The sequence below is a fragment of the Zafaria sp. Z1313 genome, from assembly GCF_050563205.1.
In the GTDB taxonomy this organism is placed as follows: Bacteria; Actinomycetota; Actinomycetes; order Actinomycetales; family Micrococcaceae; genus JAZDCJ01.
Genome location: NZ_JBNWUK010000014.1, coordinates 1 through 57,138 on the forward strand (window position 1 = coordinate 1; position 57,138 = coordinate 57,138).

At 71.7% G+C, this 57,138-nt stretch carries 45 protein-coding genes; 11 read left to right on the plus strand and 34 right to left on the minus strand.

Translation table 11 applies throughout. From position 1 onward, the window contains the following. From ACQ3I4_RS12355 to ACQ3I4_RS12420, 14 genes are all read right to left on the minus strand, one after another. A partial coding sequence (locus ACQ3I4_RS12355) for an NPCBM/NEW2 domain-containing protein (RefSeq protein WP_430633619.1) occupies positions 1–3,623 on the minus strand: 3,623 nt, incomplete at its 3' end. 357 nt (positions 3,624–3,980) lie between these two features. Continuing rightward, the gene (locus tag ACQ3I4_RS12360; protein ID WP_430633620.1) at positions 3,981–5,186 is read right to left on the minus strand and encodes a glycosyltransferase family 4 protein; all 1,206 of its coding nucleotides are present in this window, start codon (positions 5,184–5,186) and stop codon (positions 3,981–3,983) included. Then, positions 5,183–5,383, minus strand: a complete 201-nt coding sequence (locus ACQ3I4_RS12365) for a hypothetical protein (RefSeq protein WP_329860475.1) — start codon at positions 5,381–5,383, stop codon at positions 5,183–5,185. Before ACQ3I4_RS12365 ends, ACQ3I4_RS12360 begins: the two co-directional genes overlap by 4 nt. After that, positions 5,365–5,766: a hypothetical protein gene (locus ACQ3I4_RS12370; RefSeq protein ID WP_329860476.1), complete on the minus strand. Its 402-nt coding sequence runs from the start codon at positions 5,764–5,766 to the stop codon at positions 5,365–5,367. Before ACQ3I4_RS12370 ends, ACQ3I4_RS12365 begins: the two co-directional genes overlap by 19 nt. A gap of 5 nt (positions 5,767–5,771) precedes the next feature. Beyond that, complete coding sequence (locus tag ACQ3I4_RS12375) at positions 5,772–7,913, minus strand: hypothetical protein (protein WP_430633621.1); 2,142 nt, start codon at positions 7,911–7,913, stop codon at positions 5,772–5,774. Then, complete coding sequence (locus ACQ3I4_RS12380) at positions 7,910–9,202, minus strand: hypothetical protein (protein WP_329860478.1); 1,293 nt, start codon at positions 9,200–9,202, stop codon at positions 7,910–7,912. Before ACQ3I4_RS12380 ends, ACQ3I4_RS12375 begins: the two co-directional genes overlap by 4 nt. Then, positions 9,195–10,190, minus strand: coding sequence for a glycosyltransferase family 2 protein (locus tag ACQ3I4_RS12385; RefSeq protein ID WP_430633622.1), 996 nt, complete (start codon positions 10,188–10,190; stop codon positions 9,195–9,197). The genes ACQ3I4_RS12380 and ACQ3I4_RS12385 overlap by 8 nt, the downstream gene beginning before the upstream one ends. Further along, a complete protein-coding gene (locus tag ACQ3I4_RS12390; protein WP_329860481.1) occupies positions 10,187–11,077 on the minus strand; it encodes a glycosyltransferase family 2 protein in 891 nt (296 codons plus the stop codon). The genes ACQ3I4_RS12385 and ACQ3I4_RS12390 overlap by 4 nt, the downstream gene beginning before the upstream one ends. 711 nt (positions 11,078–11,788) lie before the next feature. After that, on the minus strand, positions 11,789–14,461 hold the full coding sequence (locus ACQ3I4_RS12395) for a LuxR C-terminal-related transcriptional regulator (protein ID WP_430633623.1): 2,673 nt from the start codon (positions 14,459–14,461) through the stop codon (positions 11,789–11,791). Further along, a complete protein-coding gene (locus ACQ3I4_RS12400) occupies positions 14,458–17,175 on the minus strand; it encodes a helix-turn-helix transcriptional regulator (protein WP_329860484.1) in 2,718 nt (905 codons plus the stop codon). The genes ACQ3I4_RS12395 and ACQ3I4_RS12400 overlap by 4 nt, the downstream gene beginning before the upstream one ends. A gap of 484 nt (positions 17,176–17,659) precedes the next feature. Next, positions 17,660–18,004: a type II toxin-antitoxin system HicB family antitoxin gene (locus ACQ3I4_RS12405; RefSeq protein ID WP_329860485.1), complete on the minus strand. Its 345-nt coding sequence runs from the start codon at positions 18,002–18,004 to the stop codon at positions 17,660–17,662. Beyond that, positions 17,997–18,254, minus strand: a complete 258-nt coding sequence (locus ACQ3I4_RS12410; RefSeq protein ID WP_430633624.1) for a toxin HicA — start codon at positions 18,252–18,254, stop codon at positions 17,997–17,999. Before ACQ3I4_RS12410 ends, ACQ3I4_RS12405 begins: the two co-directional genes overlap by 8 nt. Before the next feature lie 518 nt (positions 18,255–18,772). After that, positions 18,773–20,122: a fatty acid desaturase family protein gene (locus tag ACQ3I4_RS12415; protein WP_430633625.1), complete on the minus strand. Its 1,350-nt coding sequence runs from the start codon at positions 20,120–20,122 to the stop codon at positions 18,773–18,775. Positions 20,123–20,256: 134 nt separating this feature from the next. Next, on the minus strand, positions 20,257–21,417 hold the full coding sequence (locus ACQ3I4_RS12420; RefSeq protein ID WP_430633626.1) for a ferredoxin reductase: 1,161 nt from the start codon (positions 21,415–21,417) through the stop codon (positions 20,257–20,259). 103 nt (positions 21,418–21,520) lie between these two features. On the opposite strand from ACQ3I4_RS12420, the gene ACQ3I4_RS12425 reads away from it, so the two are divergent. Next, on the plus strand, positions 21,521–22,747 hold the full coding sequence (locus ACQ3I4_RS12425; RefSeq protein ID WP_430633627.1) for a PucR family transcriptional regulator: 1,227 nt from the start codon (positions 21,521–21,523) through the stop codon (positions 22,745–22,747). 481 nt (positions 22,748–23,228) lie between these two features. Next, positions 23,229–24,371: a glutamate--cysteine ligase gene (locus ACQ3I4_RS12430; RefSeq protein ID WP_329860490.1), complete on the plus strand. Its 1,143-nt coding sequence runs from the start codon at positions 23,229–23,231 to the stop codon at positions 24,369–24,371. A 9-nt stretch (positions 24,372–24,380) separates the two neighbouring features. Here the strand turns inward: ACQ3I4_RS12430 and ACQ3I4_RS12435 are convergent, their stop codons facing one another. The 3 genes from ACQ3I4_RS12435 to ACQ3I4_RS12445 all read right to left on the minus strand — a co-directional run bounded on the left by ACQ3I4_RS12435 (position 24,381) and on the right by ACQ3I4_RS12445 (position 27,992). Continuing rightward, positions 24,381–25,505 carry a D-alanyl-D-alanine carboxypeptidase family protein gene (locus ACQ3I4_RS12435; RefSeq protein ID WP_430633628.1) on the minus strand — a complete coding sequence of 375 codons (1,125 nt, stop codon included), beginning with the start codon at positions 25,503–25,505 and terminating at the stop codon, positions 24,381–24,383. A 311-nt stretch (positions 25,506–25,816) separates the two neighbouring features. After that, positions 25,817–27,181, minus strand: a complete 1,365-nt coding sequence (locus ACQ3I4_RS12440) for a hypothetical protein (RefSeq protein WP_430633629.1) — start codon at positions 27,179–27,181, stop codon at positions 25,817–25,819. 613 nt (positions 27,182–27,794) lie between these two features. Further along, the gene (locus ACQ3I4_RS12445) at positions 27,795–27,992 is read right to left on the minus strand and encodes a hypothetical protein (protein ID WP_430633630.1); all 198 of its coding nucleotides are present in this window, start codon (positions 27,990–27,992) and stop codon (positions 27,795–27,797) included. A gap of 188 nt (positions 27,993–28,180) precedes the next feature. On the opposite strand from ACQ3I4_RS12445, the gene ACQ3I4_RS12450 reads away from it, so the two are divergent. Continuing rightward, positions 28,181–29,161 (plus strand): hypothetical protein, encoded by a 981-nt coding sequence (locus tag ACQ3I4_RS12450; protein ID WP_430633631.1) that lies wholly within the window; start codon positions 28,181–28,183, stop codon positions 29,159–29,161. Positions 29,162–29,176: 15 nt separating this feature from the next. Here the strand turns inward: ACQ3I4_RS12450 and ACQ3I4_RS12455 are convergent, their stop codons facing one another. Continuing rightward, entirely contained in the window at positions 29,177–30,778 is a 1,602-nt protein-coding gene (locus ACQ3I4_RS12455) for a chitinase (RefSeq protein WP_430633632.1), read from the minus strand. A gap of 217 nt (positions 30,779–30,995) precedes the next feature. Between ACQ3I4_RS12455 and ACQ3I4_RS12460 the strand changes: the two genes are divergently transcribed. The 3 genes from ACQ3I4_RS12460 to ACQ3I4_RS12470 are packed head-to-tail and all read left to right on the plus strand — an operon-like array spanning position 30,996 to position 35,347. Beyond that, a complete protein-coding gene (locus tag ACQ3I4_RS12460; RefSeq protein WP_430633633.1) occupies positions 30,996–33,338 on the plus strand; it encodes a glycosyltransferase family 2 protein in 2,343 nt (780 codons plus the stop codon). After that, positions 33,328–33,789, plus strand: coding sequence for a hypothetical protein (locus ACQ3I4_RS12465; RefSeq protein ID WP_430633634.1), 462 nt, complete (start codon positions 33,328–33,330; stop codon positions 33,787–33,789). Before ACQ3I4_RS12460 ends, ACQ3I4_RS12465 begins: the two co-directional genes overlap by 11 nt. Then, the gene (locus ACQ3I4_RS12470) at positions 33,782–35,347 is read left to right on the plus strand and encodes a putative bifunctional diguanylate cyclase/phosphodiesterase (protein WP_430633635.1); all 1,566 of its coding nucleotides are present in this window, start codon (positions 33,782–33,784) and stop codon (positions 35,345–35,347) included. The genes ACQ3I4_RS12465 and ACQ3I4_RS12470 overlap by 8 nt, the downstream gene beginning before the upstream one ends. On the opposite strand, the gene rimI is transcribed toward ACQ3I4_RS12470, so the two are convergent. The 4 genes from rimI to ACQ3I4_RS12490 are packed head-to-tail and all read right to left on the minus strand — an operon-like array spanning position 35,325 to position 37,682. After that, positions 35,325–35,759, minus strand: a complete 435-nt coding sequence (rimI, locus tag ACQ3I4_RS12475) for a ribosomal protein S18-alanine N-acetyltransferase (RefSeq protein ID WP_430633654.1) — start codon at positions 35,757–35,759, stop codon at positions 35,325–35,327. The two genes, ACQ3I4_RS12470 and rimI, sit on opposite strands and share 23 nt — an antisense overlap. Positions 35,760–35,794: 35 nt before the next feature. Next, positions 35,795–36,493, minus strand: a complete 699-nt coding sequence (gene tsaB, locus ACQ3I4_RS12480; protein ID WP_430633636.1) for a tRNA (adenosine(37)-N6)-threonylcarbamoyltransferase complex dimerization subunit type 1 TsaB — start codon at positions 36,491–36,493, stop codon at positions 35,795–35,797. A 53-nt stretch (positions 36,494–36,546) separates the two neighbouring features. Next, positions 36,547–37,302, minus strand: coding sequence for a hypothetical protein (locus ACQ3I4_RS12485; protein WP_430633637.1), 756 nt, complete (start codon positions 37,300–37,302; stop codon positions 36,547–36,549). After that, positions 37,299–37,682 (minus strand): hypothetical protein, encoded by a 384-nt coding sequence (locus tag ACQ3I4_RS12490; protein WP_329860497.1) that lies wholly within the window; start codon positions 37,680–37,682, stop codon positions 37,299–37,301. Before ACQ3I4_RS12490 ends, ACQ3I4_RS12485 begins: the two co-directional genes overlap by 4 nt. 93 nt (positions 37,683–37,775) lie before the next feature. Between ACQ3I4_RS12490 and ACQ3I4_RS12495 the strand changes: the two genes are divergently transcribed. Next, complete coding sequence (locus tag ACQ3I4_RS12495; RefSeq protein ID WP_430633638.1) at positions 37,776–39,404, plus strand: sensor histidine kinase; 1,629 nt, start codon at positions 37,776–37,778, stop codon at positions 39,402–39,404. A gap of 63 nt (positions 39,405–39,467) precedes the next feature. Here ACQ3I4_RS12495 and ACQ3I4_RS12500 read toward each other — a convergent pair whose 3' ends face one another. Next, positions 39,468–40,013, minus strand: coding sequence for a winged helix-turn-helix domain-containing protein (locus ACQ3I4_RS12500; protein WP_430633639.1), 546 nt, complete (start codon positions 40,011–40,013; stop codon positions 39,468–39,470). Positions 40,014–40,288: 275 nt separating this feature from the next. On the opposite strand from ACQ3I4_RS12500, the gene ACQ3I4_RS12505 reads away from it, so the two are divergent. Beyond that, positions 40,289–41,212 carry an RNA polymerase sigma factor gene (locus ACQ3I4_RS12505; protein WP_430633640.1) on the plus strand — a complete coding sequence of 308 codons (924 nt, stop codon included), beginning with the start codon at positions 40,289–40,291 and terminating at the stop codon, positions 41,210–41,212. A gap of 417 nt (positions 41,213–41,629) precedes the next feature. On the opposite strand, the gene ACQ3I4_RS12510 is transcribed toward ACQ3I4_RS12505, so the two are convergent. Beyond that, the gene (locus tag ACQ3I4_RS12510; protein WP_329860503.1) at positions 41,630–41,794 is read right to left on the minus strand and encodes a hypothetical protein; all 165 of its coding nucleotides are present in this window, start codon (positions 41,792–41,794) and stop codon (positions 41,630–41,632) included. A gap of 192 nt (positions 41,795–41,986) precedes the next feature. Between ACQ3I4_RS12510 and ACQ3I4_RS12515 the strand changes: the two genes are divergently transcribed. After that, positions 41,987–42,412: an Hpt domain-containing protein gene (locus ACQ3I4_RS12515; protein ID WP_430633641.1), complete on the plus strand. Its 426-nt coding sequence runs from the start codon at positions 41,987–41,989 to the stop codon at positions 42,410–42,412. Here the strand turns inward: ACQ3I4_RS12515 and ACQ3I4_RS12520 are convergent. The 6 genes from ACQ3I4_RS12520 to glmS form a co-directional block, all read right to left on the minus strand. Then, the gene (locus ACQ3I4_RS12520; protein ID WP_329860505.1) at positions 42,388–43,215 is read right to left on the minus strand and encodes a response regulator transcription factor; all 828 of its coding nucleotides are present in this window, start codon (positions 43,213–43,215) and stop codon (positions 42,388–42,390) included. The two genes, ACQ3I4_RS12515 and ACQ3I4_RS12520, sit on opposite strands and share 25 nt — an antisense overlap. A gap of 73 nt (positions 43,216–43,288) precedes the next feature. Continuing rightward, positions 43,289–43,903, minus strand: a complete 615-nt coding sequence (gene tsaE / locus ACQ3I4_RS12525) for a tRNA (adenosine(37)-N6)-threonylcarbamoyltransferase complex ATPase subunit type 1 TsaE (protein WP_329860507.1) — start codon at positions 43,901–43,903, stop codon at positions 43,289–43,291. Then, positions 43,896–45,083, minus strand: coding sequence for an alanine racemase (gene alr / locus ACQ3I4_RS12530; RefSeq protein WP_430633655.1), 1,188 nt, complete (start codon positions 45,081–45,083; stop codon positions 43,896–43,898). Before alr ends, tsaE begins: the two co-directional genes overlap by 8 nt. Positions 45,084–45,218: 135 nt before the next feature. Then, on the minus strand, positions 45,219–46,628 hold the full coding sequence (locus ACQ3I4_RS12535) for a bifunctional ADP-dependent NAD(P)H-hydrate dehydratase/NAD(P)H-hydrate epimerase (protein ID WP_329860509.1): 1,410 nt from the start codon (positions 46,626–46,628) through the stop codon (positions 45,219–45,221). Positions 46,629–46,630: 2 nt separating this feature from the next. After that, entirely contained in the window at positions 46,631–46,981 is a 351-nt protein-coding gene (locus ACQ3I4_RS12540; RefSeq protein ID WP_329860510.1) for a holo-ACP synthase, read from the minus strand. A gap of 15 nt (positions 46,982–46,996) precedes the next feature. Beyond that, positions 46,997–48,871: a glutamine--fructose-6-phosphate transaminase (isomerizing) gene (gene glmS, locus ACQ3I4_RS12545; protein WP_329860511.1), complete on the minus strand. Its 1,875-nt coding sequence runs from the start codon at positions 48,869–48,871 to the stop codon at positions 46,997–46,999. Positions 48,872–48,946: 75 nt separating this feature from the next. Between glmS and coaA the strand changes: the two genes are divergently transcribed. Further along, positions 48,947–49,915, plus strand: coding sequence for a type I pantothenate kinase (gene coaA / locus ACQ3I4_RS12550; RefSeq protein ID WP_430633656.1), 969 nt, complete (start codon positions 48,947–48,949; stop codon positions 49,913–49,915). Between the two features lie 122 nt (positions 49,916–50,037). Continuing rightward, positions 50,038–50,421, plus strand: a complete 384-nt coding sequence (gene mscL, locus ACQ3I4_RS12555; protein ID WP_329860514.1) for a large conductance mechanosensitive channel protein MscL — start codon at positions 50,038–50,040, stop codon at positions 50,419–50,421. A gap of 100 nt (positions 50,422–50,521) precedes the next feature. On the opposite strand, the gene ACQ3I4_RS12560 is transcribed toward mscL, so the two are convergent. The 4 genes from ACQ3I4_RS12560 to ACQ3I4_RS12575 all read right to left on the minus strand — a co-directional run bounded on the left by ACQ3I4_RS12560 (position 50,522) and on the right by ACQ3I4_RS12575 (position 56,833). Beyond that, positions 50,522–51,202: a sensor histidine kinase gene (locus ACQ3I4_RS12560; protein WP_430633657.1), complete on the minus strand. Its 681-nt coding sequence runs from the start codon at positions 51,200–51,202 to the stop codon at positions 50,522–50,524. Further along, on the minus strand, positions 51,187–52,164 hold the full coding sequence (locus tag ACQ3I4_RS12565) for a hypothetical protein (RefSeq protein WP_329860515.1): 978 nt from the start codon (positions 52,162–52,164) through the stop codon (positions 51,187–51,189). Before ACQ3I4_RS12565 ends, ACQ3I4_RS12560 begins: the two co-directional genes overlap by 16 nt. Before the next feature lie 98 nt (positions 52,165–52,262). Beyond that, entirely contained in the window at positions 52,263–53,609 is a 1,347-nt protein-coding gene (gene glmM, locus ACQ3I4_RS12570; RefSeq protein WP_430633642.1) for a phosphoglucosamine mutase, read from the minus strand. Positions 53,610–54,274: 665 nt separating this feature from the next. Next, a complete protein-coding gene (locus ACQ3I4_RS12575; RefSeq protein WP_430633643.1) occupies positions 54,275–56,833 on the minus strand; it encodes a LuxR C-terminal-related transcriptional regulator in 2,559 nt (852 codons plus the stop codon). Positions 56,834–57,138 lie beyond the last annotated feature (305 nt).

Genomic DNA, 57,138 nt, shown 5'->3' on the forward strand with positions numbered 1-57,138 from the left:
TCCGTGGGATCCGTCGGGTCGGTCGGATCCGTGGGATCCGTCGGGTCCGTGGGATCCGTCGGATCGGTCGGATCGGTCGGATCGACGGCGCCGCACTCGACGCGTGCGCTGCCCCATGAGGCGTGGTCCCACCAGTCGTTGTCGCCCGCATTGGTGACCTCGAGCGTCAACCGGTCGACCCCGGTGATGTCCACCGACAGCCCCACTCCGTCATCCGAACCGGTCAACACCCCGGTCTCCTCCAGCAGCTCCCCGTCGCCGAGGACCCGGAAGACCACCGAGCCATTGGAACCGACCTCGTCGTCCACACCCACCACCGCGGAGAACACCGCGCATTGGCCGCCCAGGAGCACCGACACCGAGCTCGCCGCATGCACTCCCAGGCCACGCTCGAAGACCGTCCCGCCAATACTGATCGGCAAGCCGTCACCTGAACCGTCCTCGCCGTTGGACTGGTCCAGCTCCACCGGACCAAAGCCGTTGGACACGTCGATCAGCTCCAGCTCGGAGACCCACGCCGACTCCGTCGGCTCGCCCGGCTCGGTCGGATCCGTCGGATCCGTCGGATCCCCCGCATCCAGCGCGATCGAGTCGAACTGCGCCGCCGCCGGCGGATACCCGCCGTGCGAGGAGAGCGCGAAGCCCACGAACTGGCCGGGCACCGGGGCCCAGTCGAAGGTGTCGAACGGCGTCCAGGAAGCTCCGTCGTCGGACAGGGACGCCGTCACGGTGCCGCCGCTTCGCTCCAGGCGCAGCCATCCGGCGTCGTACTCCTGCGTGCTGCCGACGACGGACGTCGGCGCGCCGGCCTCGGCGCGGCGCTGGAGCATCGCCAGCCCGCCGCCGGCCGCGACGAACGCGGCGTTCGCGGCGTCCGCCCCGAGCCCGTTGCGCAGCATGATCCCGGCCTTCGCCCAGTCGTCGTGGACGTCGAGCGAGGCCACGCGCCCTGTGAGGGAGAAGTCGCCCTCGGCCGGGGCGTAGACGTAGCGGAACTGGTCGCCCGTTCCCCAGATGTCCGTGCCGCCGACACCGAGCGAAAGCACCGCGCCGTCGAACGCCGCGGCACCCGGGTCATAGGGCGTGCCGACGGCCCGCGTCTGCCAGGGATCCGGCATCCCGATCGGCGAGCCCACGCTGTACTCGAGGGCGGCGGTCGCCTGCGCCCCCAGCGAATCGGTGACGACGGCGGTCACCGTCCGCTCCCCGGGGCTCGTGAAGTCGTGGACCAGCTCCAGGCCGGTCCCCAGCGGTTCCCCGTCCTCGAGCCACGTCACCGTCAGGGCGTCGTTCTCCGGATCCGCGACGGTCGCGGTCAGCCGGGCCGTCAGCGGCGCGGGGCCGCTGAGCGCGCCCTGGGCCTGCACCGAGATGGTCGGGGGCAGGTTCTCGTAGACGGCCGTGAAGCTGCGCGGATCGGTCCCCGCGGTGAAGTTCCGCGACCTGGACTCGACCCCGTCGCTCCAGCCCGTGAACGTCCGGCGGGCCTGGATCGGCGCCACGGACAGCGTCTGCTCGGAGGCGCGCACGGGCCGGATCACGGCCGGGCCGTGGACCTGCAGGCCCTCGTCCTCGTAACTGACCGCGAGTCCCTCGGGCTGGGTGTGGACCTCGTACTCCAGCCGGTCCGGGTGCGCAGCGCGACACGCCACGTCCTCGAGCCCGCTCGGCCCGCGGACGGTCAGGCAGATCTCGTACCAGGTCTCGTCCCCATGCTCGTCGACCTCCACGGAGCCCGTGCTGATGCCCGGCTGCTCCGGGTCCTCGGCCCACGTCGGGGTCACGTAGTGCATGTGGGTGTTGTGCCAGAGCCGGACCTCCCAGCGGTGCTCGGAGACCGGGATCGCTTCGCCGGCCGCTTGCCCGCCGCCGCTGAACACCAGGTCGTCTCCGACCTGGTAGACCTCGGGCGCGAGCGAGGCGACCTCGGCCATCGGCGGATCCGTGCCGGCGCTGACGATCACCTCGGCGGTGTGGCTGAGCTGCTCGGGGCTGTCGTCCGTCACCGTGAGCCGCGCGGTGTGGACGCCGGATTCGGTGTAGACGTGCGTCGGCGAGGCCTCGGTGCTGGCGGGGCTGCCGTCGCCGAAGTCCCAGCTGTAGCTGAGCGAGTCGCCGTCCGGGTCGTAGGATTGCGCGCCATTGAACTCGACCGTCAGCGGCACGGTCCCGCTCGTCCGGTCAGCGGTGGCGATCGCCGTGGGCGGGAAGTTGCCCGCTCCGACGTACCGGATGCGCCGCACCTCGCCGCCGCTCGAGGAGTACTTGACCCAGTAGATGTTGGAGTCGGGCCCGGTGAGCAGCTGCACGGGTCCGGATCCGGTCGAGGCGGCGAGCCCGAACGTGCCGACCTCGGAGACCGCCCCGCCCTCGTCGAAGTGCACGGCGCGGATCCAGCGGCGGTCGTAGTCGGTGATGAACAAGGCGCCGTAGTACTCGGCCGGGTAGTAGGACCCCTCGTAGAAGGTGCCCGCGTTGGCGGAGGCGCCACCGGCGGAATGGTCGTAGCTGTAGCGCGGGGCGGTCACGGCGTCGACGCCCTGGGCGTAGACGGCCGCGCAGCCGGCCGCGGTGGCCTGGCTCGTGGCGTACGTGCCCTGCTGCAGGCTGACCGTGTTGGCGCCCTCGGTGCCGGAAGCGGCGCCGCCCTCGTAGCAGGGCCAGCCGAAGTTGGCGCCCTTGCCCGTGTTGATCTCCTCCCAGGTCCCCCAGCCGACGTCACCGACCCACGGCGCGCCGCTGCCCGGGTGGATGGCCATCCGGAACGGGTTGCGCAGGCCGTAGGACCAGACCTTCGATCGGTTGGATCCGGGGTCGGCGGGATCGTAGAAGGGGTTGTCCGGCAGGCCGTCGCCGGTCGCGGGGTCGATCCGCAGGACCTTGCCGGAGAGCGAGTCGAGGTCCTGGGTCAGCAGGGCGCGGGGGTCGATCGAGTTGTAGTTCGCGCCGTCGCCGTTGGTGAGGAACATGCTGCCGTCGGGCGCGAACGCCACGGAGCCGATCGTGTGCGAGTTCTCGTCGGAGGCCAGGCAGTCGCGGATCGGTTCCCCGGCGAGGGTCCCGCCGGTCATGCAGGAGACGAACGCGTCGTCGCGGCCGTCGTTCTCGTTGCCGATGTTCTCGCGGATGCTGTTGGTGCCGGCGAGCACGACGCCGGAGCCCGGCACGGCGCGCAGGTATCCGTGGGCGGGGTCGGCGGTGAAGCGCTCGAGGCGGGAGACGCGGCCGGCTACGGGCCAGCCCTGGTCCGGGTTCACGCCCGGCGGGTCGTAGGTGTACAGAAGGTACACGTACGGTTCGGCGGGGAACTCGGGGTGGACCGCGAGCCCCAGGAGCCCGCGGTCGTCGTTGTCGTGGACGATGTCGGAGAGGTTGATGAACGGCTCGGCGAGCAGCCCGCCGTCCTCGACGACGCGCACGATCCCCGACTTCAGCGCGACGAACATCCCGCCCTCGGGCGTGAACGCGACGGCCGTCGGGTACGGCAGCCCGCCGACGACCTGCTCGTCGATGAAGCCCGGCGGCAGCCCCGTGAGGCTCGCGTGGCTCGGCGGCGCCGCGGGCAGTGCGACAAGGATCGAGCCGACGAGCGCGAGCACGGCCGCGGCGACGACGGAACGCACGCCCCGGCGTCGGAATCCCGGCCGGCCGGTCGTCTGCTTCCGGCGACCGGGTGCGTCGGCCGCCCGCTTCCCGCGACCGGATGCGCCCGGCCCCGCTTCCGCGCCCGCCGCACGGCGCGCCAACCCAGCGCGCCCCACCTCAGCGGCGCGCCCCCGCACGCCCCGTGGCGGCGGCCCGCTCCCGTTGCCGCGTTGCTCGTTCCACGTCTCCTGGCCCATGTCCCTTTGCCTCCTTGCGAGTACACCGGGGGCTCCCCCCACCAGCGTGTGATCCGTTGTGTCCTCGGCGCCGCGGCGCCGTCTGTTGTGGCGCCGCGGCGCCCGTTGGCCGCGGCTTCCAGGCGCCGCGGTCCGCGCCTAGGGCGCGGTGATGCCCGCCGCCCTCCTCCGTCCGCTCGCCTTGCCGCGGGCGGCGATGCCGTAGGCGGCGGCGAGGGATTCGACGATGGCCCCGGGGGCCGTGGTCCGCTGGACCCAGGCCGCCGCGGCGCGGGCACGGGCGCGTCCGGCGGCCGGGTCGGCGAGGGCCGCGGAGAGGGTGCGCGCGGCGTCGTCGGGCTCGTTGGGGAGCACGCAGACGCCGGCGGCTCCGTCGGCTCCGAGCGTCGGGGCGACCTCGGGCGAGACGGCGCAGGGGACGCCCGCGCGCATCGCCTCGAGGACGGCGACGGACATCCCCTCCCAGCGCGAGGGCTGGAGGTAGAGGTCGGCCCCGGCGAGCGCGCGGTCCTTCTCCTCCCCCGTGACGACTCCGGCGAAGTCGAGGTTCGGCGGGGCGGCGTCGATGAGGCGCCGGGCGCCGTCGGGGTCGTTCTTGTCGAAGGTCCCGTGGACGGTGAAGTCGATCCCGGGCAGCCGGGCGGCGAGCTCGGCGATCCGGTCCAGTCCCTTCTGGTGGACGTCGTACCGGGCGAGCGTCAGGACGCGGGGACGCGGTACAACGCCGGGGCCCCCGCCCGTGCCCGGGGCCGCCGGGATGCCGTCCCCGGCCGGGGCGACGACGCCGGACGGGTGGGGCGCGGCGCCCGGGTCGCCGGTGCCGCCGATGCCGCCGGTCCAGCGCGGCACGTCGGCCGGGTCGCCGGCGAGCAGGTTCGCGACGATGCGGGTCCCGGCGCGCGGCGCGGCGGCGAGCACGTCGTCGCGTTCCTGGCCGCTGAGGCACACCACGGCGCGGGCCCGGCGCAGCATGGGCGCGTCCACGAGCCGGATCCACCACGCCTTGCGCACGGCCTGGCGGCGGCGCGCCGCGGCGGCCAGGCCGGAATGCGGTGAAACGACGTAGGGCACGGCGTGCGCCCGGCACCACAGGGCCAGCAGGGCGTGCGCGGGCCGGTAGACGGAGTGGAAGTGCACGGCGTCGGGAGCGAAGCGGGCCAGTTCCCGCTTGGCGCGGAACAGCGGCGGCGGCTCGCCGGCATCGGACTCCGCCCACGCGGGTCCGAGGACCAGGACGGTGGTACCGCGCCTCTCCTGTTCGGCGGCCAGGGTCGCGACGACGGCGCCGATCCCATCCGCGGCGGACGCGGAGCCGCCGAGGTTCACGTGCGCGATCCGGCTCATGCGCTCACCACCACGAAGCGGGCGGCGATCAGCACGATCGCCAGCAGCACGGCCAGGCTCGCCGCGATCCGCAGCGGCCACAGGGCGCGCTGGATCGGGCTGTTGGGGAGCCCGGCGATCGAGGCGCCCACGAGGAGCGGGAGCGAGGCCAGGCACAGCAGCAGTGCCGCGGGACTGGTCAGGAACGCGTAGTCCATTGCTTCACCTCCATCACGGCCCACATCAGGGCAACGGCCGCGGTCAGGATGCCGGCGATCGCCTGCGGGGAGTAGTCCCCGGTGAGCACCAGGAGCTGGCTGACCACGATGACGGCGGAGATTCCGCCGCCGGCGGCGACGGCGATCCGCAGGGCGCCCTCGTGGTTCCAGAAGCCGGAGGCGACCATGGCCACCCCGGCGCCGAAGAGCATGAACGGGGCGATGACGCCCGACGCCCACGCGCCCGTGGCCCCGGAGGCCAGGAGCGCCACGGCGCCGAGGCCCCACGCCAGCACGAGCGCCAGGAGCGCGCGCCGCACGGCGAACGGCGAGCGCCGGGGTGGCGGTGCGACGGCCGGTGGCTGTTCCCTGGTGTCCTGCATGGCTCTCACTCTCCTGATTCCGGCTGGAAGCGGTAGGCGGCCCCGGCCCCGTTGGAGCAGACCAGGGTGTAGCGCGGGTCGGCGGCGAGCCCTGCGGCCAGCGTCTCGCCCCAGTCGGCGGGCGCGCCGAGGGCGCGCTGCGCGTAAATGATCTGCGGTTCGCTGACGATCACGTAGCCGCCTCCGTCGGCCTCCATGAGCTGCCAGCCGATGCCGTCGGGGTCGGTCACGTCGAACGACTTCTCGTTGACGGTGAGGTGGTAGTGCCGGGCGACGTCGCGGAACTGCCAGGCCAGGTGCGGGCTGACGGCGAGGATCGCGGTGCCGGCCGGGGCGGAGCGGTAGAGGCACTCGCCGAGCGCCACCTCCTCGGGCGTGACCCGTTCGAACGACTCGTTGCCGTACTTGGCCACGAGGAACAGGGGCGAGGCGAGGGCCGCGGCAAGCACCACGGCGACGCCGGCCTTCCACCCCAGGCGCAGCGCGGGCGCGAACGCCTGGGCGAGAAGGATCGCGACGAACGGCGTGGCGTAGAGGAAGACGCGCAGCATGACCTCGCCTCCATAGTCCTGCAGGAGCACGAGCGCGGCGGGCGCGGCGGCGAGGAGCGGGACGGTGAGGTCGAGCCCCCGGGCGGCGCGCACCGCCCGCGCGAATCCGGCGAACGCGCCGACGCCGAGCAGGCCGACGTAGAGCATGCGCAGGTCCAGGACCCGGGCGTGCTCTTCGGAGACCTGCGGCTTGGGCGCGACGGTGTTCTGGAACACGGCGCCGGGGTCGCCGACCTGCCCGAAGACGTCGTCGAGATGGGAGATCCAGTAGTCGATCGCGCCCCACGAGGTCCACAGCAGGGCGGTGAGGCCGACGAGGACAGGCAGGAGGACCGAGCGCAGGCGGCGCGCCATCCAGAGGGCGCCGAGCTGCATGGCGAGCACGAACGGCGTGAGCTGGTGGCTCGCGGCGAGCGCGGCGGCGAGCAGGGTGATGAGCAGCACGGCGGCGGTCTGGGTGCCGACGGGGACCTTGGCGCTGCCGGGCACGACGCCGGGGCCGCGCCCGGGTGCCGTCGCCGCCGCGAGCGCGGCGCCGGGTCCGGACCCGGCCGGCACGGCTTCACGGGTGCCCGCGGCGGCGGGCGGGGCGTCCGGCGTCGTACTCCGGGCCCCGGAGCCGCGGCGTAGGCGGGCGGGCCAGCGCAGGACCTTGGGCGGGCCCGTGAGGAAGCCGAGGACGAGCGCGAGCAGGGTCAGCGAGATGAGGATCGCGGAGGCCTGCGGGGCGAAGTAGTCCTGCCCCACCCAGTTGGCGAAGCCGAAGAGCGCGACGGCGAGCCAGGCCGTGCGCCACGAGGCGCAGAGCCGGCGGGCGATCACGAGCAGGGGCGCCAGGTAGAGGACCTGGAAGAACACGGGAGCCCACCGCAGCACGGGCTCCGGCACGCCGTCGGCGCTGCCGGAGAGGACCGCGGCCGCGGCGGTGAAGAACCCGGGCCAGCTGAAGCGCGCGCCGAGCTGCGGCTCCACGTCGAGGTTGACCATGACGGACTCGGTGTAGCCGGCGTGCAGCCACGCGGTCGGGAAGCGCGCCCACCCCTCCAGCAGCGGCGTGGTGCCGTGCAGGACGGCGGCCAGGACGGCGGTGTTCAGCCCCAGCAGGAGCGGGAGTTCGCGCGCTTGGCGCAGGAGGACGACGACGGCGGCCGTGGACGCCGCGACGGCCACGTAGAACGTGGCGGGGACGGCATGGATGATGCCGAGCGGCAGCGGCCCCTCGGCGGGGTTCGCGGCCGCGACCGCCACGTGGCAGACGGCGACAATCAGGGCCGTGAGGCTCGCCCACGCGGCGGCGGGTGGGACGGGGGTGCGCGCGGGGCGGGGCGGGGTCGTCTGCCCGGGCGACGTCGGGCCGGACGACTGAGGACCGGACGAACCCGGGCCGGACGAACCCGGGCCGGACGCGGTCGCGGGGCCGGGCGACGACGCCGGGCCGGACGGCGCGGTGGCCGGGGAGGCCGCGCGGCGCCCCCGCTTCCCGCCCGCTCCGCGGGAGGCCGGCATGTCCTTCCCCGTCCGCTTCTTGGCGCCCTTGACGGGCGCGGCGACCCTGCGGTCGGCCGTGCCGTCGAAGGCCAGTGCTCCGTTGCTCATCGAGTGCTCCCCCCGGTCTCGCGTGTGAAGTAGGCGGCGGCGGCCGTGGCGGCCTGGGCGACGAGCCAGGCGGCGGCCATGCCGGTGACCCCGTGCGCGGGCACGAGGACGGCGGCCGCGCACAGCAGCGCCGCCAGGTGGACGGCCTCGACGCCGGACGCGGCGCCCGCGCGCCGGCGGGCCCGCAGCAGGGCCAGCGTGAGGACGGTGTAGCAGCGGGCCAGGCTCGCGAGCACCATGAGGCGCAGGGCCGTGGCCCCGTCCGCCGCGTACTCGGCGCCGAAGAACCCCAGGATGAACTCGGCGAGCAGCAGCGTGCCGGCCACGCCGAGGGCGACGAGCGCGAACGCGCGGCGGCCGATCATCCCGGCGAGGCGGCGTGCCGAGCGCGGGTCGCGCGCGGCCTCGGAGGCGAGCGGGACGCCGGCGTTGTGGGCCAGGGTGTCGAGCATGACCACGAGGAGCCAGACGACGGCGAAGATCCCCGCCGCGTGCGCGCCGGCCCAGGACAGGATGAGGAACGGCAGCAGCGTCGTGGACAGCTGCAGGCAGACGAATCCGAGGTAGTCGACGCCGATGAAGCGCCGGTCCAGGCCGCTCGGCGCCCCGGCCGAGGAGGCGGCAGGCAAGGGCGCGCCCCCCTCCCGCGTCCGGCCCAGGAGCAGCCAGGCGGCGACGGGCAGGACGAGCAGGATGGGCAGGAACGTCGCGAGGACGATCGAGGCGCCGCCGAGCGCGGCGGCGGTCAGCACGAGGGCCGCGATCTTCAGCAGCCCGTACGCGGTGTTCAGGACGGGCACGGCCATAAAGCCGCGCAGGCCCACGAGAAGCCCGTCCTTGAGCGCGAACAGCGTCCATCCGAGCGCGCAGGCCAGGATCAACGGCCCGCCGACGACGAGCTCGTCGCCGAGGTCCGTCACGGTCCACAACAGCAGGGCGCCGCTGCCGACGACGGCGGTCGCGCCGGCTGCGAGCCCGGTGAGCTCGAGGGACAGGCGGCGGCGGCGCGTGCTCCCTGCGAGCAGGACGCCGGCGGTCTGGTAGAGGTTCAGCTGGCCGAGGTTGGCCACGGTCGTGATGGTCGCGACCGTGGCCATGCCGAGTCCGACGTGGGCCACGGGCAGCAGGCGCGCGGCGAGGACCCAGAACACCAGGCCGAGCGCTGCGCCGGCGATGCTGTTCAGGGTGAGGGCGAGTCCGCCCCGCAGGACCGGGGAGCTCCATTCGCTCGTCCGGACGGCGACGTGGCGGCCCCCCCGGCCACGTTGCGCCGTCACGGTCTCAGGCATGGACCGGCTCCTTCCCGTCCTGGACGACGTCGGTCCCCTTCCGGGCGGTCCCGCTCGCGTAGCCGAAGACGGTCGCGGCGAGGCCGAGCACGATCGCCCCGGCGCGCAGTGCCCGGGCGGGCCGGCGCTCGGCGAGGGATTCGACGACGGCGCGGAGCATCCCGGTGGGCAGGGTCTTGAGCGCGTGGGTGCGTTCGCTCGAGAGGCCCGGGCCCCCGCCGTCGCCGATCCTCCTGGCGAGGACGGCCTTGCTGACGCCCTCCCAGTAGCAGCGGCGGAGGAAGTAGCCGAGGTGCTGGCGGTCCTTCGGGACGCGGTGGTGGACGACGGCGGTGCGGGCCAGGACGACGCGTCGGTCCGGCTCGCGCGCGGAGATCCGCAGGGACAGGTCGGTCTCCTCGCAGCCCACGGGCTTGTCCCCGATGCGCCCGAGCGTGCTGGAGAAGCCGCCCGCGGCGCGCACGCTGGGGGCCCGGAAGGCCATGGCGGCGCCGATGGGGTTGCGGATCGGCTGCCGGTCGCCGGGCAGGCCCCGGTAGCTGCAGCCCACGACCCAGTAGAACTCCTCCGGGAACCAGGCCGGTTCCACTCCGCCGTCCCAGGCGGGCAGCACGTAGCCGCCCACTCCGACGACGTCCGGGTCGACGAGCGGTTCCGTCATCTCGCGGAGCCACTCGGGGTCCGCCGAGGCGTCGTCGTCGAGGAACAGGACGGTGTCCCCCAAGGCCACCGACATGCCCGTGTTGCGCGCGCCGGAGAGTCCCTGCTCGGCGAGATTCGCGACGACGGTGGCGTGGGAGAACGTCCGCTGGGCCCGTTCCAGGAGGGCTTCGTTGTGGTCGATGACCACCACGACCTCCTCCGGGGCGACGCTCTGCCGCCCGAGCGAGGCCACGGCCTTGCAGAGGTCGTCCCAGCGTCGCTCCGTGAAGGCGCAGACGACGACGCTGACCCGCTGGGGTGCAGGCGCGGCGTCGGGGCGGCTCACGAGGCCCGCCGTGCGGCGGCGCCGGACTCGGCGGCGCGCTGGAGGGCCCCGGCAGCGCTGTCGGCGATGCGCCGGCCGACGGAGACGAGGTCCGGGTGGACCTCGTGCACGCCGGGGATGCTCAGGACGGGCACGGGCGCGGTCTCCGGGATCCGGGAGATGGTCTGCGGCGCGACGCCCTCCGTGATGAGGGTGCGCAGGCAGCGCGCGCCGTCCTTGAAGGTGTTCAGGTTGCTTTCGCCGTTGAGCCGGTCGGCCTCGAAGCTCGGGACCTCCGAGATCTGCAGGCCCGCCTTCGCGGCGCGAATGGCCATGAGCGTCTCGATCTCGAACCCGTCGCCCCAGACCCGGCCCAGCCCGGGGTCGAAGGGGTCGGGAAAGCGCATGAGGTCCAGGACCGAGCGGCGCAGCGCGACGTATCCGTAGCAGAGGTCGGTGAAGCGGGTCCCGCACATGACGTTGGCCAAGCCGTTGAGGACCTGGTTGCCCGCGTAGCGCAGGGGCGTGATGTCGGTGCTGCCGCCCTCGCGCATAAAGCGGCTGCCGCGCACATAGTGGGCGCCGCCGTCGAGGGCATCGACGAAGCGCGGGATCTCACGGGGTTCCATGGAGCCGTCGGCGTCGATCGCGACGATCCGGTCCCCCGAGGCGGAGTAGAAGCCGGCGACCATGGCGTTGCCCTTGCCGCGGCGGGTCTGGAAGACGAACTTGATGTCGTTGCGCACCTCGGCGGCGGCCTCGATGGTGCCGTCGGTCGAGTGGCCGTCGACGATGATGATCTCATCGACCATCTCCGGCAGTCCGGAGAGCACGTGGCCGATGTTGGCGGCCTCGTTGTAGGTCGGGATCACGACGGAGAGGTTCGGCGTGGGTCCGGAAGCATGCATGATTTTCCCCAATGTTTCCTCGGAAGGCGGTCTCGCCAGCTCAGCCGGCAAGCGATGACGCGACCGAGCCTAGGAAGGGGTCCGCGGGGCGGCACGGGTGGACGGATACCCCATTAGCGCGGTGCTCCACGTGCCCGGGGCGCCGGGTTCCGCGGGCCCTACGTGGTCGGTCTGGGGGGACTACTCGAAAGCCGTCCGGGACCACGTGGTTCCGGACGGTTCGCTTCCCGCGCACAGCGGACCCCGCCACCCTGCCTGGAACAGGTGCGACGGGGTCCACCGGACGGCCACCCGCGCTTGGGGGGAGTTGGCCGGACAGGACGGCGTCAGGTCCGGCCACACGGGAAGCCCCTTCACGGAAGGCGGACCGAACCGTGGCTTGCCGGTCGCGGTCCGCAAGGCCAGGGGCGTCCGTGCGCGTTGAGTTCCCCTGGCCCGATCATGGCGCCGACCCGGGCCGCGGTGCTCCGCGGTCCCGTGTTCCGGCGTTGACTTGAGACTACGGAGAACGGGGGCCGCGTGAACGCGTGGGGACTACGTAATCCGGGCCGATGTGCACGTGTCCTTCGGGGCCGGCCTACCCGATTCGGCAGGGTTCCGCAGCGTCCCTCCGCGGCCCCGCGCCCCGTGGTCGGCGGTGGCCCTGGCCGGGCCGGAACCCCATGAGCTCCGCCGTCTCAGGGGCGCCGGGCTGTCTGGCGCACCGGCGGGTCAGGGGCGCCAGCGGGCGAGCTCTGAGCGTTCGCTGATGCCCAGTTTGGCGAAGATCCGGTAGACGTGGCCTTCGACGGTGCGGGGCGACAGCACGAGTTCGCGGGCGATCGCCACGTTGCTCATCCCGCGGGCGACGAGGGCGGCAATGCCCTGCTCGCGATCGCTCAGGGCACCGAACCCGGCGGCACGCTCCACGAGTCGGGAATGCGGGCGACCGGCGCGGGACTGCAGCTCCAGGAGGGAGCGCAGCGCGGCCCCGCGGCGGCGCTCCTGGCGCTCCGCGTCGTAGGCGAGTACCGCCTGGGCGTAGCCGAGCGCCGCGAGGTGCGCTTCGCCGTCGTGCTGATGGGCATCGGCCACGGCCGTCATCTCCTCCCCGCGACCGCTGCGGGCGGCGCGGACGAAGCGCAGCATCGCAGCAGGGCGGGGGCCCTGCCCGGCGGAGGCAAGCGCGGCGAGCCGGTCCAGGACGTCGTCGACGGACGCGGCCGGGACCTCGTCGTGGGCGACCGCAGCGAGCAGGATGTTCGCCTCGGCGAGCGGCAGCCGGGCCGCCCGGGCGTCGAGCGCGGCGCGCTCCCAGCCGGCGGGATCCGCAAGGCCGCGCGCCACGGCGAGCTGCCCCGCCGTGGGCGCCTCGTCGACGCGCGGCAGGGCCGATCCGCCCCGGCTGCGGACCGCTCCGACCGCGGCCGCGAGCTCCCGCGCCATGGTCAGAAGCCCGGCCGGATCGCGCTGCTCGAGCTCGGGCACGGCCTCGCTGAGGTGCCCGCGCGCGGCGTCGGCGTCCCCCGAGAGCAACGCGATCAGCCCGCCGAGCGCCGCGATGCTCCCGCCGCGGTGGTGGATCTCCCACGGAGTCGTGCCGTGCCAGGCCTCGAGCACGTCCCGCGCCTGCGCGTACTCCCCGCCGAGCGCCAGGTTCCAGGCCAGGCGGGAGACGAGCTCGGCGTCGCGGCGACGGACCCGCGCTCCCCCGGCCTCGAGCAGCCCGCGCACGAATTCCGCGGCCTCGGTGGTCCTCCCGGCCCCGGACAGGGCATCGGCGAACGCGATCCGCAGCGTCAGGCCGGCCTTGCGTCCCGCGGCCGGGTCCAGGAGGCCGCGCAGCTGGTCGATCTCCTCGGCCGCCAGCCCGCGCTCGCGCACGGCCCGCCACCAGCGTGCCGAGGCCATCGAGTAGGCGTCGCGCTCCCAGCCTCCAGCGGCCTCCGCGCCCCAGACGGCGGTGGCGAACCCCGCCATCGTCTCGCGCAGGAGCTCGTCGGCGTCGAGCCGTCCCGTGGCCCGGTGCACGGCGCGCAGCCACAACGGCACGGCCTGGCGGGCGGTCCGGGCCGGCGGCCGGATGGACTCGAGGCCGCGCAGGGCCCCGAGCGCGTCGGAGATCCGGCCCGTGGCGAGGTAGGTGCGGGCGCGCAGCAGGGAGGTCGTGCGGCCCGGTTCGCCTCCGTCGACGGCGTGGCACATGGCCAGGGCGTCGTCGTGCTGGTTGAGCGTCAGGGCCTCGCGTGCGCCGGCGAGCAGGGCGTCGACCGGCACTTCCTGGCCGGCATCGAGCGCCCAGGCCGCGCGGCGGTGCGTCCAGTCCTCCTCCGCCCCGCCGGCCTCCTCCCAGCGGGAGCGCCACACCGCGCCGGGGACGGCGGCGCGCAGGCACGCGGCGTAGAGCTCGGCGGGCACGCGCGCGATTCCGTCCTCGACGACGAGCAGGTGCCCTTCCGGGACGGGCCGCCCCGTCGCGGCCCGGACGGCTTCGACCGGAGCCGGGCCTGCGTGGGCGAGGAGCTCGATCGCCTCGCGCTCGCCCTCGGGCAGCGCCCGGTGGATCGCGAGGACGTCCTGGATCAGGGGCGCGTCGGCCTCGGGCAGGGCGCGGGACAGGTACCACGCCCGGGCGGATCCCTGCTCCCCCGCGCTTGCACCCGATCCGGCGCCGGAGCGGTGCAGGATCCCCTGCGAGGCGGCCGCGTCGATGAACGCCCCGACGAGGGCCGGGTTCCCGGCGGTCGCGGCGTGCACGACGCGGGCCGTCGTGGCAGTGACCGCCCCGCCCAGGAGCGACGCGCAGAGACCCGCGACGCCGTCGACGTCGAGCGCTGAGACCGAGAGCGTGGACAGGACCCGCCCCGTGACGAGCGCGTGGAGCGGCGAGCGGGGCTCGGGCGGGGTGTGCCCGACGGCGAGGAGGAACGCGCTGCGGTTGTAGACGAGCTGCGTCAGGACGAACCCGCTCGCCGGGTCCAGGTGCTGGTGGTCCTCGAGCACGATCACGGCCCGTCCCGCGGCCCATCCCGGCCCCCGTGCCGCCGCCGCGCCCCCGGGTGCGGCCCCGGCGTCGTCCTCCGTCCCGCCCAGCGTGTCCCTCGTACCGCCGGACGTCCCCTGGGCGAGAGCGGACTGGAGGCAACGAAGCACTGAGACGGGCTCCGGCTCGCCGGGGACGTCGAGGAACGGGGCCAAGACGGCGTAGTCCATGGCCGCCAGGTGGGGCGAGCAGTGCAGGCGCAGCGCGCTGCCGGAGTGCCCGGTCCAGGTCAGGACCTCCTCGACGAGGGTGGTCTTGCCGGCCCCCGGCGGCCCGACGAGCACCACGCCGTGGTGCTCGTGGCTCGTGAGGAGGCCGGCAAGTTCGGTGGCGATCGGCTGGCGCCAGGAGGGCGAGGTCACGGGCCGCTCCCGAGGACGGATTCGACGGCGGCGAGGGCCAGGAGCTCCTGCCGTCCCGTGAGCCCGAGCTTCGAGTAGGCCTGGTAGAGGTGGCCCTCGACCGTGCGGACCGACACGGAGACCAGGCGGGCGATCTCGGCGTTGCTGTGCCCGGCGAGGACAAGCAGGGCGGTCTCCCGTTCGCGGGCCGTGAGCGCTTCGGCCCACGCGGGGCCGGCGCCGGCGGGGGCCTCCGCCCGGTCGGCGCCCCGGTGCCCGCGGCAGCGGACGGCGGCGCGGGCGACGCGCCGCGCGGAGCCCTCGGAGAGCAGGGGCAGGAGCAGATTGCCGGGTTCCTCGGCGAAGGCCGCGTAGCCGCGGGCCGCGAAACCCTCGAGCGCGGAAGCGATCCGGGCCGGGTCGCGCTCCAGGACGCCGTCGGCGAGCTCCTGGCACGGGCCGGCGAACGCCATGCCGTGACCGCGTGCGGCCTCGCGCAAAGCACGCGCCCGGCCGGCATCGCCCGCGCGGACCGCGTGGGCCAGCGCGAGCAGGGCGACGGCCCGGTTCCCGTGGGCCGCGGCATCGTCGGCCAGCTCGGCGAAGCGGGCCGCGTCGCGGGCCAGCCCCGCCCGGGTCGGCTGCCCGGTGCCGGCCAGGGTCGTGGCGGTCGACGTCGCCGCGAGGTCCAGGAGGCGGGCGAGGTACGACGTCGGACCCCGCCCGGGTTCCGCGGTGGCGGTGCGCGCCGTGGCCGGCTGGGGAACCGGTGGCGCCGGCGGGATCGCGCGTTGCCGGGTGGCGGTGCGTGGCGGAGCCGTCGGGGCCGGCGGGGCAAGCGCCGGCGCTCCCGGGTGCCGGGCGAGGCCGGCGAGCGCCGCGCGGGCCAGCCCGAAGTCGTCGGGCCTCCCGGTGCGGGCGAGCTGCTGGGCGAGGGGTTCGAGCTGCTCGGCGGCTCCGCGCAGGTGGCCGCCGAGGGCGTCGAGCATCCCGCAGATCAGCTCGGCGCGTTCGGCGGAACCGGCGGCGGGCGAACCAGAGCGGGCGAGCGCGGCGGCGGCCTCGCGGCAGCCCGGCCAGTCGCCGTCGGCGAGCCGGACCTCGAGGAGCAGGTGCGCGATGTCCCCGAGCTGTCCGGGGTCGAGCAGGTCCGCCAGGTGCCCGGAGGAGGCGTGGTAGTCGAGCTCGGCTGCCACACGGTCGGCGAGGTCCCGGGCCGCTCCGTTGCGACCCTGCCATGCGAAGGCCGCCGCGCGGATGGCGGTGGCCTCGAGTCGGAGCCCGTCGCCGCCCCACGTAGTGCCGGAGACCGCGGCCCGCGGTGTCGAGGCGGCGTGACCGGACGCGGACGCCCCGACGCCAGCGGGCGCGGGCGCCGGACCCGGGGCGGTTTCCGTGAGGGCCTCGTCCAGCTCTCCGCGGCGGAGCGCGGTCCGGGCCCTCGAGAGGCGGAGCCGTTCGACCACGGCGGGCAGCGCGTACCCTCCCGCCGCAGCGCGGGCGAGCGCGGCGTCGAGAAGGCGCGCCGCACCGGCGTCGTCCCCTACGGCCACCAGGGCGCGCTCCCGGGTCACGACGATGCCGCACCATTCCCGCGTGCCGACGGTGGACGCGGGAGCCGGCTGCGCCAGGCCGGCGTCCTCGAGTGCCTCGAGGGCGGCGGCGGGGCCGCCCGCGTCGATGAGGTCGTTGGCCGCGGCGAGCACGGCCGCTGGACCGACCTGCGGCAGCAGGGCGCCCAGCTCCGCGCGGCGCTCGGGCGCCAGTTCCGCGCGGGCCGCGTCGCCGTCGAGGTGCCGGTCCAGGACCAGATGGCCCGGTGCGGTCGGATCGGGATGGACGAGGCCCTGCGTGCGGAGCCCGTCCACCGACTCGGCGAGACCGAGGCCCGCCAGCCTTCGGGTGGGCAGCCGGCCGTGCAGGGCGAGTAGTTCGAGGACCGTGCGCCGGTCCCCCGTGGCGTCGGCGGGCCAGGGCTCGGGTTCCTCGCCCGTGGCGGTCTCGCCGGCGACGTGGACCCACGTCCCGTCGATGGCGGCCAGGCGGCCGCTCGTGACGAGCTCCTCGACGACGACGGCGAGGCGGCCCGGGCGTCCTGCGCCGGCGCGGTGCAGGGCGCGGACCGCGGCGGAGGTCAGCGGGGCGTCGAGGTGCGCGGCGGCCGCGGAGCGCAGACCGGCGAGGTCCAGAGGCTCGACCCGGATGGCCTCGAGGACGCCGCCGCGGGCGAGCGCCTCGAAGTCAGCGGGGACGTCCGCGAGATGGTCGGCGTTGACGATGAGGCGGATGGCGGCCTGCTGGGCGAGCTGGGCGAGGACGGCCATCGTGTCGACGTCGACGTGCGCGGCGCCGGAGACCACCACCGTCGTGGGTCCGTCCAGGCCGTTGAGGGCCCGGGCGAGCGAGCGGACCAGGTGGTGCCGCGGGGTCAACGGGACCTCCGGCAGGCCGGCCAGGATGAAGGACAGGGTCCCGTACGGGAACGCGGAGGCGAACGGGCTGCCGTGCAGGTGGACCACGTTCCCGGCCCCGCCGCGGCGCTCCATCACCGCGTCGACGACCGCCTGGGCCTCCACGGGATCCGCGTAGAGCACGGCTCCGGCCGGCCGGGGGCCCTTGAGCGCCCGCAGCAGGGCTTCCTCCGCCGGCTCGCGCCGCGGCGGCGCATCGGAAAGCTGGTGGCCGTCGATGCTGCGGACGGCGTCGCCCAACAGGACGGAAGGAAGTACACCCATGATGAAACCCCAAGCCAGGTAGGGTGGCCCCCGCCACCCGGGACGTCCCCAACGGCGTCCCTGCCTTCGAGTGTAGAAAGGCGCTTCCAAGGCTCACAAGGAGGGTTAACCACACTGATGTGGTTCCGAACCGCAGGAAGCCTACCGGCTCCACGCGGGGCAACGGGGCGACCTGGCGAAAGGCCCGAGGCCACGAGCACTGGCCTCGCCCCAACGCGTGGGCAGATGATGCTGACCAATCACCGTCCGGGCCGCACCATCCGCCCACGCGTTGAAGGCGTTGATGCCATGGCCACGGGCCTCCCCTGAACGCGTGGGCAGATGGCGCTGTCCAACCACGGTCTGATCCGCATCATCCGCCCACGCGTTCAGGGCAGCCCGACGATGTCGTCCACGCACCAGCCATCCGGCGGATCACCCTTCCAACAGCGTGGCGTACTCGGGCTCTCGGGATCGACGGAAAGTCCGTCTGGCATCCGGATCGTCAGCGGCCGGCCAATCGCTCACTCAGGAAACGATTGAGCGAGACTCCCTGCTCGTTGGCGGCGATGGCAAGGTTCCTATGCGTCTCGGGCGAAACCCGTACCTTGAGGTTCCCGCTGTACTTCCGTTCCGCAAACGGCTGGGGAACGGCCTCGCCGGAGGCTGACATGTCGTGCACGACTTCCCGAACCAGGTTCTCCAGCCCTTGAAGTGCTTCGATCTGATCGGCTTCCATCCACGAAAGCGAGGGGAACTCGGCAACCGTTGCCAAGAATTCTTCGTCTTCAGGTGACCACACCACCGAGTACCGGTAGTGCGCCACGATAGAGGGCATCTGGTTAGACATCACCCTGCTCCTTCATCCTGTCGATGGCTGCAAGTACCTGTTTGACTTGGTACGGCTTCGCCATCCCTCCCTTGTTTTGGATGTTGACCCGTGGATCGCCCTGCCACGGTGTCTCGTACGTTCGGTGGCTTCCGCCGTTCGAGTTCCGAGGGTCACCAAAGTAGTGCTGGCAGAGCTTTGCCAGATCCTCGAATCGAACATTCGTCGGAGCGTTCCGCACCTTGCTTTCAATGCCGTCTATCCTCGGCATCTAGCCATGGTTCCACTAATGGAACCATTCTCGCAAGGTGGTCCCCCGTTCAGCACGGTCACGGGAGGATCCTAGCCCCCACAGGCTCTCGGCTGCCCGGATCGACGCTGGGCCACGAGGCCTGGGGACTCGGAGCGCATCATCGACAGGCCCCGGTGGTTCAGGCGTGTCGGCCTCGCAGGAAAGGGCGGTGGACACGGCGGTGGAGAAGACCCGCATGGTCGTCGCTTCCCGGATGGGCACGGCGCGCTGCATTTCTTCCCACTTCCCGGGTCACACGCCGTCTGGAAAGCGGCGTGTCGCGCCGACACGCCGCGCCTCGACGCGGAGAAGTGGGAACCTTTCCACGAGCGCATTGACCGTTGGGGTGGCGCAGGCAGTGAGGCCACAGTTGCGCCCGTCTACGCCAACGTGAGCGCGCCGAACAACCAGGCCGTGGAAGCACTGGCCAGCTCCACCTGCGCCAACGTGAGCGCGCCGAACAACCAGGCCGTGGACGCGCGCCGACGGCAGCGCGGCTACGGCAGCGCCAGCCGGAAGACCTTCCCCCACGCGGAGCCGACCTGCTTCAGGAGCGGCCCGGTGTTGTACGGCAGGCCGTAGCGGCGGCAGATGTCCCGCACCTGCGGGGCGACCTCGGCGTAGCGGTTCGACGGGAGGTCCGGGAAGAGGTGGTGCTCGACCTGGTGGGACAGGTTCCCGGTCATGAAGTGCATGAACTTCGATCCGGAGATGTTCGAGGACCCGATCATCTGCCGCACGTACCAGTCGCCGCGCGTCTCGCCCTCCACCATTTCCTCGGTGAACGTCTCGGCCCCCTCGGGGAAGTGGCCGCAGAAGATCACGGAGTGCGCCCACACGTTGCGCACGGCGTTGGCCGTGAGCGTGCCGTAGAGCGCCTGCTTCCCGGAGCCGGTGACCATGGCCAGCGCGGGGGTCGCGGCGTAGTCCTTGGTGAACTGGCGCAGTGCCTTCCGGCCCATGGCGCGCAGGTCCTTGAAGAGCTCGGACTCGGGCTTCTTGCCCTCCTTGACCTCGGCGATCTCGAGGTCGTAGATCGCGATCCCCCACTCGAACACGGGGGCCAGGACCGCGTTGAAGACGGGATTGAGCAGGTTCACCGGCTTCCACGGCTGCTCCTCGTCCATGCGCAGGAGGTTGTAGCCCACGTCCTTGTCGAGCCCGACGACGTTGGTCCAGCGGTGGTGCAGGTCGTTGTGGGTGTGCTGCCACGAGCGGGCCGGGGTGACGAAGTCCCATTCCCACGTGGTGGAGTGGATGTCGGGGTCGCGCATCCAGTCCCACTGGCCGTGCAGGACGTTGTGCCCGATCTCCATGTTCTCGATGATCTTGGACCCGGAGAGCAGGGCGGTCCCGGCGATCCACGCGAACTTGTTGCGCCCGCCGAGGATCAGGGCTCCGCGGCCGGCGACCTCGAGGGCCCGCTGGAGCTTGATGACACGGCGGATGTAGGCGGCGTCGGACGCCCCGCGCCGGGCGAGCACGGAGTCGCGCACGGCGTCGAGTTCGCGGCCGAGCTCGGCGACGTCGGCATCGCTCAGGTGCGCAGCGGCGGGCGGGCGGACGGTGGGGCTGCCGGCGGCGGCCAACGCCCCACGGCGGGGCTTCTCCCGGACGACGCCGATGCCCCCTTCCGCATCGGCCCCGCCCCGGGCGCCGTTCCCGGCGGCATCGTGGGCGGCGTCCGCGCCGGGCACCGCGGCGGACGGCGAGGCTTCTCCGGTCGGGAGGGCCCCGTCGTCGTGCTCGTCTCCGCGCGGGGCCCAGCTCGTGGTATCGGGGCCCGGGACGGGGCGGCGGCGCAGGCCGGTGCGGACGTGGGCCGTGGCCCGGGTGGTGTCGGTCATGGCGTGCTCCTGGTGGTTCGGGGCAGTGTGGTTCGTCGTGGCGTGGTCCGCCATCGTGCGGCTTGACGTGGTGTGCTTCAGGGTCGCGTGGTTCGGGACTGCGTAGTTCGGGGTGGCGTGGTCGTCGGCGTTCCTCAGGCCTCGAGGCTGACGTTGCCGGCGGCCGCGGACACGCAGGTCTGGATGAGCTCGCCGGGCTCGCCGTGGACCTCGCCGGTGCGCAGGTCCCGTACGGAGCCGGAGCGTAACGGGGTCAGGCACGAGTGGCAGATCCCCATGCGGCAGCCGGAGGGCAGCAACAGTCCCGCGTCCTCGGCGGCGTCGAGCAGCGGGGTGGAGCCGTCGCACGCGACCTCGCGGTCGGAGGCCTCGAACGTGACCGTGCCGCCCTCGCCGTCTCCCGCGGCGAGCGTCGTCGTGAAGCGCTCGATCACGAGGGCGCCCGTCGCGACCGCGGCCTGCGCGGCCACGCCGCCCGTCCCGCCCGGGACGCCCCCGGTGCCCGGCGCGGCGGGCTGGGAGGGGGCTCCGGCGTCGTACCCGGAAGCGGTGCGGCCGCCGTTGGCGAGCCAGAGCGCCTCGGCCGAGTCGAGGAAGTCCCCGGGGCCGCAGGCGTAGGCGGCGCGCTCGCGCCAATCGGGGCACACGGCCTCGAGCGCGGCGGCCGTGGAGAGGTCCAGGCGGCCGTCGCGGCCCGTGAAGCGGTGGTGGACCTTCAGGCCCGGGAACTGGTCGGCGAGCTCGAGCAGCTCCTCGCGGAACAGGGCGTCGGCCTCGGTGCGCGCGGAGTGGAGCAGGACCACGTCGGCGTCCGGACGAGCCGGGACGAGCGTGCGGATCATCGACATCACGGGGGTGAGCCCGGAGCCGGCCGTCAGCATGAGCAGGGGGCGCGGGTGCTCGGGGAGCGTGAAATCGCCCTGCGGCGGGGCCAGGAAGAGGACGTCGCCGGGGCGCGTGGTGCGGACCAGGGTGCCGGAGACGGCGCCGACGTCCGTGACGGTGATCGCGGGATCGAGGCCCGCGGCGGTGGAGAGCGAGTAGGAGCGCCAGTGGCGGACGCCGTTCAGCTCCACGCCGATGCGCGCCCACTGGCCCGCGAGGTGGGCCTTCCATCCGCGGCCGGGCCGGAAGAAGATGGTGGCGGAGCCCGCGGTCTCCTCGACCACGCGGGTCACGATGCCCCGCAGCTGGCGGGCGGAGGAGAGCGGATTGACGAGCCGGAGGAAGTCCTCCGGCGAGTGCGGGGTGGTGAAGATCGACGCGGCTTGCGCCAGGGGGCGAAGCCTGAACATGTTCTAAGCATATGGCCCGGGACGCCAGATTTCTCCTGCCCGAGCCTACAATTGGGCAGCAAAAACTATCGCCGGGCAACAGGAAAGGCTGGGAGCGAGCCTCATGGACGCGAGAGACGGCGCCGTGGCGCGCCACCCCAACGATCCGCCGTGGCTGTCCCTGCCGAGCGGCATCAGCGACGTCCTGCGCCCCTACGTTCCCGAGGTCGTCGCGGCGATCATCGACACCGTGCCGCGCATGGTCCCCACCTACTCGCTGCCCATGGAGGGGCGGTTCGGGCGCGGGCTGCGGCGCGGCGTCGCGGGCGCCCTGGACCGCTTCCTGCAGCTTCCGGGCACGCGGCTGCCGGCGCTCTCGGCGGAAACCGGGCTGCTCGTCGCCGGGCTCGGCGCGGGCGAGTTCCGGCAGGGCCGCTCGATGGACGCCCTGCTCGGCGCCTACCGGACGGGCGCGCGGATCACGTTCCGCGAGCTGTCCAAGGCGACGCTCGAGTCCGGGCTCGGGGCGGAGGCCGTCGTGGACCTGGGCGAGTCGATCCTCGCCTACATCGACGAGCTGTCCGCGGTGAGCGTGGAGGCGTACGCGTTCGAGCAGTCGGAGCGGGCCGGGGAGCTGGACCGGCGGCGGACGGCCCTGCTGGAGCTGCTGCTGCGCGGCCAGACGGACGAGGCGTCGCTGCGCGCGGCGAGCCTGCAGGCGGACTGGGTGCTGCCGCCGCGGCTCGCGGCCGTGGTGCTGCCGCTCGACACGGCGCCGGGGCTGCGGGTGCGGCTCGGTCACGCAGCGCTGGTGGTGGAGCGCGATTCCGACGCCGTGGCCCTCGTGCCGATGCCGCCGACCGCGGCGGCGCGGGCCGACGTCGTGCGCGTGCTGCGCGGGCGGCGGGCCGTCGTGGGGCCCGCCGGGAGCTGGGAGCAGGTCGGGTCCTCGCTGCGGCTGGCCCAGCTCGCCGCCGCGGCGGTGTCCGTCGACGAGGGGGCCGATGGGCCGACGGACGGGCACGATGCCGCCGAGCCCGTGTGGGCCGAGGACCATCTGGCGCTCATCGTGATGCGGGCCGAGCCGACCGCCATGACGGCGCTGGCCCGGAAGCGGCTGGCCCCGCTCGACGAGCTCCCGGCCGGTCCGCGGGCCCGCCTTGAGGAGACGCTGCTGGCCTGGCTGCGGCATTGGGGCCAGCGGGCGCCCGTGGCCGAGGAGCTCGGCATCCACCCGCAGACCGTCGGCTACCGGCTCGGGCAGCTGCGCTCGCTGCTCGGCGCCGAGCTCGAGGATCCGTTGGCGCGCTTCGAGCTTGAGCTGGCGCTGCGGGCCCGCACGCTGGGCTGACCACGGCACCCAGTTCACGTCTACTCGGCGCGATCATGCCCCCACCCTCGCGCCCAGTTCACGCATAGTGGGCGACACCATGGGCCGCTGTCCATTTCACGAGGTAGACCCCGTGCTCTGGCCACCAACACACCGACTCACCGAGACAACGTGAACTCGGAACCGCCTCGAGCCGACCGCAGCGTCCAGTGCACACCCAGCTGCATTGGCAGCGGCCCACCCTCGCGCCCAGTTCACGCAGAGTGGGCGAGAGCGTGGGCTACCTTCCGGATGGGGGGCCTCCATCTGAGACGGCGTGGAATTCCCCACGGCCTTGGATTCAACCAGCAGCCTGGCCGAGGCAACGTGGCGCGCCCGGCGACCGAGAGGTCGCCGGCGGTCGCCGCGCCCAAGACGGCCCGGCGCGCAATACGGAAGCAGCCGGCGGCGTACACCCATAGAATGGACCATCCGTTTGAACCAGCGATCAGGAGCCCCCCGGATGCAGATCGACTTCGCACAGTCCCGCCAGTCCACGCTCGGCGTCGAGTGGGAGATCGCGCTCGTGGACAGCGAGACGTTCGACATGCGCTCCGTCGCCAACGAGGTCCTCTCGGGGGTGCACGCGCTGCACGGCGGGCTGGACGAGGACGAGGAGCATCCCGCGATCAAGCAGGAGCTGCTGCTGAACACGGTGGAGATCGTCACCGGGGTGTGCCAGACGGTCGCGCAGGCGCGGGCCGAGCTCCACCAGAACATCGAGGCGATCCGCACGGTCACGGACCCGATCGGCGTGGACCTGTACTGCGCGGGATCGCACCCCTTCGCCGCGCCGAAGCTGCAGCCCGTGACGGACAAGGAACGCTACGCGAAGCTCATCGACCGCACGCAGTGGTGGGGTCAGCAGATGGCGATCTACGGGGTCCACGTGCACGTCGGCGTCGACCGCCGGGAGAAGGCCCTGCCGATCGTCGACGGACTGGTCAACTACCAGCCGCACTTCCAGGCGCTCTCCGCGTCGAGCCCGTTCTGGGGCGGCGAGGACACCGGCTATGCGAGCCAGCGGGCGCTCATGTTCCAGCAGCTGCCCACGGCCGGACTCCCCTACTACTTCCGCTCGTGGGGGGAGTACGAGCACTACGTCGCCGACATGCTCCACACCGGCGTCATCGACGACATCTCCGAGATCCGCTGGGACATCCGGCCGGTGCCTCGCTTCGGCACCGTGGAGATGCGCATCTGCGACGGCCTGAGCTCCCTGCAGGACATCTCCGCGATGGCCGCCCTGACCCAGTGCCTCGTCGACGAGATGTCCACCGCCCTGGACAACGGGTGGTCGATCCCCGTGATGCCGCAGTGGTACCGCGTCGAGAACAAGTGGCGTGCCGCCCGCTACGGCCTCGACGCCATCATCATCCTCGACAAGGAGGGCAACGAGAACCTCGTCACCGACGAGCTCTACAAGGTCCTCAACCGCCTCGAGCCCGTCGCCAGGAAGCTCGGTTGCGCCGACGAGCTGGCCGACGTCGAACGCATCATCCGCGGCGGCGCCGGCTACCAGTGGCAGCGCAACGTCGCCGAGCAGAACGGCGGTGACTTGCGGGCCGTGGTCAAGGACAACGTCGCGCGGATGCGCATCGCGTAACGCCCGCCGCTACTTCAGGTACTTTCCGCTCATCCAGCCCGTCCTGGTCCCGTACTTCACGGGATGCCACCCGTTGCGCGCGGCCCCCGTGACGGTGACGCGGGTCCCCTTGGAGAGCGTCGTGACGATCCGGTGGCCGGTTCCCGGGCCGCTGCGCATGTTCAGATTGGCCGTCGTGGCCAGGAGCCGTCCGGCAGCGGGCTTCGCGGTGGCCTGGGCAGCCGGCTTCGCGGCGGCTCTCGCCCCGGGCTGGCCCTTGGCGATCCCGTAGTAGTGCTCGAGCGTGGGGACCTTCCGCGCGGCCATGTCCTGGGCGACCCGGGGGCCGACGTAGCGCAGGTGCCACGGCTCGTAGCTGTAGCCCGTGGTGGCCTCCTGCCCGCTGGGGTAGCGGATGATGAAGCCGTACTTGTGGCCGTAGGCGCTGACCCACCGCCCCACGGGCGTCTTGGCGAAGCATGCCTGGAGGGCGCACGCCTTGCTGGCGTTCCCGACGTCGATCGCCAGCCCGGTCTGGTGCTCGGAGGTGCCGGGGCGGGCGGAGATCCTCGCGGCGTAGGCCGCGCCGTAGCGCTTGCTGTAGCTCGCGAAGAGCGAGGCCTGCGTGGCATAGGAGCGGTAGGCGCTCGTGATCCGGATATCGACCCCGGCCCTGCGCGCGTCCGCGGCCATGCGCTTGAACGCCGCCGCCGCGTCCGGATGCGCACGGAACCCGCCGGGCAGGGCCGCCAGGCTGGGCGCGAATCGGGCCGGGGCCAGCGGGTGGTCCTTGTTGACGAGCATCGCGACGCGCCGCGGATTGCGCTCGAGCGGGGGCACCTTCGCGGCGGGCACCACGTGCCGGTACGACGCCGGGGCCGCCGTCGGCGCGGAGCCCCACCCGGCGCCGGGGCCGGCTCCGGCAGGGGTTGCGACGGCTCCCGCGGCCTGGGCGGGCGCGATGCCCGGAAGCAGCAGGAAGAGCGCGGCGGCGACGGCGAGCACTGCCCGGGCCGCGGCGGACCGTACCTCCCGGGCCGCGGCGGACCGTACCTCCCGGGCCGCGGCAGACCGTACCTCCCGGGCGGCGGCAGCCGGGAGCGGGAGGCGGCGTCCGGCGTCGTACCGGCAGTGGCGTGGCGTGGTGGAGCTCATGATCTGGACCAGCCTTCCCCCTGGCGGCGCCGGCGCATCAGTGTGTTGATGCCAAGGACCGCGCCCCGGAGACATCCTAAGCACGATGATCGGCCACCGGCTAGAGCAATTCGCCGGCCTGTGGATGAGGGAACGGCTGGACCGCCCCTCTTCAGGGAGGCGGTCCAGCCGCTGTGGCCGCAGACCGGTCTGCCCGAGCGGGGGAATCGGGACGGCCTGCGGGGCCTTAGGGGTGCCGGTCGACGCTCCGGATGAGCGCCGGCGGTGAGCCGGGGCCGCAGCGGGGGATCATCCGCCGCGGCCCCGGGGTCTCAGTGCAGCCTCCTCGGCTTGGAGGAGACGATCGCCGCGGCTCCGCAGGCCATCAGCAGCACCGCGGCCCACACCGTCAGCCACGTCCCGGCGCTACCGGTCCTGGCCAGCGTCGGACCGTACGACGGCGGGTCGGCGGGCGGCGTGGCCGTCGGCACCGGCGTCGTGCTCGTCGAGGCCGACGGCTCCGGGCTCGCGCTCGGCGTGGCGGTCGGATCCGGCGTCGGGTCCGGCGTGACCGTCGGCGTCGCGCTCGGATCGGGCGTTTCGCTCGGCGTCGGGTCAGGCGTCACGCTCGGTGTCGGGTCAGGCGTCTCACTCGGCGTCACCGTTGGCGTCGGATCCGGTGTCTCACTCGGCGTGGGCTCGGGCGTCTCACTCGGCGCCACCGTTGGCGTTGGCGTCGGATCCGGCGTCTCGGATGGCGTGGGCGTCGGATCAGGAGTCTCACTCGGCGTCACCGTCGGCGTCGGCGTTGGCGTTGGCGTTGGCGTCACCGTCGGCGTCGGCGTTGGCGTTGGCGTCACCGTCGGCGTCGGCGTCGGGCTCGGCTTGACCGGCGTCGGCTCGAAGCACGCCTGGTCCTTCTCGGACTTCCCGCCGGAGGTCATGAGCGCCGTGTTCAGGAAGCCCGTCCCGGACTCGTTCTTCTGCAGCTTGCAGTCCATCGCTTCCGTGCCGACGGCCCCCGGCGCGACGGACGCGACCACCGTGATCGTGTACCGCTCCGAGTCGGCGTCGCGCTTCAGGGCGCGGTCGCTCGCGAGGACGGCTGTGGTGGACGGCAGGTTCCAACTGCCCGATCCCGTCGGACCCGTCCAGCCCGCGGAGAGGATCTGCACGCCGGCGCCGAAGCGGAGCGTGTCGGTGAGGCTGTAGACGGTCGCGCCCTTCTCGTCGCCCTCGACCTCGATCCGATAGCGGACGAGCCACGTGCCGTTGGACTGGTACGCCGCGGAAAGGAGCTTCTTCTCCATCTCCGGCATCGGCTGCCGGTCCTTCTGGTCGTCGTCCTTCTTGTCGTCCTTCTTCTTGTGGTCGTCCTTCTTAGAGGACGACGCCGATGCCGCCTTCTCCGACGGCGTCGCCTTCGCGCTGGACTTCTGCGAGGGAGCCGACGACTTGGCCGCCTGGCTGGGTGGCGCGGCGGAGGTCGGAGCCGCGGCCTTCTTCTGGGCCGCCTGCTGCGCGGGCGGGTTGACGGCCTGCTGGACGACCGGAGGCTCGACGGCGGCCGGCTCGACCGGCGCCGGTGGCGCCTCGGACGAATTGGCCTCGGCGGCCTGGACGACGGCGGGTCCGGCCTCGGCGTCTTCCGATCCGGAGGCGCCGGGCAGGCCGAGCCCGATGATTGACAGGCTCATGACCAGCGCGGAAGCCGCGATGACCGAGACGGCCTGCCGTAGGATGCGACGAGTACCCCGGCGCGGGGCGCGCGGCGGCGTCGTCGTACCGTGTTCTTCTCCCCAACGGTGCGGTGCCACATTTCCCCCATGTGCCCCAAGAGCCCGCGACGCCCTCAGGCAGGTTGCCGGGCCCCGCTCCCCAGCGGATCAATGCCCCGGCAGATGGGTAGTCGCCCCCAAGGTTCCTACTGCATCCCCCGCTTGTGACAGCCCCAAGAACTCGAACCGAGTAAATTGCTTGTCGAATCTCAACTGTAGAACCAGCAGTCGACCGTGTCCAGCGTCACAACCTTCAGATCCCTCCCCTCCTGCTGCCCAAGAGCAACAGGAACTCGCGAGGACGGCCGACCACGTGAGTGGCCCTCGATCCAGTCGTCCGGCTGGCGTTCCGGGCCCATCTTCCGTCCCGCCGCAACGGGGCACGGTCAGCCGGCAACCGTGGCATTGGCCAGCCAGGAGCTGCCACACCTTGGGCACGGCGTCGACGTCGGCGGCCGCCCCCATCCTGACGCCCCCGGGATTCGCTGTCGAACCGCGAATCCCGGGATGCGGACCAGTGAACAGCCGAGTGTTACAGCGGCCAGTTGTTGTTGCTCGTCGTAACCAGAGGTGCCTTGTTGATCGACTTCAGGGGCCAGTTGTTGTTGGCCTGCGACTGCTCCACGCCGGCTTCCTGGAACGAACCGTCGATAGCGGCTCCGAACCCGCCGGCGACAAGCGCGAGCGCCAGGAAGCCAGCGGCGATCGCGCTGTGCATCTTCTTCATCATGTGGATTCCTTAGGGGGTTGCTGGTTGCCGGGACATGGCGCATGGCAGGGGACGGAACCCGGCGCTGTCCCCCTGATCTCCACTCTAGCGCCCCGATGAGCACTGTGGAGCTCGTGTAAAACACCATGTGACAAGGAGCTTCTGCCCCAGTCCCGGGCAACCACCCCAGGTGGTCCATACTTGTTGCCATGGTCCCCCACTCCACCGTGCACCTCGAGGCGCTCCTCAAACGCATCCAGGAATCGGGGGACATCTTGGCGTCGGGCCATGCGGCCCTGCGTTGCGCTGATGCACACGCCGCCTCGGGGTCGGCTGCCAGGGAGTGGCACTTCCTTCGGGTCGCCTGCGAGGCGCTGGTGCTCTGCGGGGCCTTCACCGCGGCCCTTTCGACGTCCGCCCGCATGGTGGCATCGGCGTACACGGAGGCGGACGACGTGGCCCTGGGACGATCGCTGACGCTCCAAGCCGTCGCCCTACGCTGCAAACGCCACTTCGAGCCCGCCACGGAAGCCGGACGCCGCGCCGTGCAACTGCTGGACAACGCGGGCGCCCACCCCGAATACCAAGCAGAGGCCGTCCAGGCCCTGATCTCCGCCTTGGCCGACGCGGGAGCCATGTCCGAGGCCTGGCAGTACCACGCACGTCTTGCCGCCCTCTTGGACGGACTCCTCGATGAGAACAAGGCCGGAAAGGGATTCTGGACCTTGGGCAATCTAGCGTTCTTGGCTGGCCATGGCGAGACGGGCGCGGCTTACCACGCCCGCGCGGGTGCCCTGCTGTCCCCCGCCAACGACGTCCACCAATGGGCCCGGTTCAACAAGTCGTCCGCTGACCTGCAATTGCAGGCCGGAATCGCGAACCAGCAGACGCAGGACTGCATCGAACGGGCCGTACTGGCGTACCGGAGCTTCGAGCCCGGCCCGTCCGCCCGGCTGGGGCTGACGGTGACGTACGCCCGCTGGCTGCACGCCGTCGGGCGTTCCGGCGAGGCGCTTGCCACCTTGGAGGACGGAGCCGTGGCGAACAGCACCTTGGAGCCGGCAGAACTTGTCCCTGCCTATTCCCTGTGGGCGGACGTGCTCGAGAGCCTCCACCGCCCCCAGGAGGCGGAGCACTTCCGGAACCGTGCCTTACAGTACGAGCTGATATCCCGGGAAGAAGAACACTAGAAGGGGTCGGCTCGCTCAGGGCGTCGGGCTGGCCTGCGAGGGATCCTCCGCGTCGGCTTCCGCCTCAGCGAGGTCGAGGATCGCCTGCACCTCTACGTTGCTGAGGAGCTTCCACGGCGAGTCGCCGGATCCCTGAAGCGCGGCTTCCGGGCTCTCAGCGGTATTCCACCACTTGGCTTCCACGACGCGCCCCTCGAAGAGAACCCGGTCCTCCTTCACATAGGTCGCCTTGGCAGACCACTTCGGGTAGAAGCCATCAGGCACCGTTGTGACAGGCTGGGGCTTGTCCCCCGGAAGGACGGGGCCGACGAGCTTCCAAGGAGTCGATCCCGCATCCACGACGGGCGCGTCGGGCCGGGCGTTCTGGTTCCACCATTTGGCTTCGTAGACGTTACCGCGCCAGACCGAGCGGTCGCCTTCGACGTAGACGGCGACGTCGTTCCAAACGGGGTAGGGGCTGGTTTCCGGGTCGTCGGAGATCGCGGTCTCTACAGGTGCCGGCCCCGGCAGGGAGGGACCCGCCTGCGCATCGGCTACGGGTCCTGCCATGCCGAGGCCATCGGACAGGACCTTCGCGAAGTCGCCGTTCCCCTGCTCGGCCCCGCTGCAGTTTTCCGAGACGCGGGTCACGTCCGGGTAGTTGGGGCCGCAGGGCGCGTCGCGGTTGGCCGACCACATCGAGACGCGGCCGACGCCCTGCTCGACGGCGAAGCGATTCAGCTCGGCCGCGTCGTCGAGATCGAATACCTCTCCGAGAAGATCGTTCTGTCCGATCATGGGTGTCAGCCCAATCCTTCGCCACAGGCTCTGGGCCCCCATGGAGGTGCCACGCTGCTCGTATGCCGCGCCGAGCTGGGCATGTACGCTGTGGGCGGCCCGGATCGACGCGGCTGCCATCGACTCGTTCTGTTCCCTGGTCTCTCCGAAGTTCATGGTCATGAGATTGACGCCGGCCAAGTCGACCCCGGCGTCGAGCATCCGGCCGACCTCGGCAAGGCCTTCTGCGGTCAACCCGAACGTGGCCGCCGGAAGCGTGAGCCAGACATCGATCCGGCGACCATCGGCTGCCGCATCGTGCTGCAGCATGGCTATGGCCTCGGCCCGTCGTTCGCCTCCCGCCACATCGGAGAGGTCCTCTCCCTCGACATCCAGATCCAAGGTGGTGGAGGAATAGCGTTCCAGCATCGCCGAGTAGGTGTCACGGAGCCGGTCGACTTCGGTACAGGCCGCCGCGGGCTCATGATTGAGCAGGCCTCCCGTCGATACGACGATCTGTCGGCCGGCGTCCCGCACTCTGGCGACCTTCCGGTCGAGGTCGAAGGTCTCTGCCGCGGAGTCCATGCTGTAGAAGCCGCCCCACGATGGGAGGCAGGGATCGTCGCCGTCCGCCACCATGAAGGCCAGGACGACATGCCCTCCCCCGGCACCATCGCCACCGATGTCATAGAAGGGCGTCGACGTGGCATCGATGTAGGCGCCAAACCATTGCGTGCCACGATCCGCGGTGGCCGAGTCCTGGATGCGGCCCCACGCGGCCATCCCACCGAAGACCAATGCCCCGGCAATCCCCAGTACCAGCAGGACCCTGAGCGGCGACAGCCTGCGCCCTTCGAACATTGACGACACGTTCCCTCCCCCAATGGATGTGCGATTTCAACCGAGCACGGGGAACTCCCAGCGACGTTGATCTCGGTAGGGGCCATAGGACATTCAGCCTCGTTGCGACGTGCGACACGGCCCCGCGTCATCATAATCACATGCGCTACACTCGGACTAATTCCGCGCTGTTGGGGCGCGTTTTCGATGCCTTCTGGCATTTTTCGGGGGATACGCAATGGAAACCATGGCCGTGGGAGTCGAAGAGACCGACCCGCCTAACCACCTCGGCGGGCGCCGACGGCAATGGGGCGCCGAGCGTAGGTCCGAGCCGCTGTCCTTGATGCATCCGACCCCCTCGTCGCGCAAGATCGCCTGGGGGCGTGTGGCGATCACCGTCACCGTCCTGGCCTGGATCGGTTATGTCATCACGACCATCCTGCGGCAGCTGGCCGACAACCCGTACGCGGGCTTCCGCTTCCAGTTCGAAGCCACGCTCTACCTGGTCGTCGTCACGTTCCTGACCTTCTCGGCGCTGATGTACCTCGTGGCACGGCAAGGCGCCTTGCATCGCTTCGCCGAACACCGTCGAGTCCCCCGGGGAGAACTAGACCGCCACTTCAGGGACTACGAACACGGAGTCACTGTCCTGGTGCCCAGCTACGCCGAGGAGCCGGGGGTCGTCCGCGCGACGCTGTGGTCGGCGGCCCTCCAGGAGTTTCCCGACCTGCGGATCGTCCTGCTCATCGACGACGATCCGTTCCCGGTGGATCCGGCAGTGAGGGAGCGCCTCGAGGCGACCCGTCGCCTGGCCGCCGAGATCGCCCAGACACTCGAGGTTCCGCATGGCCGCGCCCTCGCACGCCTGGAGGCGTTTCGAGCCGGCCATGCAGCCGGTGTTCCCGAAGCGGTTCTGCTCGGCGCAGCGGTCCAGAGTTACCGCGACGCAGCCGACTGGCTGGAGTCGCTGGCGGAGTCCGAGCCGGTCAATGATCATGTCGACGAGTTCTTCGTCGACTCCGTCCTCATGGGCCTCTCCCGCGAGCTGCGGCTGACGCTCCTCGCCCTCGAGGCAGCCGTCGCCCAGGACGCGTCGCCCGGGCATGACCGTCTGGAGGAACTCCATCTACGCCTCGTGAGGACGTTCGACGCCAAGCTGTCCCATTTCGAGCGCAAACGCTACGCCAGCCTGTCCCAAGAGGCCAACAAGGCCATGAACCTCAATGCCTACATCTCCCTGATGGGCCGATCCTGGCTCCCCGAGCAACGCGGAGATGACTTGATTCTTCGCGAGCTCCCGGCCGAATCCGCGGGCGATGGAAGCGACAGCGGGGCCGACGGGCGCATGGACGTACCGGACAGCACCTACCTGCTGACGCTTGACGCCGATTCGCTCTTGCTGCGGGACTACTGCCTGCGTCTGGTCTACTTCCTGGAATCTGAGGAGAACGCGCGCATTGCCGTGACCCAGACTCCGTATTCGTCCTTCCGCGGAGCGCCAACCCGCATCGAAAGGATCGCCGGGGCGACCACGGACATCCAGCACATCCTCCACCAGGGCAAGACCCGCTATAACGCCACCTTCTGGGTCGGCGCCAACGCCGTCATCCGCAAACGTGCACTTCAGGACATCGCCCAAGTGAACACGGTGGGCGGGCACGAGATCCACACCTACATCCAGGACCGCACGGTCATCGAGGACACGGAGTCCAGCATCGACTTGGGGACCTACGGATGGGGCCTGTCCAACTACCCTGAACGACTGAGCTACAGTGCCACGCCGCCGGATTTCGGCTCGCTCGTGGTCCAACGCCGCCGGTGGGCCAACGGCGGCCTGCTGATCCTCCCGAAGTTCTGGACCCAAGTGCGGGAACGCCGCTACCGACGCGAACCCCTCGGCCTCCGCGAGGTGCTCCTGCGGGTCAACTACATGGGCTCGATCGCCTGGGCAAGCCTTGGACTCGTCTTTCTCCTGGCCTACCCCTACGACAGCCGCCTGCTCAGTCCACTGATCTTTGCCGCCGCCGTCCCCTATTTCCTCTGCATGGGCAGCGACCTCCGGGACTGCGGGCATCGTTTTTCGGACATCTTCCGCATCTACGGTTTCAACCTCGTCTTGCTGCCGGTCAATCTCGCGGGGGTCGCGAAATCCATACAACAGGCCTTTACGGGCGAGAAGATTCCTTTCGCCCGAACACCGAAGGTCCGGGACAGGACCTCGGCCCCGGGGGTCTATGTCGCCGTCCCCTATCTGATCGTCGCCTTCTCGCTCTTGACCCTGTGGCGCGATGTCGCCAATCAGAACTGGGGTAACGCCGCCTTCGCGGGAATCAACGCCGCCCTGACCTTCTACGCCATCCGCGCCTATATCGGGTTCCGCAATTCGGTCACGGACATGGCGCTCGGCCTCCTGTCGTGGTTGTTCGTTCCTCGGAGGAAACGCCCGCTGCCTCTCCCCGAGCATCCGCCCGCCAACCCGGCGACCACCGACTGGGCCACCATCCTCTATCACGGCGACCGTCGCCTGAACCGGGATCTCAGACGAAAGAACGACCGGAGGAAGCGAATCGGTGTCAAGTAGCGAAACGGTCCTCGAGCCTGGGCCGGGCCTCGAACCCAAGTCAATGATGGCGGATGCGGAGCGTGAGCGCCCTCCCGCGCAGCTTGCCGATTGGTCGGGTCCCGGCGCGATGCTGTGGAGGCTAGGCGACGACTTGCTGGAGGCGACCTTCAATTGCGGGTTCCACTTGACACTGGACCTGGTCCGCGAGGTGTCGGCTGCGGCGAGCGCCCTGTGTCCCGAGGGCACGCTGCGCGTGCTGATCGACATCTCGGGATTGACGGCCGTGGACCGCAACGCCGTCGCCGCACTCGCCGCGTTCGCCCGTCCGGCCAGAATCGCGCTGTTCGGCGGCGGTCCAGCAGACGAGGTCCTGGCCCGATTCGTCATCGGCGCGTTGCCGCCGGACTCCTCCCTGCGTTTCTTCCCACACCGCACGGAAGCGCTGTATTTTCTGGCCGCTGATGCCTGAGCCTGCGCTCGCGGCTCCACGCGACGAACGAATCCGGCAAATCGTCGCTGCGATCTTGAGGATCGCGGACAGGAATTTCGACACCGGGCTGATCCCCTCTCCACGCCGCGACGAGACGGACGCCATCATCGTGGGCATCAATGCGATGGCCACCGAACTTGCCCACGTCTACGCTGACCTCGACGCGCGGGTGGCCGAGCGGACGGCGCTGCTGGAGCGTGCCGGCGCCGAACTCGAGGTCATGGCCTACACGGACCCGCTGACGAGGCTGTCCAATCGGAGCGCCTTGATGCGGGGCATCTCCCACGCCCTGGACGCCCACCGCCGTGGTGAGGCGGCGCCCGTGTTGATGCTGCTCGACTTGGACGCGTTCAAACGGATCAATGACACCCTGGGTCACGCTGCCGGGGACGAGGTCCTGGTCGCCGTCGGCGAGCGGCTGCGGGGTGGAGTCCGTCCGGGAGACCAGATCTCGCGGCTGGGGGGCGACGAGTTCGCGATCCTCTTGGCGGGCGGCTGCCCGTCGCCCATGGACCTTGGAAGGCGGCTCGTCCGGGCCATCAACGAGGAGAGCCTCGTGGGCGGTGTCGCGCTGACCCTTGGAGCGAGCTTGGGGATCGCCGAAGCGGGAACGGATCACGATCCCGACCAGCTGCTGCTGGAGGCGGACACCGCCATGTACGAGGCCAAGCGTTCGCAACGGGGCAAGGTCAAGTCGTTCGAACCCTATATGCTCCATGAGCGTCGCGCTCTGGCGGCCATGATCGCTGAGCTGCGTCATGCCCTCGGGGCTGCGCAGATCTTCCCGGCGTTCCAGCCCATCGTGGATCTGACGACGGGACGGTGGATTGGCGCGGAGGCGCTGTGCCGCTGGGAGAGGCCGGGCCACGGGCTCGTTGAACCCCGCGTGTTTCTGCAGCAGGCCGAGGACGCAGGCCTGTTGCCCGAGCTGACGGCGACGTTGTTGAACTCGGCGCTGGAGCAGCTGGCCCGCTGGAGGTCTGCGGATCTCGTGCCGGAGGACTTCGCGGTCCACCTGAACGTCTCCTCCCCGGAGCTTCATGCCCTGGGCTTCCCGGACATGATCCGCGACGCGTTGCGAGCACACGGCGTCCCACCGCGGTCCCTGGCACTGGAGATCACGGAACACCGCCTCATGTCCGGCGACACGCTGGACCGGTATTCACTCCTGGCCCTGCAACAGATGGGCGTCTCCGTCCACATCGATGATTTCGGAACGGGCTACTCCTCCATCAGTTATCTCAGCCGACTGCCGATTGCCGGCGCCAAGGTCGACATGGAGCTGGTCAAGGACATCGTGGCCGATCCCCGGCAGCGCGCGCTTCTGGCTGCTGTCCGTTCACTGCTGGACGCGTGCGCGCTGGAGTGCATCGTCGAGGGCGTGGAGTCGGCGGAGCAGGTGCGGGTCCTCGCCGACTTGGGATTCGACCGGGCCCAAGGCTTCCACTTTGGGCGGCCGGCGACCGGAACGGAGTTCGTGGTCCAGCTGTCGGCTCAGGCGCCTCCGGATTCACCTATGTCGGGTCCGCCAGCGTGAGGCGCATGATGAGGGCGTCGGTGCCGCCCGGGTAGTAGCCGCGGCGGGTGTGGATGTGCTCGAACCCGAACCGCGTGTAGAGCTCCTGGGCGCGCGGGTTGTCGGCGCGCACCTCGAGCAGCACGTCGCCGGCGCCACGGGCCCGGGCCTCGGCGACGAGCCCCGCGAGCAGGGCGGAGCCGATGCCCCTCCCCTCGTGCTCGGGGACCACGGCGATGGTCTGCACGTCGGCGAGCGGCAGGACGCACATCAGCCCGCAGTAGCCGACGATCTCCCCGCCGGCCTCGGCGACCCAGTAGCGCCGGGTGTCGGTCTGGCCCAGCTCGTCGTGGAACATCGACAGCGGCCAGGCGTCCTCCGGAAAGAGCCGCTCCTCGAGGGCGTGCACGACGGGGATGTCGGCGGCGGTCATGCCGCGCAGTACCCAGCCGGGTGCCGTCTCGGCGCTCACGCGGTGCCCTTGCGCATGGCGGCGGGGACCTTGGCGTCCGACTCGCGCAGGTAGAGCGGCGTCGTGGGCAGCAGCTCCTGCTCCTGGGCCAGGCACCCCAGGGCGAAGGCGCCGAGGGAGGCCGCGCGCGGGACGCGGGTGGCGAAGCGTTCGACGCCGGTCGCCCCGGCCCCGGCGAGCGCCTCCGGATACAGCGCGGTTCCGGCGCCGTAGACCGGGCCGGCGGGGAGGTCCCCGGGGGCTCCGACGTGTGGTCCGTCGAGCAGCTCGCCGTCGCCGGCGTAGCGGGCCCAGTAGAGCTCCTTGCGCCGGGCGTCGATGGCGACGGTGAAGCCCTCGCGGACGGCGCCGGCCTCGGCCGGGTCGGCGAGCACGTCCCAGGCGATGGCATCGAGGCTCATGACCCCGTCGACGGGCACGCCCCAGGCGAAGCCGAGGGTGCGGGCGGTCGCGATGCCGACGCGCAGGCCGGTGAACGGGCCGGGTCCGACGCCTACGATGATCCGCTCGAGCTCCCGCCCGTCGGCGCCGGCCTGCTCGAGCAGGCCGGCGATGGCGGGGGCGAGCACCTCGGAGTGCGTGTTGGTCTCGGTGGTGGCGAAGGACTCGAGGACCTCGGCCCTCCCGTCCTCGTCGTGGGCCTTGAGCAGCGCCGCGGAGGCGATGGCGGACGTGTCGATGGCGAGGACGAGCATGGTCTCGATTCTAGCCGCGGTCCGCCGGCTTCCGTCCCCGCTGTGGTGTGTTCCTAGGTCTCCGACCCCGACCTCACGAGCCCTGCCAGCAGGCGCCAGATCCGGCCCGAGTCGATCGGCGCGAGGCGGACCTCGGCCCCGCGGGAGCCATCGTCTGCCACGCCGAACGCGCAGTGCCCTGCCCGGCCCGCGTTGATGAAGCCCAGCATGGCTCCGTCCGACGTGGCGACGTCCCAGACGAACCACGGCCCCTCCCACAGCGCGCCCAGGCCTTCGGGGCCCGGCCCGTCGTGGCGCCCGGCGGCGCGCGCCTCGAACTCGTCGAGCGGCAGGGCCGCGGGTCCGGCCAGCAGCGGCGCCACGGGCCGCACGCCCGCCCATGCGCACACGGTCGAGGGTGCCTCGGAGGACCGCACGAGGTCCAGCCGCTGCATGGCGTCGTCGGCGATCCCCGGCACGGCTCCCGGGCGTAGTTCCTCGGCGCTGGGCCCGGCGAGGACCGTCGCACCTCCGTCCCCGAACCACAGGCTCAGGGTGGAGTGGCTGTCCAGGTAGCGCCCGGTGACGGTCCAGGCCGGCCCGGCGCCGACGTTGTCCAAGTAGCGAGCCCCCGACGCGCGCAGCCGCGAGCGCCCGTCGATCAGCCCCGCCTCGTGCAGGGCCAGCAGTTCCCTGCGGCGTCGGACGCGGTCCAGCAGCCCGGGGCCGCCGCGCCGGTGGATGCGCTCGAGCAGTCCGAACCCGGCCGGGTCCACGCCGGGCCCGGTCGGCGCGTAGAGCGGTTCCACGCCCGCGGGTCCCGCGCTCATGCGGCGAGCCGCAATCCGGCGGCGAACTGGTCGAATTGTCCCCCAAGCATCGGGTAGTCCTCGAGCGCGCAGCTGAGCGTGACCTCGAGCATCCAGTCGCTGTAGGGGACCTCCCAACGGCGCGTGAACACGGGCTCGCCCGCACTGCTGCGGCGCGTGAGGTCGGTGCGCCGGGCGGGCCTGCCGCGGAACTCCTCCCAGGACTGTTCGACGACATAGAGCCGATCGGCGCCGGGCTCCATCGATCCGGCGTAGGCGACCGCGACGATCCCCGCGGGCCGGCCAGGGCGCGGGAGCACCGCGGCGAACGCGGAGCCGTGGGCCTCGAGCTGGATCCACCCGTCGGGCAGGTCCTCGGCGCTGAGCGGGATTCTCGTCATGGTCGTTTCAGCGTAGGCGGGCCGGCCGCGCCCCGCGATGGGGAGAACTCCCCATCGCGCCGCGCCGGAGACCCCCGCACCTAGACTGGGCAGGTGAAGAAGCTCCCGCACCCGGTCCTGATGCTGGGGTTCCGCGACTACTACGACAACCTTCCGGTCAACCAGCAGCACGTCATCAGCAATCTCCCCCTCGCCGCGGCCTCGCTCGCGGCGGTCGTCCTGCTGCGCTGGATGCATCCGAGTCAGGAGGACCGGCTGCTGAACTACGCGGGGCTCGCCCTCGTGGGCCTGGTCCTGCTGGCGGCGTGGCGCGTCCCGTGGGACCGGCTGCCGTATTGGGCGCCGGTGGTCCTGGCGGGCGTGGACGTCGTCGCGATCACCTTGATGATGTCGGCCTGGACGCCGCTGCTGGGCGGGGTCGCGGCGCTGACCGTGTTCCCGGTGATGTGGATCGCGTGGTCGGGCTGGCATCCGGTGGCGACGGTCGTGGGCGGCTTCGTCCTGCCGATCTCCGTGGCCCTCGTGGGCGAGTGGGTCAACGGGGACGGCCGCTCCCCCACGGCGCTCGTCGCGGCGGCGCTCATGAGCGTGATCGTCGGCTTCATCGCCATCGAGGCCACGGGGACGACGGCGGACCAGCACCGCCGCGCGCGCCTCGCCTCGCGCCTGGCGGACGTCGAGCGGCAGCGCGCGGAGTCCTTCGCGACGGCCCTGGACGCCACGGGCGTGGGCGTGGTCTCCTTCGATGCCGAGGGCCGCGTGCTCTTCCGACACGGGCCGATGGCGCCGGGCGAGGAGCTGGCGACCATGGCCGACGCGTTGGCGTGGGAGCGGCGGGCCGGGATGCTGGACCGGGACGGGAAGCGGCCGCTCGCGGACGCGGAGTACCCGTTCCGGTCGGCGGCCGACGGGCGGTCGGTGCGCGGCAAGGTCGTCTGGATCCGCAGCGGCGGCAAGGACCATGCCGCCCTCGTGACCGTGGAGCAGCACACCGACTCGAGCGGCGGACGGGCCGGGGCCACGGTGGTGCTCCAGAACGCCACGGAGCTGTTCGAGCAGCTCCGCCGGCGCGAGAACTTCCTCGCCGCCCTCAACCACGAGCTGCGCACGCCGCTGACCACGATCCTCGGTACCGTGGAGCTCTCGCTAGAGCTCGGCGCGGAGCCGGACCGGCGCACCCTCGAGGCCGTGCACCGCAACGCCGTCCGCATGGCCTCGCTCGTGGAGGGCCTGCTCTCCACGGTCCCGGGCTGGCAGCGCTCGGCCTCGCTGCCCGTGGACCTCGGCGAGCTGCTCCAGGGGGCCGCGGACGACGTCCGCCGCTCGGCGCCGGACGGCATCACCGTCCACGTCGAGGTCTTGGATTCCCCCGTGGTCCTGGGTGATCCCGTCCGGCTTGAGCAGCTCGTGGCCAACCTGACCTCGAACGCCGTCAAGTACTCCCCCGGTGGCGGCGCCGTCCGGCTTCGGGCCGTCGGGACGGAGACCGGGCACGTGGTCCTCGGCGTCTCCGACGAGGGCGTCGGCATGGACGCCGCCGACCTCGAGCGCGCCCAGGAGATGTTCTACCGTTCGGCGACCGCCCGCACGTCCACGACGCGCGGCCTGGGCCTGGGCCTGGCCATTTGCCGGGAGATCGCCGAGGCCCATGGCGGCACGCTCGAGATCGAGTCGCGCCCGGGAGCCGGCACCTCGGTCCGCGTCACGCTGCCCGCGGGCTGAGTGCCGGCAGCGGCCGATGGTCGCGGAGTCGACGACTGGCGCCCTCCGCAAGGATCCTTCCCCTCAGTCCGCCGCGGCTTCCTGATGGAGGACCGAGCCGATTCGGGAGGCCGTCACGGGCACCCGCCCCGCTGCCGTCGACGACGACGGCGCCGCGAGCCGGTACCCGACGCCACGGACGGTCTCGATCCAGCGGGGCGCGCGGGAGTCGTCGCCGATCTTGCGGCGTAGGTTGGCCATGTGGACCTCGAGGGCGCGCAGTTCGGACGGCTGCACGGGACGCCGACCGGCGCCGCCGCCGAGCAGCCGGGCCAGGCACTCGCGCGAGCGGACCCGGCGTCCGCCGCGGAGCAGCTGCTCGAGGAGGATGAACTCGCTGCGGGTCAGCGACACGGGCTCGCCGTCGCGCGTGACGGACTGCTCGGCGGTGCTGAGCCGCAGCCCGTCGCTTTCAAAGACGTCGCCGGGCCCGGGCACGGCGGCCCCGTCCCAGCGGGCGCGGCGGATGAGCGCGTTGACGCGGGAGCGGACCTCGCGGACGGAGAAGGGCCGGGGCATGAAGTCGTCTGCGCCGGCGTCCAGCACCACGGCCAGGCGGCCTTTGCCCATGGTCTTCCTCCCCCAGGTCGTCTTCTCGGCCCCGCTCCCCGGCGGGGCCCGCGCCGGGACCAGGCGTCCGGCGTCGTACCGGATCCTTTCAGCGCTTCCTTCAGGAAAGAGCCCAGTTCCGCTCGATGATGACGCCGGCTTTACACGGAATCCGCGCAAACCTTGGGGAAATCTTTCGTTTTGCGCGTCATACTCGTCGGGAAAGCAACTCTTTAGTGTGCGAGAGCCGTTGGGGACGGCTCCGCACCGACGGAAGGACTGTGTTCTTGGGGGATGTGGCCCAGACCGCCGCCGGGGACGTTCCCAACGGCCCCGGCGACGCCGAGCTGATCGGCCGTGCCCGGGGCGGGTACGCCGCCGCCTTCGGCGAGCTCTTCCGCCACCACCGGGCCCGCGCCCTGGCGACGGCCCGGCACAAGCTCGACGACGCCTCCCTCGCGGAGGACGTGGTCTCCGACGCGTTCGCGGCGATGCTCGGCGTGCTGCAGCGGGGCAAGGGGCCCGAGGAGGCGTTCGGCCCGTACCTGTGCACGGTGGTGGCCCGGATGTCGATGCGGCAGAACCTGCGCCGCAAGCGCGAGCGCCCCACGGAGGACGTGGCGCTGTTCGAGGCGAGCACGGAGCACGCGGACCCGGTGCTGGAGGGCTTCGAAGCGGGCGCGCTCGCGGAGGCGTTCCGGCCGCTGCCGGAGCGCTGGCAGCTGGTGCTGTGGCACCTGGAGATCGAGGGGGCCACGCCGGCGGAGGTCGCTCCGCTGCTGAGCCTGAGCCCGACCGCGGTCTCGGCGCTCGGCGTGCGGGCGCGGGACGGGCTGCGCACGGAGTACCTGCAGGCGCACGTGGGCCGCGGGGCGCGGAACCAATGCGGGCAGTCCCGGCAGCTGGGCGCGTACGCTCGCTCCCGGCTGGGGGCCCGGGCACGGCGGAGCTTCGAGCGGCACCTGGAATCGTACGCACGTTGTACGGCGGCGCTGGTCTACGTGAACGACGTCGGGGCGGGCCTGCGCGGGGTCGTCGCCCCGCTCTTCCCAGGGCCTGGGCGGCGCGGGCTGGCTGGGCGGCGGCGCGGTGTCCGCGGCCGCGGGATCCGCCGCGGGCGGCGCGGGCGCTGCGTCGCTCGGCATCGCTACCGGGTCCGCGGCTGGCGCCACGCCGCTGGGCACGTCCGGCGGCGCCGGCGGGACCGGGGCGGGCGGTAGTGCCGGCGTCGGCGCCGGCGCCAGCGCGGGCGCCTCGAGTGCGGCCTGGGCGGGGGTCGGGGCCCTCGCGGCCTCGGTGCCGCTCGTGGCCGGCGTCGCGGCGGTATCGCTGTTGGCGGCCGGTCTCGCCTTCGGCCTGTCCCGGCAGCCGGCACCGCCACCGTCACCGGCATCATCGAGTTCCGCGGACCCCTCGTCGTCGCCGGTCCCACGGCCGGCGTCAACCCCGGCGCCCTCCGCCTCTCCGGCGGAGACGGTGCCCCCTCAGATGTCGGCGGCGCGGCCGACGGTCGGCGTCGAGCCGCCTCCTCCCCCGGGTGAGGCTCCGTCGAATCCGGCCGCGTCGACCGACGTTGGCCCCGTCCTCTCGAGCTCCACGGCGGTAGGCCCCTCGACCCTCCTGGTCCAGCCGAGTCCTCATGCCTCGACGAGCGCGCCGACGACGAGCCGCTCGTCATCCGCGACCGCGCCTCGTCCGACGGCGGCCCCGTCGCCGACGGTGACGCCCAGCGCCAGTCCGACGCCGACCGTCGTGCCGTCGGCCACCGCGGAACCGAGCACACCGCCGACTGCGGAGCCCACGGTTCCTCCGACCACTGAGCCGTCGCCGGGGCCGGACGTCTGCAGCCCATGGTGGCACCCGTTGTGCTGGCTGGACTGGTTCCTGCCCTGACGCCCGGCCTTGAGGAAGGCATTGGTTGCCCGGGCGAATCTTGAGCCTTTCTTGAGGAAGTCTTGAGCCTCCGATGTGGCCGAATGGACGACCATTGATCCATGGAGGATCTCGAGGCGCCACGCGCCGCCCCGTGGGAGCGGAAGCTCGTGGAGTGCCCCCTCCTGGTGAGCCTCGTCGACGAGCTCGGCCTGGAGCCCGTGATCCGCTGCATCGATTCCTTCACCCGGATGTGGGGCGGCCGCTGCGAGCGGCTGGAGCGGGCCGTTGTGGAGCGGGACGCGGACGCGGGCATGGACGCCGCGCTGTCCCTGAAGTCGGGTGCCGCGATGCTGGGCGCGCTGCCGCTGGCTTCCCTCGCGCAGGAGATGCACGCGGCCGCCCGGGCCGCTGGATGCACGGGGCTCTGGACGCCGGCGGAGCGGTTGTTGACGACGCTGCAGGGGCTGGGCAGCGCGACGGCCGTGGAGCTGGATGCGATTGCTACCCGCGAGGGCGGGGACTACCGGGGCAGCGCGGCGCGGTAGCCGATTCCGCGGACGGTTTCGACCCAACGGGGTTCTCGGGCGTCGTCGCCGAGCTTGCGGCGCAGGTTGCCCAGGTGCACTTCGATGCTCCGCTCGTCGGAGCCTGAGACGAACGTCCCGGCGTCGTGGTCCTCGTCGCGGAGGCGGCGGACCAGGTCGGCCTTGCTGGAGACCACGCGGCCGCGCTCGAGGATGGTCTGCAGCAGCAGGAACTCGGTGGGCGTGAGCTGCACTTCCGTGCCCTCGCGATCCACACGGTAGAGCGCGGGCTGCAGCACGAGTCCGTTGAGCTGGAGCGCGCTGCCCTCGGCCACGTCGACTGAGGCTCCCACCACCGGCGCGACCGGGGCCGCGCTCGGGGCGGCTGACGCCGTGGCAACGGATCCCTCAGTCGCCACGGTCGAGGTCGGCACCGGAGCGTCGTCGGCTGCCGCCGTGCGTCGGCGCATGATGGCGTCCACCCGGGCGCGCAGCTCGCGGGGGCTGAACGGCTTGGTCAGGTAGTCGTCGGCGCCCATCTCGAGCCCTAGGACGGTGTCGATCTCGTCGGTCCGGGCGGTCAGCATGACGATGTGCGCGTCGGAACCCCGGCGAATGCGCCGAGCCACCTCAAAGCCGTCGATGTCGGGCAGCCCGAGATCCAGGGTGACCAGGTCCGGAGACTGGGCGGCCGCGAGCTCAACGCCCTCGAGACCGGTCGATGCCGGGTGGACTTCAAAGCCGGAGCTCTGGAGGACTGCTTCGAGCAGTCCCCGGATGTCCTCGTCGTCCTCGACGACGACTGCAACCCTACGTTCGTCCACAGTTCCCCCTACAAGAAGATTTCCCTAGGCCATGGTATACGCAGGCGGCGCCACTCGGGGGAGGCGACCCTGGTCATCGACAGGGCGGTCGGTTCGGGATGCCGGCCTTGGCCTCCAGGGCGAAAGGGTCCTCAGACGTCGGTCCGCCCTCGAACGGACGCCGGTGAAGCCAACGTGGCCCGAATGCACTGATGGTGAGCTGGCGCGCCTCGTCGGCTCCCGTCTCGTCGAAGTCGAAGACCAGCCTCTCTTCACCGCCGCCTGGAACCACTTCGCGCACGAATTCGATGTCCAACCACGAATCGCCGAGGTGTTCGACCTTGCCCCGCCCCCATTCCACGACGGTCACGGCGTCGGCCAGCGTTGACTCCAGGTCGATGTCGTCGACGTCGGCAGGCGAGGCGAGCCGATACGCGTCGACGTGGACAAGATCTGGGCCCCCGCTGGACGAACGATGAATCCGGGACAGGACGAAGGTCGGGGAGATCACGGCTTCGCCAACCCCCAATCCATCTCCGAGGCCCTGTGTGAAGGTGGTCTTTCCGGCCCCGAGGGGCCCGGTGAGTATCAGCAGGTCGCCGTGAACCAGGTACGGGGCCAGCGACCGGGCAAGCGAGGCCGTGGTCTCGGCGCCGCTCGTTGAAACGTCGGCGACCCACACTGGAGTCGCGGGGCCGGGATCACACATCCGTAGGCCCCCACGAGCCGCGGACGTACTTGCGGGGCACTCGTGTCGAGATGCGCGTAACGATCTCGTAGTTGATCGTTCCGGCTGCCTTGGCCCACTCGTCAGCCGACGGGCCGTCGGGGCCGAAGAGTACGGCTTCCTCGCCGATCAGCTCGTCCGGGTCAACGTCGCCCACATCGACGACGAACTGGTCCATCGCAATTCGGCCACAGCTTCGATAGACGGAACCTCCCATCAGCACCGGCCCGCCGACGGACGCGCGCGGAACACCGTCACCGTAGCCGAGCGGGATCAGGGCCAAGGTCGTGGGGCCTTGCGTCCTATAGGTCAACCCGTAGGAGACGCCTTGACCGGCGGGTACCCGCTTCGCGTTCGCGATACGCGCGCTCAGCCGCATGGCCGGCCTCAAGCCCAAGTCGTCCGATGACTGGTCCGCGAACGGACTCAATCCGTACATCCCGAGCCCGAAGCGAACGAGATCGAAGTGCGCGTCAGGCCGTGAGAGCGTGGCGGGAGTGTTGGCGGCATGCCGGACTTCGATGTCGAATCCGGCGTCCTCGGCGAGTGCGATGGACTCGCGAAAGACATCCAACTGCTCATCGGTTTCCTTGCGGTCGGGTTCGTCGGCAACCGCGAGGTGGGTAAAGACTCCGACGACCCGCAGGAGGCCGGCGTCCTGCAACTCGTTGGCGGCGTCCAACAACTGTTCCCAACGGTCGGCGGGGCAACCGTTTCTCCCGAGGCCTGTGTCGATCTTGAGGTGCACCCTGGCTGGTTGGGCGGCTTCGCGGGCAGCCGCTGCGACATGGTCAAGTTCCCATCCGGAGACGCCGAGGTCAACGTCGTTGAGGATCGCCTCCGCGAAAGGGGACTCGATCGTGTGAAGCCAGGCCAAAGCAGGCGTCGTGATGCCGGCCTTCCGCACGTCGATGGCCTCTTGGACATGGGCGAACCCCAACCAGCCGGCACCCGCTTGGACTGCGGATCGGGCGATGGGAAGGACCCCGTGCCCATAGGCATCGGCCTTGACGACTGCCATGACCTGCGCTGGCGCCGCGAGTTGTACGGCGCGTTGGATGTTGTGGCGGACGGCATCCAAGTCGATCGTTGCCATGCGGCCGCACACGTCGGGGCCGTGGATCCGGGTCGATGCGTCGGCGGTCAAGGGCTCGTCTATCATCACAGGTCCATTGTCGCAGGCCGGGGACAGGAACCGCCTCGAGGGCGGTGGAGTGGTCCCCGGGGTCGTGCCTGCCTGCGTTGATGGCTCCCGGAGCCGGGGGTTGCGGCTGCGAGTCCGCAGTCGTGCTCGGTTTCATCGGATGTGTTCAGCCAGGAGGCTTGCTCCGAAGCCCCTCTCTCCGAGGGCACCGGCCGCTGCGCCGCACTTTCCGATGGCGATGCCGGCCGAAACCACGACGTCTTCCGGCGAGCGTAGTTCACCCATGGTGGCCATGACCGCGCCAAGCACCCCCGTCAAGACATCACCGGAGCCGGCCGTGGCCAGCCGGGACGATCCTCCGCGAAAGACGTGCGTTGTTCCGTCCGGTGAGGCGCAGACCGTCGTCGGGCCCTTGAGCAGGACCGCCGAGCCGTAGAGCCTGCTGACCACGCGGGCCCACTTCAGGGGATCCGACTCGACGCCATGCCGGTCGACGGCGAATCCGGCTTTCCTCAAGAGGCGCGATGCCTCACCGGCATGCGGAGTCAGGATGGCGTTCCACCGCCCGTCCCCCGGTTCCACGACATCAAGCGCGCTCGCGTCGACGACGATCGGGAGGCCGGACTCCAAGGCAACCCTGACGCGGCGGATCTGGCATGCGTCGTCGCCGATTCCCGGGCCGACGGCCCACGCCTGGACCCGGTCCCCTTCCCGGACGAGTGGAACCGCTTCCGGGACGGCCCGGAGCACGGCGTCCTGCGAACCACCGGCCGCGATCCTCAGAAGCCCCAGGCCCGTGTTGACGGCGGCTGTGGCGCTGAGGACCGCCGCCCCCGGATAGCGCGACGATCCTGCGACGAGACCGAGGACGCCGCGCGTGTACTTGTGGTCTCCGGGCTGAGGCCGGGGCACCGCCGCGCACACGTCCGCCAACTCGACGACCTGCAGCTCGGGGTTCCCCAGATGGGGGCCCAATCCGATGTCGACGACTTCGATGCGTCCCGCCGCCAGATGGCCCGGCCCCACGGCGAGGCCGGTCTTCAGTCCTCCGAAGGTCACCGTCAGGTCTGCCGCTAGCACGTTCCCATCGGCCCCACCGGTATCCGCGTCGACGCCCGAGGGGAGGTCGCAGGCGACCAACGCTGCGCCGGCGGGCACGGTGGGGAGGTCGATGCCGCCCCGGGCACCGGTTCCCAGGACGGCGTCGACGACGACCTCCGTGCCGGCAGGGATCATCTGGACCGTCAGGATCCGGCCGCCGGCGCCCCGATAGGCCTCGAGCGCCTCCGCGTGGGCGGTGCCGCGGATCAGGAGGGCGCCGCAGGCGGCTCCCCGGCGGGCCAGCTCCGCGAGGGCGTAGAGTCCGTCTCCCCCGTTGTTGCCGGGACCGATGAGGCCGACCACCCGGGCCCCGTAGACCCCGCCGCGGCGCTGGACCAGTAGGCGTGCCGTGTGGACGGCCAGCCCGTGGGCGGCGCGTCTCATCAGCGCCGGACCCTCGCCGCGCTCGAGGAGCGGCTTCTCCGCCTCGCGGATCCGCGTTCCGGTCCAGGCGGGGATCACGGCTACTTCTCGGCGATGACCATGGCCGTGGCCAGGTCGCCGTCGTGGCTCAGGGACAGGTGCCAGTGCAGCACGCCCTTGCGGGCCGCTGCCTCCGCCACCGTGCCATCCATCATCACGTGCGGGTCGCCCGCGGCATCCACGACCACTTGGCAGTGCTGCCAGTTCATGCCCACGGGCGCACCGAGGGCCTTGGCGACGGCCTCCTTGGCCGCGAAGCGGGCCGCGAGCGAGCGGACGTTCAGGCCCCGCTCGGCCGGCACAAACAGGCGCTCGCGCAGCGCGGGCGTCCGCTCCAGTTGCTCCCTGAAGCGGGACACCTGCACCACGTCGACGCCGATCCCGACGATCACTGCCAGGCCCGTCCCCTACTCGACCGTGACCGACTTGGCCAGGTTGCGCGGCTGGTCGACGTCGAAGCCCTTGGCCGTGGCCAGCTCGCACGCGAAGATCTGCAGCGGCACGGTGGCCAGCAGCGGCATGAGCAGCGTCGGGGTCTGGCCGACGGTGAAGACGAACTCGGCGAACTGCTGCACCGACTCGTCGCCCTCCTCGGCGATCACGAGCGTCTTGGCGCCGCGGGCGCGGACCTCCTGGATGTTGGAGACGACCTTGGAGTGCAGCGAATGGCGGCCGCGCGGAGACGGCACCACGACGAAGACCGGCTGGCCGTCGTCGATCAACGCGATCGGCCCGTGCTTGAGCTCGCCGGCGGCGAAGCCCTCGGCGTGGATGTAGGCGATCTCCTTGAGCTTGAGCGCGCCCTCCATCGCGACCGGGTAGCCGACGTGGCGGCCCAGGAACAGCACCGAGTTCTCCTCGGCCATCGAGCGGGCGAGGGACTTGACGTCCTCGGAGCGGTCCAGGATGTCCTGGATCTGCGCGGGGATCTGCTGCAGGTCGGCGAGGATGTCCTTGATCTGCCCCGTGAAGAGGTTGCCGCGCAGCTGCGCGAGGTAGAGGCCCAGCAGGTAGGTCGCCGTGATCTGCGCCAGGAACGCCTTGGTCGAGGCGACCGCGATCTCCGGGCCCGCGTGCGTGTACAGCACGGCGTCGGACTCGCGCGGGATCGTGGACCCGTTGGTGTTGCAGATGGAGAGCGTCTTGGCGCCCTGCTCCTTGGCGTAGCGGACGGCCATGAGCGTGTCCATGGTCTCCCCCGACTGGGAGATGGACACGATGAGCGTCCTGGCGTCGACAATGGGGTCGCGGTAGCGGAACTCGTGGGAGAGCTCGACCTCCACCGGGATGCGGCACCAGTGCTCGATCGCGTACTTGGCCACCGAGCCGGCGTAGGCGGAGGTGCCGCAGGCCAGGACGATGATCTTCTGGATGTCCTTGAGTTCCCCGGCGTCGATGCGCAGCTCGTCGAGGGTCAGGCGGCCGGCGGCGTCGGAGCGGCCCAGCAGGGTGTCGGCGACGGCGGCCGGCTGGTCGTGGATCTCCTTCTCCATAAAGGACGGGAAGCCGCCCTTCTCCGCGGCGGCGGCGTCCCAGTCCACCGTGAACTCCTTGCCCTCGGCGGGGTTGCCGAAGAAGTCGGTGATGACATGGCTCTCGGGGGTGATGGTGACGATCTGGTCCTGGCCCAGCTCGACGGCCCGGCGGGTGAAGTCGATGAAGCCGGAAACGTCCGAGCCCAGGAAGTTCTCCCCCTCCCCCAGTCCGACGACGAGCGGGGAGTTGCGCCGGGAGGCGACGACGACGCCGGGGTGCTCCGCGTGGACCGCGAGCAGCGTGAACGCGCCCTCGAGGCGCTGGGAGGCGAGCTGGAGGCTCCGGGTCAGATCGCCGCCGCCCTCGCCGCGGTAGATGTCGCCCAGCAGAGCGGCGGCGACCTCGGTGTCGGTCTCCGAGAGGAAGGTATGTCCCTTGGCCAACAGCAGGGCCTTGATCTCGGAGAAGTTCTCGATGATGCCGTTGTGGATGACCGCGAGGTTTCCGCCGTCGGCAAGGTGAGGGTGCGCGTTCTGGTCGGTCGGGCCGCCGTGCGTCGCCCAGCGGGTGTGGCCGATGCCCGTCAAGGACTCCGGCAGCGGATCCGCCTCGATGGCCTGGACCAGGTTGCCGAGCTTGCCCGACTTCTTCCGGGACTCGATCCCGGATCCGGACAGCACGGCGACGCCCGCTGAATCGTATCCGCGGTACTCGAGGCGCTTCAGGCCCTCCAGGACAACGTCCAGGGCACCATGGTCACCGGACGACTTCGTTGCAAGGCCGACGTAGCCAACAATTCCACACATGCGCACCAGATTACCCTGCCCCGCCAGCGACCCCGTTGCGCCGCGCGTTTGGGAAGGACGGTGAACATTGGCACAATTCCTTGGGTGACTGAACCCCGAGGCCATGACAACGGCGTCTCGCCCTTCGTCGAGCTGGAGCGCCCTACGTGGGCACGGCTGGCCCACGAGATCGAACAGCCGCTCAACGAGGAGGACCTCGTTCGGCTGCAGGGCCTCGGCGAGCAGCTGGACCTCGACGAGATCCGCGACGTCTACCTCCCCCTCTCCCGGCTCCTGAACCTCTACGTCCAGGGCGCCGGCCGGTTGCACCAGGCCACCAACACCTTCCTCGGGGAGTCGACGCAGCGCACGCCGTTCGTCATCGGCGTCGCCGGCTCGGTTGCCGTGGGCAAGTCGACGACGGCCCGCGTCCTCCAGGAGATGCTGCGCCGTTGGCCGGACACTCCGAACGTCCAGCTCATCACCACGGATGGCTTCCTCTACCCCAATGCGGTCCTCGAGCGGCGGGGCCTCATGCAACGCAAGGGATTCCCCGAGTCCTACGACCGCCGACGCCTCCTCCGCTTCGTCGCCGAGGTGAAGTCCGGCGCCGAGGAGGTGCGCGCCCCCTGGTACTCGCATTTGAGCTACGACATCGTCCCGGACAAGGAGGTCGTGGTCACCCGGCCGGACGTCCTGATCGTCGAGGGGCTGAACGTCCTGGCCCCGGCCCGTGTCCGCTCCGACGGCACCTCGGGTCTGACACTGAGCGACTTCTTCGACTTCTCGGTCTACGTGGACGCCCGCACGAGTGATATCGAGGAATGGTACGTCCGCCGCTTTATGAAGCTGCGCCACGGCGCCTTTGCGGACCCCCAGTCCTACTTCCACCGCTACGCGAGCCTGAGCGACGACGAGGCCCGGGCGACCGCATTGGGAATCTGGAAGCGCATCAACGAACCGAACCTCCGCAAGAACGTCCTGCCGACCCGGGGACGTGCCCAACTGGTGCTGACCAAGGACGCGGACCATTCCATCCGCCGCATGCTGCTGCGCAAGATCTAGCCACGTCTCGGCGCGAGGATCCCCCGGCCGGATCGTGACGCCACCTACTGGTGGATAAAGTTCACAAAAAGAGTGCCCACATATCCCCCACGATGCGTATGCGGGGTTGTACTCTGGCTCTTATGATCCAGGGATTCAAAGAATTCATCATGAAGGGCAACGTCGTAGACCTTGCCGTCGCCGTTGTCATGGGCGGCGCCTTCGGCGCCGTCGTCACCGCACTGGTCGACAGCGTCCTGATGCCGCTGATCTCCATGCTGGTGGGAACCCCCAACTTCGACGAGTTCCTCGTCTTCGGGGCCGTCAAGCTGGGCGTCTTCCTGACCGCCCTCGTCAACTTCCTGCTGGTCGCCGCGGCCATCTACTTCGTCGTCGTCATGCCGATGAACAAGATGATCGAGCGCCGCAACGCCCGCCTGGGCATCACGGAAGAGGAAGAGGCCGTCGACCCGCAGATCGCGCTCCTCACGGAGATCCGCGATTCGCTGAAGACGAACCGCGCCTAACGAACATCCATCTGCTGGCGGGGTCCCGTAAGGGGTCCCGCCAGTTCTGTCATCTGGACCGGGTGTCGCACCACCATTGCTGAAGACCCGCGCGCTGCAGCTACGACCCGCGTTCCGCGAACCCCCGACAGCTGTGCGCCGCGCGGGTCAAATTCCTCGCCACCGGCAGCGTGACGGTCATATCCGTTCCCTGCGCGGGCCAGCTCCGGGCCTCGATGCTGCCGCCGTGCGCCTCGACGAGCTCCTTCGCGATCGCCAGCCCGAGGCCCGCACCCCCGATGGCCGTCTTGCGCACACTCGAGGTGCGGTAGAAGCGAACAAAGAGCCGGTCCAGCTCGTCCGGGCTCATGCCGATGCCCGTATCCCCCACGGTGAAGACAACCTGGTCGTGGATCCGGTACGCGTTGAGGGACACGGTGCCTCCGGAAGGCGTGTACTTGATGGCGTTGGACAAGAGGTTGTCCACCACCTGGCCCAGGCGGAGCTCGTCGCCCTCGACGACGAGACCCTCGTCGATGGACCCGTCCACGGTCAGGCCGGCCGCCGCTGCCCGCGGCTGCTGCGATTCGAGGGCGCGCTGGAGAACCTGCGACAGGTCGACGCGCTCCCGGCGGATTTCGAGCCTTCCCGAAGCGGCGTCCAGGAGGTCGTTCACCAGACCCAGAAGCCGCTTCGAATTGCGTTGGATGACCGCAAGGTACGTCGCGAGACCCGGCGCTTCCTTCGCCTCCTCGCGGGCCATCTCGACGTAGCCGATGATCGAGGTCAGCGGCGTGCGCAGGTCGTGGTTGACGTTGGAGAGGAAGTCGTCCCGCGCGGCGAGGGCCTCGACGAGGTCCGTGACGTCGTGGAAGACCGTGACGGCGCCGCGGCTGCGCCGTCGGCGGCGCGCTGGGTGCGGGCCGAGACCGAGTAGGCCCGCTGGAGGCCGGACGGGCCCGCCCAGATCAACTGCCCGTCGAACTCCTCCCCCGTGACCGCGCGGCGCACGGGCCGCTGCTCGGGCGGGATCGGCGTGACGCGGTCCTCCCCGAACAGCAGGAGCTCTGCCTCGGTGGGGTCCGGGTGGTCCTCCGGCGTCACGAGCTCGTGGATGGCGTCCTGCTGCCGGTTGCGCAGCACATCGTGGCCGCCGGCGTCCGTCACGACGACGCCGACGTTCGCGGCGTTGAGGATGCCGTTGAGCAGCGCGCGGCGCTCCTCGGACTTCGCGAGCGCCTCGTTGAACTTCCGATTCTCGGCGGCCACCGTGGAGGAGACGACCTGGATGGCGATCGTGAAGGCGAGGATCAGGATGGGGATGAGCGCCGGGCGGAAGTAGTGGTCCAGGCCCTTGGTGCCGTCATCCGCGGAGCGCTGCTGGAGGTGCAGGATGACGGAGGGGATGACGACGGCGCCGATCCGGGTCAGCGTCGGGACGACCCGGGCCCAGGCGAACCAGAAGTAGGGCAGCGCGAGCAGGACCGAGAGGCCGGCGAGGGCGTAGTGCCCCGCGATGGCGATGACGCACAGGCCAACGAGGTTCGCCGCCGGGATCAGCAGCTGCCGGATGAACCGCTGGGTCTCCCAGCGGACGGTGAACGCCGCGGCCGTGGCGCACACGATGATGCCCGTGCCCACCCAGAGCCAGGCGTCGCCGTCGTCCGGCCGTTCGGGGTGCGTCGTGAACGTGAAGAACAGGACCATCGCGACGGCGACGACGGTCGGCAGCTGGTTCAGCATGACGGCCGCGCGCGGGGTCATGGTCGGGACGTCGTCCCTCAGCCCATGACGCGGCCCATCTGCCGGAACTGCGTCCACGTGCTGGGCGCGGTCCCCTGGTTCTCTGCCGTCACGGTCCGTCAGAGGGCGAGCGCGGTCTGCACCGTCTCCGCCAGGCTCCGGGCCACCGATTCCGCGGTGCCGTGGTCAGCGGCCTCGACCATGACGCGCACGACGGGCTCGGTGCCGGAGGGGCGGAGGAGGACGCGGCCGGTACTGCCGAGCTCGTCGGCCGCGGAGCGGACGGCATCGGCGACGGCGCCGTTGCTGGAGACGGCCGACTTGTCGACGTCGCGGACGTTGATGAGGACCTGGGGCAGAACCGTCATCATGGACGCCAGCTCCTTGAGGCTCTTTCCGGTGGCCGCGACGCGGGCGGCCAGCTGCAGGCCCGTGAGGACGCCGTCGCCGGTGGTGGCGTAGTCGGAGAAGATCACGTGGCCGGACTGCTCGCCGCCGAGGCTGTAGCCCTCGGCGCGCATGGCCTCGAGGACGTAGCGGTCGCCCACGGCCGTCTCGCGGATGGCGATTCCGGAGGCCTCCATGGCCAGCTTGAGGCCGAGGTTGCTCATGACGGTGGCCACGAGGGTGTCGTCCTTGAGCTTGCCCTGGTCCTTGAGGGTCGTGGCCATGATGGCCATGATCTGGTCCCCGTCGACGATGGAGCCCTCGTGGTCGACGGCGAGGCAGCGGTCGGCGTCGCCGTCGTGCGCGATGCCGAGCGCCGCGCCGTGTTCGACGACGGCGGCCTGCAGCTTCTCCAGGTGGGTGGACCCGTAGCCGTCGTTGATGTTGATGCCGTCCGGGTCGGCGCCGATGACGACGACGTCGGCACCTGCGGCGGCGAAGACCTCGGGTGAGCAGCCGCTCGCGGCTCCGTGGGCGCAGTCGAGGACGACCTTGAGGCCCTCGAGGCGGTTGGGCAGCGTGCCGAGGAGGTGGACGACGTAGCGGTCCTCGGCATCGGCGAAGCGGCGCACGCGGCCGACATCCGCGCCGAGCGGACGCAGCGGCTCGAGCTCGAGCTGGGCCTCGATGGCATCCTCGAGCGCGTCGTCGAGCTTCTGGCCGCCGCGTGCGAGGAACTTGATGCCGTTGTCGGGCGCGGCGTTGTGGGAGGCCGAGATCATGACGCCGAAGTCGGCGTCCAAATCTGCGACGAGGTAAGCGGCCGCAGGCGTCGGCAGTGTCCCCGCGTCGAAGACATCGACCCCAGCTGCGGCGAGCCCGGCTTCGATGGCGGCCGAGATGAAGTCGCCACTGATGCGCGGGTCCTTGGCGACGACGGCGACTGGACGCTTACCGGCCGGCACCTGGTTGAAACCGAGGACGACGGCCGCGGCCTGAGCGAGGCCCATCGCCAATTGAGGCGTAATGAGGACATTCGCCTTCCCTCGTACACCATCGGTACCGAACAACCGTGCCATAGGACTCCAGACATCGAGCTGGCCGCCAGCCAAAGTGGTCCCCCCGGATCCGGCACAGCGGCAGCAATCTACACGTGTATAACCACATCGAGTGTACGTCACGGGTCCACGCGGCTCGTCCCCCGTGATGGACCGGACGCTTTCCGGCCCTTGGGTGCTACGTCACCGGGCCGAGCAGGTAATCGACCGAGGCGTGCTTCCCCATGCCGCAGGGCGCTTCCGGATCGCCGGCGACGGGAACGCACAAGAACCGTTCCGTCTCGTTTCACGGACCCGACGGTGGCACCCGGGCCGCATACCAAAGAGACCACCGGCACCGGGCTGGACGCGTGGGAGAGCCCCAGCGTCTTGAACCATGGGGAAGGGTGATTTTCGGGGTGAAATCCGCCCGTTCCTCTCCACGCGGAGACCCGTGACCGTGTACGCGCCGATAGCCTGAACCGATCCCTTGGCATCTTCCGGCGCCTGCTACAGGGAGCCAGGGCGCCGGGCCAGGGGATCACCGCCGAAGGGTCGGTACGCACTTGGGGGCACTACCGGCCCTTCGGCGCGTCCGGGCCAGACCCGCGCGCCTCCGGCCAGCGCCGCCCGCGCGGAACCCTCCCGAGCCGGCCCCGCGCCCGCGGAAGCCGGGGCCAGGAGGCGCGCGTCCGGCGTCGTACCGGCTAGAGGAAGCCCCACTCCCGGGCGGCCTGCACGGCCTCCTCCCGCGAGGACACTCCGAGCTTGCGGTAGAGTGACGCCGCCTGCGCCTTCACCGTGTTCACCGAGACGTGCTCCTGCGCCGCGAGCTCCGCCCGGCCCAGCCCCCGCGCGATCCCCGCGAGCACCGCGAGCTCCCGCGTGGTCAGCTGCGGCCGCGGCGACTGTCCCCGCCAGCGCGTGTACCAGATGGCGTCCAGCCGCGCCCGCTCCTCCGGCGCCAGCCCCAGCGCGTCCCCGACCGCCCCGCGGTGCGCCGGCGTCTGCCACAGGCCCAGCAGGTCGATCAGCGCCCCGCCGGAGCGGTGGTTGCCCGCGAGCTCCCGCAGGACCTCCGGCGGCAGCTCCCGGTGCCCCTCGAGCGCGATCTGCATGACCCGCGCCCCGAAGCGCGAACGCGCGCTCGCCCCTTCCTGCCACGCGAGCGCCCGCGCTCGCGCCGTGGCCGCCTCCAGGTCGCCCGTGGCCGCCTTGAGCCAGATGTCCAGCAGCGGGCCCTCCGCGCCCAGCTCCTCCGGGCGCAGCCTCGGCGGATCGAAGCGGCCCGCCGAGAGCGCCGCGAACCACTTCGCCGCCTCCAACAGCCGCACCGCGAGCGGGTTCGCCGCCGACTTGCGCGCCTGCTGCAGCGAGGAGATGAGCCCGTAGCCTCCCATCGGCGAGCCCGTGAGCACCTGGTGGCGCGCCGCGAGGCTCGCGTGCGCCGGCCACAGCGTGTGGTGGTCCGGCAGCGGCGGCAGCTCGGCGAGAATGCGCCCGAGCTCCTCGATATCCAGGGCCTCGAACGCGAGCTGGGCGCGCGCGAGGCGGGCCGCCCGGCCCATGACCGGCTCGCCCCACGGCAGCAGCGCCGCCTGCAGCCCGTAGAGACGCAGCCACTGCCGGGTCTGCTCCGAGTCCCCATCCATCGCGGTGATGAGCGCCAGGTGCGCCGCCGCGGCCGAGGTGACCTGCGGGGCATTGCCGCGCAGGCCGTAGGACAGGCAGGAGCGGAACGCCTCGAACGCCTCGCGGTCCCGGCCCGCGAGCAGCAGCTGCAGGGCGCACTCGCCCTCCACCATGCCGCAGAGCAGGCGGGAGGCCGCCGCGGAGTCGTCCGCCGCGCGGATCACGGGGCGCAGCGCCGCCGCCCGGTCCGCGGCCTCCTTCACGTGCCCGCGGTGGCGCAGCGTGTAGACCTCCACGAGACCCACCGTCAGCGCGAGGCCGTCCGCCTGGTGCGCGAGGCCCTCCGCGAGCTCCGTCAGCCGGGCCGCCGCCGCGTCCTCCCGGTACCCCTCCCCCGTGCCGTGCCCGCCGGCCACGAGGTCCACGCCCCCCATGAGCGCCGCGAGCAGCTCAACGCCGACCGCGGCCAGGCTCGACTCGCGCAGCAGCGCCCGCGGGGCCCGCTCCATCGCCCGGCGCAGGCGCACCGGGTTCTGGGCCAGCAGCTCCGCCCAGCGGCCCGCCGCGAGCACGTCCAGGAGCGGCTTCCACCAGTGGTGCTCCTCCACCGCGTCCAGGACCTCCCGGCCGTGGCCCGCGGCGATCCCCGCGTCCAGGACCATCCGCACCCACGCGTGGTCCTGCCCGGCGTCGTGCGCGGTGCGCAGCGATCGGACCACGGCCTGACGGATCACCTTGGGGGTGCGGACGTTGCCGTCCAAGCCAGTCACCGCGAGCCCCGCGGCCTGCAGTTCACGGCACGACGGCGGCGCCTGGCCGCCGTCCGCGAGCATCCGCCAGACGCTGTCGTCCAGGACCGGAAGGAACGCCATCCGGGCCAGGCGGCGGTCCGGGTCCGCGGCGCGCAGCCACGTGCGCAGGCCCGTGGCGACGGCCTCCACGGGGTCCGTGGGCAGGGCCGTCGCGGCGACGGGCGGGCGGCGGGCGGCGCTCCGGCGGGTGGACGTCGAGGCGGCGGCGGTCGAGGCCGCGGCGGTCGTCGAGGCCGCGGCCGCGCCGGGGCCGTCGGCGTTGATGCCATGCCCGGGCAGATCCAGGGTCGCCGCGTCCGGCAGGGGCGCACCCGTGCGGGAGCTCAGGGCGATGAGCGCCCTGTTGTCCAGGGCCTCGAGGGCGTTGCGCCAGCCGCCGGCCAGGTCGTAGAGCGCGTCCGCGGTCGGCAGCGAGGCGTCCTCGAGGCCGCCGCGGCGGGCGGCGAGCCACGTGCCGACCTCGGCGCGGTCCAGGAGCAGCTCCGCGAGCTCGACCGTCTCACAGTCGATCCGGTCCTGCAGCTCCGACCAGTCCTGGTCCGGGAGCGCGACGAGCGCGATGCGCAGCCGGGCGTCGTTCTGCAGGCGCGAGTGGATCGAGGCGACGAGCTCGGCGTGGTGGCGGTTCGCCGGCGGCGAGTACTCGAGGATCCCGCCGCCGAGGGTGCGCAGCCAGTGCCGGGCGAAGCGCATCCGGCCCGAGCCCTTCGGCGCCAGGACCAGGAGCAGGCGCGTCGAGCCGTCGAGGACCCGGGGCCGGGTGGCGAAGCGGTCCCACGTCGGCGGCGCCGAGGCCGCCGTGCCGTCCTGCGAAAAACTCAAACACGTCCCCTTGAGAATGTCCTTGCCGCCGTTGCGATGCGGTGCCCCCTTGAAAGGCCATGCTAAGGCATCCTGGCCGTGCCTCGTCACAGGAGACGGCCGTTCCGCCACCGGCTTCGCCTCGCTGACTCGGCGCCCGAGTGAGTCGACGGGAAGATCTCCCGCTTCTCGGCGCCCGGACCGGCCCGAACACGGCGAGTCCGCGCGACTCGCCGACCCCACTCTCGGAGAAGTGGGAACTTCTGCAGCGCCCCCGACGCTGCTGCCCCCTCACAGCCCGGGGCTGACGGTTCCGGGAACGTTGC

What these genes read in the sequence shown, in the direction of transcription:
- ACQ3I4_RS12485 (WP_430633637.1), bottom strand. Translation starts at nt 37,302, where the DNA reads ATGAGCGCGGGACCCGCGGGCGTGGAACCGCTCTACGCGCCGACCGGG.
- tsaE (WP_329860507.1), bottom strand. Translation starts at nt 43,903, where the DNA reads ATGTGTGATCCCGGCCCCGCGACTCCAGTGTGGGTCGCCGACGTTTCA.
- ACQ3I4_RS12445 (WP_430633630.1), bottom strand. Translation starts at nt 27,992, where the DNA reads ATGATGAAGAAGATGCACAGCGCGATCGCCGCTGGCTTCCTGGCGCTC.
- tsaB (WP_430633636.1), bottom strand. Translation starts at nt 36,493, where the DNA reads ATGCTCGTCCTCGCCATCGACACGTCCGCCATCGCCTCCGCGGCGCTG.
- ACQ3I4_RS12370 (WP_329860476.1), bottom strand. Translation starts at nt 5,766, where the DNA reads ATGCAGGACACCAGGGAACAGCCACCGGCCGTCGCACCGCCACCCCGG.
- ACQ3I4_RS12430 (WP_329860490.1), top strand. Translation starts at nt 23,229, where the DNA reads ATGCAGATCGACTTCGCACAGTCCCGCCAGTCCACGCTCGGCGTCGAG.
- ACQ3I4_RS12380 (WP_329860478.1), bottom strand. Translation starts at nt 9,202, where the DNA reads ATGCCTGAGACCGTGACGGCGCAACGTGGCCGGGGGGGCCGCCACGTC.
- ACQ3I4_RS12470 (WP_430633635.1), top strand. Translation starts at nt 33,782, where the DNA reads ATGCCTGAGCCTGCGCTCGCGGCTCCACGCGACGAACGAATCCGGCAA.
- ACQ3I4_RS12515 (WP_430633641.1), top strand. Translation starts at nt 41,987, where the DNA reads ATGGAGGATCTCGAGGCGCCACGCGCCGCCCCGTGGGAGCGGAAGCTC.
- ACQ3I4_RS12500 (WP_430633639.1), bottom strand. Translation starts at nt 40,013, where the DNA reads ATGGGCAAAGGCCGCCTGGCCGTGGTGCTGGACGCCGGCGCAGACGAC.
- ACQ3I4_RS12440 (WP_430633629.1), bottom strand. Translation starts at nt 27,181, where the DNA reads ATGAGCCTGTCAATCATCGGGCTCGGCCTGCCCGGCGCCTCCGGATCG.
- ACQ3I4_RS12460 (WP_430633633.1), top strand. Translation starts at nt 30,996, where the DNA reads ATGGAAACCATGGCCGTGGGAGTCGAAGAGACCGACCCGCCTAACCAC.
- ACQ3I4_RS12450 (WP_430633631.1), top strand. Translation starts at nt 28,181, where the DNA reads ATGGTCCCCCACTCCACCGTGCACCTCGAGGCGCTCCTCAAACGCATC.
- alr (WP_430633655.1), bottom strand. Translation starts at nt 45,083, where the DNA reads ATGATAGACGAGCCCTTGACCGCCGACGCATCGACCCGGATCCACGGC.
- mscL (WP_329860514.1), top strand. Translation starts at nt 50,038, where the DNA reads ATGATCCAGGGATTCAAAGAATTCATCATGAAGGGCAACGTCGTAGAC.
- ACQ3I4_RS12400 (WP_329860484.1), bottom strand. Translation starts at nt 17,175, where the DNA reads ATGGGTGTACTTCCTTCCGTCCTGTTGGGCGACGCCGTCCGCAGCATC.
- ACQ3I4_RS12360 (WP_430633620.1), bottom strand. Translation starts at nt 5,186, where the DNA reads ATGAGCCGGATCGCGCACGTGAACCTCGGCGGCTCCGCGTCCGCCGCG.
- rimI (WP_430633654.1), bottom strand. Translation starts at nt 35,759, where the DNA reads ATGACCGCCGCCGACATCCCCGTCGTGCACGCCCTCGAGGAGCGGCTC.
- ACQ3I4_RS12390 (WP_329860481.1), bottom strand. Translation starts at nt 11,077, where the DNA reads ATGCATGCTTCCGGACCCACGCCGAACCTCTCCGTCGTGATCCCGACC.
- ACQ3I4_RS12490 (WP_329860497.1), bottom strand. Translation starts at nt 37,682, where the DNA reads ATGACGAGAATCCCGCTCAGCGCCGAGGACCTGCCCGACGGGTGGATC.
- glmM (WP_430633642.1), bottom strand. Translation starts at nt 53,609, where the DNA reads ATGGCACGGTTGTTCGGTACCGATGGTGTACGAGGGAAGGCGAATGTC.
- ACQ3I4_RS12405 (WP_329860485.1), bottom strand. Translation starts at nt 18,004, where the DNA reads ATGTCTAACCAGATGCCCTCTATCGTGGCGCACTACCGGTACTCGGTG.
- ACQ3I4_RS12365 (WP_329860475.1), bottom strand. Translation starts at nt 5,383, where the DNA reads ATGGACTACGCGTTCCTGACCAGTCCCGCGGCACTGCTGCTGTGCCTG.
- ACQ3I4_RS12420 (WP_430633626.1), bottom strand. Translation starts at nt 21,417, where the DNA reads ATGTTCAGGCTTCGCCCCCTGGCGCAAGCCGCGTCGATCTTCACCACC.
- ACQ3I4_RS12435 (WP_430633628.1), bottom strand. Translation starts at nt 25,505, where the DNA reads ATGAGCTCCACCACGCCACGCCACTGCCGGTACGACGCCGGACGCCGC.
- ACQ3I4_RS12375 (WP_430633621.1), bottom strand. Translation starts at nt 7,913, where the DNA reads ATGAGCAACGGAGCACTGGCCTTCGACGGCACGGCCGACCGCAGGGTC.
- ACQ3I4_RS12415 (WP_430633625.1), bottom strand. Translation starts at nt 20,122, where the DNA reads ATGACCGACACCACCCGGGCCACGGCCCACGTCCGCACCGGCCTGCGC.
- ACQ3I4_RS12425 (WP_430633627.1), top strand. Translation starts at nt 21,521, where the DNA reads ATGGACGCGAGAGACGGCGCCGTGGCGCGCCACCCCAACGATCCGCCG.
- glmS (WP_329860511.1), bottom strand. Translation starts at nt 48,871, where the DNA reads ATGTGTGGAATTGTTGGCTACGTCGGCCTTGCAACGAAGTCGTCCGGT.
- ACQ3I4_RS12410 (WP_430633624.1), bottom strand. Translation starts at nt 18,254, where the DNA reads ATGCCGAGGATAGACGGCATTGAAAGCAAGGTGCGGAACGCTCCGACG.
- ACQ3I4_RS12455 (WP_430633632.1), bottom strand. Translation starts at nt 30,778, where the DNA reads ATGTTCGAAGGGCGCAGGCTGTCGCCGCTCAGGGTCCTGCTGGTACTG.
- ACQ3I4_RS12565 (WP_329860515.1), bottom strand. Translation starts at nt 52,164, where the DNA reads ATGACCCCGCGCGCGGCCGTCATGCTGAACCAGCTGCCGACCGTCGTC.